We start from the raw sequence: 57,163 nt of genomic DNA on the forward strand, positions 1-57,163 counted from the left end.
ATCGGCAGTCTCGATCGCCGTGTCGGTGCCGGCAGCAGCCATGGCAAAGCCTATTTCGGCGCGAGCCAGCGCCGGGGCGTCGTTGATGCCGTCACCGACCATGCCCACCCGATGGCCTTGGTCGTACAAGGCCTCAATGGTTTTCAGCTTGTCGGCCGGCAACAGGTTGCCCTCGGCGCGGTCGATCCCCACCACGGCGGCAATGGCCTGCGCAGTATGGGGATTGTCACCGGTCAGCATGACAGTCTTGATACCCAGTTGATGCAATTCGGCGATCGCCTGACGGCTGCTGTCCTTGACCGTGTCGGCCACGGCGAACAGTGCCAGTGGCCCGGAGCGGTCGAGCAGCAGGACCACTGTATTGCCCTGGCGCTCCAGCGCATCCAGTTGGGCCTCCAGCGCTGGCGAACACAGCCCCAGCTCCTCGACCAGACGATGATTGCCCAGGTGGTAGACCTCACCGGCGATCACGCCACGCACGCCACGCCCGGCCAGGGCGGCGAAGTCACTGACCTCGCTCAAGGCCAGGCCTTGCTGCTTGCCGAACTCGGCAATGGCGCGGGACACCGGGTGGTCCGAACGCTCGCCCAGGCTGGCCGCCAAGGCCTGTGCACGGTCTTCGAACAGCGGCACCAGCACCTTGGCGTCGGTCTGCACCGGCTTGCCATGGGTAATGGTGCCGGTCTTGTCCAGGGCCAGGAAATCAAGGTGGCGGCCACCCTCCAGGTACACGCCACCCTTGATCAGGATGCCTTTGCGCGCAGCGGCGGCCAGGCCACTGACGATGGTCACCGGGGTCGAGATCACCAGCGCGCACGGGCAGGCCACCACCAGCAGCACCAAGGCGCGGTAAACCCAGTCGAACCAGGCGCCAGCCATGAACAGCGGTGGTATCAGCGCCACGGCCAAGGCGATGGCGAACACCACCGGGGTGTAGATGCGCGAAAAACGGTCGACAAAGCGCTGGGTAGGCGCCCGCGCGCCTTGTGCTTCCTCCACCGCCTTGATGATCCGCGCCAGGGTCGACTGCCCGGCAGCGGCGGTGACGCGAAACTCCAGCGCCCCCGCCTGGTTGATGGTGCCCGCGAACAGTTTGTCGCCCACCCCCTTCTCCACAGGCAGGCTTTCGCCGGTAATCGGTGCCTGATCGACGCTGGATTGCCCACTGGTCACTTCACCGTCCAGGCCGATGCGCTCACCCGGGCGCACCCGCACCAGTGCGCCGATGTCTACCTCACGCACTTCCAGCTCGCGCCACTGGCCATCGGCCTGCTGCACCGTAGCCATGTCCGGGGTCAGTTGCATCAAGCCGCTGATGGCATTACGCGCACGGTCCAGCGAGCGCGCTTCGATCAGTTCGGCAACGGTGAACAGCACCATCACCATAGCCGCTTCCGGCCACTGGCCAATCAATACGGCCCCCGTCACGGCGATACTCATCAGTGCATTGATGTTGAGGTTACGGTTTTTCAGGGCAATCCAGCCCTTCTTGTAAGTACCCAGGCCGCAACCGAGGATCGCTGCCAGTGCCAGGCCCGCCACCACCCATTCCGGGGCGAGTGCAGCAAAGTGCACGATTTCGGCGGCGATTGCGGCAACGCCCGACAATGCCAGTGGCCACCAGCGGGCCTTGGCCGGTTGTGGCACGCTGGCGCTGCCATCGTCTTGGGCGGCAATCGGCTCGGCCTTCATGCCCAGGCTGTCGATAGCCCGCTCGATATCGGCGGTGCCATCCAGGGTGTGGCGCACGCCAAGCACGCGGTTGATCAGGTTGAATTCCAGCTGTTCGATACCGGCCAGCTTGCTCAGCTTGTCCTGGATCAGGGTCTGCTCGGTGGGGCAGTCCATCGCATCAATGCGGAAACGGCTGAGTTGCGCCTGGGCGCTGGCCGTTTCGCTCAGTTGCACCAGCGGCGGTGCGGCTTTGGCGCCGCAGCAGCTGTGGCCGTGGGCAGCATGGCCATGGTCGTCATCGCCATGAGCGTGATCGTGATCGTGCGGATGCTTGTGTTCGTGGCTGACAGGCTGGTTCATGGGGTCATCCTTAAATTGAGCCTGTTGCCAAGTGAACACCCTGTAGCCACTATAGGGTCAAGCCACTTGCTGGAGATTTCGTGATGAAGATCGGAGAACTGGCCAAAGCCACCGACTGCGCGGTGGAAACCATCCGCTACTACGAGCGTGAAAACCTGCTGCCGGAGCCAGCGCGCAGCGACGGCAACTACCGGCTATACACCCAGGCCCATGTGGAGCGGCTGACCTTTATCCGCAACTGCCGCACGCTGGACATGACCCTGGACGAAATTCGCAGCCTGCTACGCCTGCGCGACAGCCCCGACGACGCGTGCGGCAGCGTCAATGCGCTGATCGACGAGCATATCGAGCATGTTCAGGCGCGGATCGATGGCTTGGTGGCATTGCAAGAGCAGTTGGTGGAGCTGCGGCGGCGCTGCAATGCGCAGGGGAGTGAGTGCGCGATCTTGCAGCAACTGGAGACGAACGGGGCGGTATCGGTGCCGGATACCGAACATTCGCATGTGGGGCGCAGTCACGGGCATTGAGCCAAACTCTTCGCGGGTGAACCCGCTCTCATCAAACAAAATACAACCCACTGTTTTCTAAGCACTCAAGCGGCCACCAGCTGATACCCCAGTTTCCGGGCTTTGCGGAGCAAAGCCCGGACCTGCCGGTCCTGGCTTCTGGTTTCGAACTCCTCAAGACCTTTTTCAACATAAGCCTGCTTCTTGGTTAAAAGGTTGTACACCAGACGTGCCAACTGATGCGCAGTGGCCTTGATGGCGCAGCTGGTATCCATTCGAGTCAGTCTGGCTCGGTGCGATGCACCAATGAAACCCTTGTCGTTACGGGCATTGGATGCAGCCTGCTTGAGTGCTTGAGCTGCTCGATTGACTATTTTTGGCCCACCACTTGCCAGTCGATGACCGCCGGAGATTCGAGTAGGGGGAGCCAGTCCCAACCAAGAGCAGAAGTGCTGTGAGGACGGGAAGCGTGATAGATCTGTACCGATCTCCCCTGCCAGCACTAATGCAGTGTCCACCCCAATGGTTGGAATTGCGGTTAGGTCCACGCCAAGAACTTTCCACAATGTCTGATGCAGTTCAGTCTGTTGGGCACCGTTTCGGTGCGGGCTCCGTAAAGGCTTATTGGATGGCTCTGGCTTGTTTTGCAGCACCGGCAACTGCTCTAACGCGGCTTTTATGGCGTCGTCACAATCAGCAATTTGCTGCTCCAGGAAGTCATAGGCAGCCAATTCCTGAGTTAGCGCATGCAAATGCTCGCGTCGCCAATTGCCATGAAGACTCCGAGCGACAGCCTCCTTGCCTGCCTTGATGCGGCGGTCGGTCAGTTCAGCCAGTTGCACTGGGTCCCGTTCACCTGCGCAGATGGCTCGCAAAATCTTCATGCCAGTTACGCCGGAAATATCACTGATGACATTGGCCAGCTGGATGTTCATTTGGCTCATGGCCTTTTGCATCCGGTTCAGCGTCTGCGCCTGGTCTTTCACTTTGGAAGCACGCTGCCTGACCAATGACCGGACGCAGCAGGTCAGATCATCGGGGCGGAATGCGCCTCTGAGCAGTCCATGAGTCATCAGCTGCCAAATCCACTGGCAATCCAGCACATCTGATTTACGGCCCGTGATTTGCCGAGTTGCTCTGGCATTGACGAGATAAACCTCAAAACCGCGCTCGCTGAGAATCTCGTAAATTGGAATCCAATAAACCCCCGTGGATTCCATGGCAACGACCTTGATCCCCAGGCTTTCAAGCCAGTTAGCCATCTTGAGCAGGTCGTCAGTAAAGGACGTGAACGACTGGACGGGATTTTCGTGCCGGGGATCGACCGCCACGAAATGCTCTCGACCACCGACATCGATCGCTGCGCAATCGGGATGGACGACGGTAAAGCGTTGCTTGGAAGGCTTGCGCGCCATGATGAATCCTCGCAGGATAAAGGGCGCGCGGGGCACACGGTGGCGAAAGGGTTCACTCTCTCATACGTGGTCACAGCTGAATCAGCTGATGCCTACAGGGACTTCACGCCGATACCGTGCGGATCACTCTCCCACGCGGGTGTGCGGCTGGCTACGATCTCTGTCCCGCGCACACGAACCCTAACAAAGCAAAAGGCGGCTGGCCCTACCGGGCCAACCGCCTTTTCTTTTTCAAAATGTCAGCGTCGCTGCGGATCTAAAGCCGTACACCTCATGTTTGCTGCGCGACAGCGCAGCCCGGAAGGGCTGGGTGATCTCCCACAGGGACCGCGCACGACTTAGGCCTGTGCAGTACCCTGTGGAGCGGGTTCACCCGCGAAGAAGCCAGTTCAAACAATGGAGATCTATCAGACCGCCATCGGCGCTGTCATCGGCGCGTGGTGTTCATAACCTTCCAGCCAGAAATCACTCGGCTCGATCTTCTCCAGCCACTCCGGCTCATACTTGCCAGTTTCGGCAAATGCCGGCACACGGTCGCTGATGACCAGCTTCGGCGCCTCCAGCGGCTCGCGCTGGAGCTGCTCGTTGAGCATGTCCAGATGGTTTTCATACACATGGGCATCGCCGATGAAGTAGGTGAACCAGCGCGGTGTATAGCCGGTCAGGCGGCCGAACAACGACAGCAGCGCCGCACCTTCGGTGAGGTTGAACGGTGTGCCCAGCCCCAGGTCGTTGGAGCGGATGTAGAGGGTCAGGGAAATTTCCCTGGTCTCGACATTCGGGTGGAACTGGTACAGCAGGTGACACGGTGGCAGTGCCATTTCGTCCAGTTGCGCGCAGTTCCAGCCATGGAACAGGATGCGGCGGCTACCCGGGTCGTTGGCGATGGTGTCCAGGCACTGGCGCACCTGATCGATCGCCTTGTACAGGATGACGAACGCGACGCCGTCCTCTTCGTCCTGGGCAATGCGGCGGAAACCGGCTTGCTCGGCCATTTCGATGGCCGCCGGGTTGCTCAGCGGGATGCGCTTGTAGCCCGGCCACTGGCGCCATTGCACACCATAGATCTCGCCCAGGTCGTCATGGCCTTGGCGGAACGGGTTGGCCAGCCACTGGGCGTTTTCGTTGGCATTCTGGTCCCAGACCTTGCAGCCCAGCTCGCGGAACTCACCGGCGTTCTTCACGCCACGCAGGAAACCGACCATTTCACCAATCGCCGACTTGAACGCCAGCTTGCGCGTGGTAATGGCCGGAAAGCCCTTCTGCAGGTCGAAACGCAGCATCGCGCCCGGCAGGCTGATGGTGCGGATGCCGGTGCGGTTTCCTTGCAACGTGCCGTTGTCGATGACGTCGCGGACCAGGTCCAGATACTGTTTCATGGCTTACCTGTAGCAAAAACGGCAGGGGGATCGCCCCTGCCGTGGGATTAATCAGGCGGGTTTCGCCGTGGGCTTGCGATTATAAGCCCACCAGATCAAGACGAGGCCACCGACTATCATCGGAATGCACAGCAACTGGCCTTGAGTGAGCCAACCGAACGCGATGTAACCGAGTTGTGCATCCGGCACCCGGACAAACTCCACGGCAAAGCGGAAGATGCCGTAGCACAGCGAGAACATTCCCGACACCGCCATGGTCGGCCGTGGCTTGCGCGAGAACAGCCACAGGATGACGAACAGCGCCACGCCCTCAAGGGCGAACTGGTAGAGCTGCGACGGGTGGCGTGGCAACTGGGCCGGGTCGCTGAACGGCGGGAAGATCATCGCCCATGGCACGTCGGTGGGTTTGCCCCACAGCTCGGCGTTGATGAAGTTGCCGATACGCCCGGCGCCCAGGCCAATCGGCACCAGCGGGGCGACGAAGTCCATCAGCTCGAAGAACGACTTGTTGTTGCGCTTGCCGAACCACAAGGCCGCCAGCATCACGCCGATGAAGCCGCCGTGGAACGACATACCGCCCTTCCACACTTCGAAGATCAGCGTCGGGTTGGCCAGGTAGGCGTGCAGGTCGTAGAACAGCACATAGCCCAGGCGCCCGCCGACAATCACCCCCATCGACAGCCAGAACACCAGGTCGGACAGCTTCTCGCGGTTCCAGGTGGGGTCGAAGCGGTTCAGCCGGCGTGAGGCCAGCAGCCAGGCACCGCCGATGCCGATCAGGTACATCAGGCCGTACCAATGGATTTTCAGCGGCCCGATGGCCAAGGCCACGGGGTCTATCTGCGGGTAAGGCAGCATGGAACTTCCTCTCGATTCAAATCAAAAAGCTGAGGCCGACACAGAACAGCAGGGCTGCGAACAGGCGTTTCAACAAACGGGGCGACAGCTTGTGCGCCAGGCGCGCGCCGAAGCGGGCAAAAAACATGCTGGTCACGGCAATGCCGACAAGCGCCGGCAGGTACACGTAACCCAGGCTGTTAGGCGGCAGATGCTCCTCGTGCCACCCCAGCAGCATGAAGCTCAGGGCACTAGCCACAGCAATCGGTAGGCCACAGGCCGAGGACGTGGCCACTGCCTGCTGCATGGGCAGGCTGCGCCAGGTGAGGAACGGCACCGTCAGCGAACCACCGCCAATGCCGAATATGGCCGAAGCCCAGCCGATTACGCCGCCTGCGCCGATCAATGCGGGCTTGCCGGGGACGCCACGGCTGGCCTTGGGTTTGAGGTCCAGCGCCATCTGCGCGGCGATGACCAGGGCGAACACGCCAATGATCTTTTGCAGCAGCGGGCCCTGGATAAGCGAGGCGGTCTTGGCGCCGACACCCGCCCCGAGCAGGATGCCAAGGGTCATCCAGGCGAAGATTGACCATTGCACGGCACCCTTGCGGTGGTGCTCCAGCACGGCGTTGATAGAAGTGAAGACGATGGTGGCCAGCGACGTGCCGACTGCCAGGTGGGTCAGCACCGAAGCGTCGAAACCCTGCAGGGTAAAGCTGAACACCAGCACCGGCACGATGATGATGCCGCCGCCCACGCCGAACAGCCCGGCCAGCACACCGGCACAGGCGCCCAACAACAGATAGAGCACGAATTCCATTCGGCTTCCCCTAGAAAATCAATCCGGCATGGTAACGGAAGCCGGGCTCGGGGCTCTAGTGAACTCTGTGTCAGGATGGATCCGCACTGCTCCTGTGGGTACAGTGACAAAAAAACACGGAGGCCCACCCCATGTGCCTGATCGTATTTGCCTGGCGGCCGGGGCACGCCCTGCCGCTGATCGTGGCGGCCAACCGCGACGAATTCTATGCCCGCCCCACTCAGCCCTTGGCGGCCTGGGAGGATGCACCTGGGGTGCATGCCGGGCGCGACCTGGAGGCAGGCGGTACCTGGCTGGGCGTAGGCCCACAGCAGCGCTTTGCCGCGCTGACCAACATCCGCGACCCGGGCCAGGCGCCGGGGCCTCGCTCGCGGGGTGAGCTGGTGGCGGCGTTTCTGCAAGGGGAGCTGGGGGTCGAGGCTTACCTGGACCAGGTAACCAGCCGTAGTGGGCAGTACTCGGGGTTCAACCTGCTGGTGGGTGACGGGCAGCAACTGGGTTATCTGCATGCCCGTGAGGCCACGCCGCGCCTGCTGAAGGCTGGGGTTTACGGGCTTTCGAACGCCGGGTTGGATACACCGTGGCCGAAACTGGTGAAGGCACGTGACGGGCTGCAGCGCCTGCTGGACACACCGGAGCCGCACAGGCTGCTGGCATTACTTGCGGATAACGAGCCCGCGGCTGATGGTGATCTACCCGAGACAGGCGTGGGGTTGGCAACTGAGCAGTTGCTGTCGAGCGTGTTCATCGCCAGCCAAAATTACGGGACCCGGGCGAGTACAGTGCTGATTGTGGATAAAAAGGGGCAAAGGCGGCTGGTTGAGCGCAGTTTCGGGCCTTTTGGCGGGCATTTGGGTGAAATAGAGTTGCTGGCCTGAGCATTTGATGTTGTCTGTTAGGGCCTCTTCGCGGGTAAACCCGCTCCTACAACGGCCTGTGCCAGGCCACCGATGTGTGCCCCCCCGCTCCGCGCGTAGGAGCGGGTTTACCCGCGAATAGCCCGAACAGGCAAACGCTCAGTCAGAGGGTCTTGTTGGCTTCAGGCCCAATCATCCGCGCCAACCCAAGGTTCTTCAAGGCCAGTTGCAGCGAGCTGTGGATAACCTGCGGGTTGTCATGGCTCAAGGCCTCGGCCAGCAGTTCCTTGGCCTTGCCCATATTGATCTGGCGAAGCATCCACTTGACCTTCGGCAGGTTGGTGGCGTTCATCGACAGGCTGTCAAAGCCCATGGCCATCAACAGGACTGACGCTGCCGGGTCACCGGCCATCTCACCGCAGATGCTCACCGGCTTGCCTTCGCCATGGGCGTCACGCACCACCGTGTTCAGCGCCTGCAGCACCGCCGGGTGCAGGTAGTCGTACAGGTCGGCAACCCGCGGGTTGTTGCGGTCCACCGCCAGCAGGTACTGGGTCAGGTCGTTGGAGCCGACCGACAGGAAGTCCACCTGCCGCGCCAGTTCCTTGGTCTGGTACACCGCCGCTGGAATTTCCACCATCACACCCACGGGCGGCATCGGTACATCGGTACCTTCATCACGCACTTCACCCCAGGCGCGGTGGATCAGGTGCAGCGCCTCTTCCAGCTCGTGAATGCCGGAAATCATCGGCAGCAGGATACGCAGGTTGTTCAGGCCCTCGCTGGCCTTGAGCATGGCGCGGGTCTGTACCAGGAAGATTTCCGGGTGGTCGAGGGTGACGCGGATGCCGCGCCAGCCGAGGAACGGGTTTTCTTCCTTGATCGGGAAGTACGACAGCGCCTTGTCACCACCGATGTCGAGGGTTCGCATGGTCACCGGCAGCGGGTGGAAGGCCGCCAGCTGCTCACGGTAGATGGCCAACTGCTCTTTCTCACTGGGGAAGCGCTGGTTGATCATGAACGGCACTTCAGTGCGGTACAGGCCTACCCCTTCGGCGCCGCGCTGCTGGGCACGAGCCACGTCAGCGAGCAGCCCGGTGTTGACCCACAGGGGCATGCGGTGGCCGTCGGGGGTGATGCACGGAAGTTCGCGCAGTGCATCCAGCCCTTGGGCAAGCTGGCGCTCCTCCTCGACCACTTCGCTGTACTGCTTGCGCAGCACTTCGCTGGGGTTGGTGAACACTTCGCCCTTGTAGCCGTCGACGATCAGTTCAATACCGTCGACTTTGGAGTACGGCAGGTCGACCAGGCCCATCACCGTGGGGATGCCCATGGCCCGCGCGAGGATGGCGACGTGGGAGTTGCCCGAGCCGAGTACCGAGACCAGGCCGACCAGCTTGCCTTCCGGCACTTCACCGAGCATGGCCGGTGTCAGTTCCTCACTGACCAGGATGGTGTTGTCGGCATACACCAGCGACTGCGAACGTGCTTCCTGCAGATACGCCAGCAGGCGCCGCCCCAGGTCCTTGACGTCGGAGGCACGCTCACGCAGGTAGTCATCGTCCATCAGTTCGAAGCGGTTGACGTGCTCACCAACCACCTGGCGCAGGGCGCCCTGGGCCCATTGGCCGGTCTTGATGACCTCGGTCACCTCTCCGCCCAAGGCTGCATCTTCAAGCATCATCAGATACACATCGAACAGCGCGCGCTCTTCCGGGCGCAGCTGGGTGGCGAGCTTGGCCGACAGCTTGCGCATGTCGTCGCGCACACCTTCCAGAGCGTTCTGGAACAGCCTGAGTTCGGCGTCGATATCATCGACGGTCTTGTCCGGGACCACTTCCAGATCGGCCGGCGGCAACATTACCACCGCACGCCCCACGGCGGCGCCAGGCGACCCCGGCACACCCACGAAGCGCGCCTCCTGGATACCTTTGCCCTGACGGCCCAGGCCACGGATCGAGCCGGTAGCCTCGGCGTGGGCGATAACCCCGGCAAGCTGGGCGCTCATGGTGACCAGGAAGGCTTCTTCGCCCTCGTCGAACTGGCGGCGCTCCTTTTGCTGGATGACCAGTACACCGACCACACGGCGGTGGTGGATGATTGGCGCACCCAGGAAGGAGGCGAATTTCTCTTCGCCGGTTTCGGCAAAGTAGCGGTAACGCGGGTGGTCGGCAGCGTTTTCCAGGTTCAGCGGCTCTTCCCGGGTACCGACCAGGCCAACCAGGCCTTCGTTGGGGGCCATGCTGACCTTGCCGATGGAGCGCTTGTTCAGGCCTTCGGTAGCCATCAGCACGAAGCGGTTGGTTTCCGGGTCGAGCAGGTAGACCGAGCAGACCTGGCTGCCCATGGCTTCCTTGACGCGCAAGACAATGATCCCCAACGCCGACTTGAGATCTTTGGCGGAGTTTACTTCCTGGACGATCTTGCGCAGCGTATTGAGCATGGCTCGGGGTCGAACTCCGTCGTCAGTCGCGCGTCAACAGACGCGGTGCTAGCTCTTTCAGGGCGCGTCGGTACACCTCGCGCTTGAATGTCACAACCTGGCCCAGCGGATACCAATAGCTCACCCAGCGCCAGCCGTCGAATTCCGGCTTGCCGGTCAGGTCCATTCGCACCCGTTGTTCATTGCTGACCAGGCGCAGCAGGAACCATTTCTGCTTCTGGCCGATGCACAGCGGCTGGCTGTGAGTACGTACCAACCGCTGTGGTAAACGATAACGCAACCAGCCACGGGTGCAGGCAAGAATTTCTACATCATCGCGTTCAAGGCCAACTTCTTCGTTCAGCTCGCGGTACAGGGCATCTTCCGGCGTCTCGTCAGGGTTGATACCACCCTGGGGGAATTGCCAGGCATCCTGGTTGATCCGTCGAGCCCATAGCACCTGCCCGGCATCATTCGTGAGAATGATCCCGACATTGGGGCGAAAACCATCCGGGTCGATCACGGCAGCAACCTCGCAAACGCATGTCAACGCATTGTTCCACAAAGCTTGCGAGCGCAGCAACGCGCCCGCCAAGCTTATGTGCAGCTGCGTGAAAACTCCGTATTCTGCGGGCCTACCCTGTGGCTGATGCGAGTGACCGCGATGCGCCTGGCTTTATTCGACCTGGACAATACCCTCCTCGGTGGCGACAGCGACCATGCCTGGGGTGACTATCTTTGCGAGCGCGGCATTCTCGACCCGGTCGCCTACAAGCAACGCAACGACAGCTTCTACCAGGACTACCTCAATGGCACCCTGGACCTGCAGGCCTACCTGGCCTTTTCCATGGAAATCCTGGCGGCAACACCCAGGGCCAAGCTCGACGAATGGCACCGCGATTTCATGTGCGACTGCATCGAGCCCATCATCCTGCCCAGGGCCCTGGCCTTGCTGCAGCAGCACCGCGAGGCGGGCGACCAACTGGTGATCATCACCGCTACCAACCGCTTCGTTACCGCACCGATCGCCCGGCGCCTGGGGGTGCGGGTGTTGCTGGCAACCGAATGCGAGGTGCGCGACGGCCGCTATACCGGGCGTAGTACCGATATACCGTGTTTTCGTGAAGGCAAAGTGACGCGGCTGGAGCGCTGGATGCTGGAGAACGGCTTTGATCTCGAGGACAGCTACTTCTATAGCGACTCGATGAATGACCTGCCGTTGTTGCAGCGGGTGACACATGCAGTGGCAGTGGACCCGGCCCCGGACCTGCGGGTCGAGGCGGATAAGCGCGGGTGGCCGGTGATCTCGCTGCGGGATTGAGGTTTCGCGTGCCGGCCTTTTCGCGGGCACGCCCGCTCCCACAGGAATCACCACAGGCCTTGAGGGCTGCGCTGTACCTGTAGGAGCGGGTTCACCCGCGAAGAGGCCGGCACAAACAGCACAAGGCTGTCAGACCGGCTTGGCCCCCATCAGCCCGGCAATGGACAGGAAGCAAACCCCACTGAATACAGCCAGCGCCAGAGTAAACCGCAACCCCACCACCTCGGCCTTGCGCAGCCGGTTCAGCCCCACCAGCAGCCACCACACGGCAAACGCGCCGAATGTATAGATGACACTGGATGCCAACACCCAGGTCTGCCCCAGTGGCCAGCCCACCAGGTGTACCAGCCACCAGCCGGTGAACGGCATGCTCACCAGGCACAGGCCCATCACCAGCCAGACGAACACCAACGGCCGGCGCAGCAGCTTGGCGTAGGCTTCGGCATCGCCCTGGCGGCGGGCGCGCCAGGTCCAGATCGCCAGGCCCAGGGCGCCCAGAAACAGCAGCGCGGTGGCAACGATGTGCAAGGTCTTGAGCGTGGTCAGGTGTTCCATGTCTCGGTCGTCCTTAAACTGGCATTTTGCGGTAGCTTCTTCGCGGGCTTACCCGCTCCTGCCAAGGTATCTCAGGCCTTGAGGCCTGCGCAGTACCTGTGGGAGCGGGCAAGCCCGCGAAAGGGCCATCAGCCCTAGCTTAGCCGCTCAGCCCAGGAACAGTTTGTAGGCCGGGTTTTCGGTCTCGTCCCAGTACGGGTAACCGATCTTGGCCAGCGCTGCCGGCACCAGGTGACGTTCGTCCTCCGGCACCTGCAGCCCAGCCACCACGCGCCCGTCAGCCGCGCCATGGTTGCGGTAGTGGAACATCGAGATGTTCCAGCGCCCGCCCAGCTTGTTGAGGAAGTTGAACAGCGCCCCTGGCCGTTCGGGGAATTCGAAGCGCAGCACCATTTCGTCACTGGCACCGGCCGAGTGGCCGCCGACCATATGACGAATATGCAGCTTGGCCAGTTCGTTGTCGGTCAGATCGGTAACCGGGAAACCCTGTTCGGTCAGTTGCTGCACCAGCGCCGCGCGGGGGTCGTTTTCCGGGTGGGTCTGCACCCCAACGAAGATATGCGCTTCGTCAGAGGTGTGCTTGCGGTAGTTGAACTCGGTGATCTGACGCTTGCCGATAGCCTCGCAGAAGGCCTTGAAGCTACCCGGGCGCTCAGGGATGGTCACGGCGATGATCGCCTCGCGCTTCTCACCCAGCTCGGCACGCTCGGCCACATGGCGCAGGCGATCGAAGTTAACGTTGGCACCGGAGTCGATGGCCACCAGGGTCTGGCCGCTGACGCCGTAAAGCTCGACGTACTTCTTGATGCCCGCCACACCCAGCGCGCCGGCAGGCTCGGTGATCGAGCGGGTATCGTCGTAGATATCCTTGATTGCCGCGCATATTTCATCGGTACTGACGGTAACGACTTCGTCCACATGGTGGCGGCAGATATCGAAGGTGTGCTGGCCAATCTGCGCCACCGCCACGCCGTCGGCGAATAGCCCAACCTGCGGCAACACCACGCGCTCACCGGCGGCCATGGCTGCCTGCAGGCAGTTGGAATCGTCCGGCTCGACGCCGATTACCTTGATTTCCGGGCGCAGGTACTTCACATAGGCGGCAATGCCGGCGATCAGGCCGCCACCGCCCACCGGGACGAAGATCGCGTCTAGCTGGCCAGGGTGCTGGCGCAGGATTTCCATGGCGACGGTGCCCTGCCCGGCGATGGTGTGCGGATCGTCGTAAGGGTGAACGTAGACGAAGCCCTTTTCATCGACCAGTTTCAGCGAATAGGCCAGCGCCTCAGGGAACGAGTCGCCATGCAACACAACCTTGCCACCGCGCGAGCGCACGCCTTCGACCTTGATTTCCGGGGTGGTCTTGGGCATCACGATGGTGGCCTTGATGCCCATTTCGCGCGCGGCCAGGGCCAGGCCTTGGGCGTGGTTGCCGGCAGAGGCGGTCACCACGCCACGGGCCAGTTCTTCCGGGCTCAGCTGGGCCAGCTTGTTATACGCGCCGCGGATCTTGAACGAGAACACTGGCTGCAGGTCTTCGCGCTTGAGCAAAATCTGGTTGCCCAGGCGCTTGCTCAGCTGCCCGGCGCTCTGCAACGGGGTTTCGACGGCAACGTCATAGACGCGCGAGGTGAGGATCTTCTTGACGTACTGTTCGAGCATCGGGAAAGCATCACTGGGCCGCGGGACGAGGGCTGGGAGTCTACCCTAGCGCTACGTCGGGCGACCACAGCAAAGCCGTGCGAGCCGTTATACTAGGTGACTTTGAAACCGCCCTGCCCCTTCCGGAGCCCGCATGACCCAGGACCAACTCAAACAGGCCGTCGCCCAGGCCGCTGTCGACTTCATTCTGCCCAAGCTGGATGAAAAGAGCGTCGTAGGCGTCGGTACCGGTTCGACCGCCAACTTCTTCATCGATGCCCTGGCTCAGCACAAGACCGCTTTCGACGGTGCAGTCGCCAGCTCCGAAGCCACTGCCCAGCGCCTGAAAGGCCATGGCATCCCGGTCTACGAACTGAACAGCGTCAGCGAGCTTGAGTTCTACGTGGACGGCGCCGATGAGAGCGACGCACACCTGCACCTGATCAAGGGCGGCGGCGCAGCCCTTACCCGCGAAAAGATCGTCGCAGCCGTGGCCAAGACCTTCATCTGCATCGCCGACGGCAGCAAGCTGGTGCCGGTACTGGGGGCCTTCCCCCTGCCGGTCGAAGTGATCCCCATGGCCCGCAGCCACGTGGCACGTCAGCTGGTGAAGTTGGGTGGCGACCCGGTGTACCGTGAAGGCGTGGTCACCGACAACGGCAACGTGATCCTGGATGTGTACAACCTGCAGATCACCAACCCGGTGGAGCTGGAAGCGCAGATCAACGCCATCGTCGGCGTGGTGACCAACGGTCTGTTCGCGGCGCGACCAGCGGATCTGCTGTTGCTGGGCACCGCTGAGGGCGTGAAGAGCCTGAAGGCCGAGTAACGTTCTTCGCGGGCAAGCCCGCTCCCACAGGTACCCCACAAGCCTGGAACCGTGGCGATCCCTGTAGGAGCGGGTTTACCCGCGAATAGGCCCTGACAGGCGATTAGTCAGCCGGCTGCTTGAACACATAGAACAGGTTCGGCTCACTGACCAGGTAAATGGTCCCCGCTTCATCCATCGCAATGCCCTCCGCCTGCGGCACCGTCGCCTGCAACCCCTGGAAGCCCTTGCGCAACGACAAGGTACTCAGCGGCTGGCCTTGTACATCCAGCTCCAGCACCAGCCGCGACTCGTCCGACAGCGCCAGCAGATGCCCACTGCGCTCATCGAACTGCAAACTCGAAAGGTCCCTCACAAATAGCCGTGAATCGCGCTTGCGGTCCTGCACCACATGCACGGCGTAGGGCTTTTCCGGGTTGTCATGCGGGAAGCCATGCACCTCATAGATCAGCATCGGGTCACGCTCCTTCGCCACGAACAGGCGCTTGCCCGCCGAGTCGTAGGCCAGGCCCTCGAAGCCCTTGTTGCCATTGAGACCAATGCCCAAGGTCAGTTGCTCGGCATCACCGGCATCGAGAAACAGCGTGTCGTCGTCCAGCCGTACGCGAATCAGCCGTTGCTGACGCTCGTCGGTAATGACATAGCTGTTTGGCCCAACGTACTCCACCGCCTCCGGGTCGCCGAAGCCAGTCAGCGGCACACGTCGCAGGATACGGCCGTCCAGCGACAGCTCGATCAGCTCCGAACGGGCATTGGTGACCGTGAAGAGGGTCTTGCGGTCGGGGTCGTAGGTCAGCGCCGAAACGTCATCATCCAGCCCTTCGACCGGTTGCGCCTCCACCACCACCCGGTAGCGGTCCAGGCCAATGCTGTGCTCCACAGGCTGCCACCAGGTCTTCAGATTGAACCAGCCACGCTCGAACAGGCGAAACTCCTGCCCGGCCCAGCCAAGCAGGAGCAGACCAAGGGCAGCCAGAACAAGGAGCAGGCGAACAACACGTTGCATAAGGACAGACTCGACACCAGGGTGGCGAATCTAATCATGTATGGCTGAAGCAAAGCTTAATGCCAGCGTCAGGCAAATCTGATGATGTTGTCAGTTCTTCTTGAAACGATAGAAAAGCGCCGGCTCGCTGACCATGTAAAGGTTGCCCTTGTCGTCCATGGCCACCCCTTCAGCCCGCGGAATGGTGTCTTCAAGCCCGTTGAAGCCGCCCAGCAGCGTCATGAAGCTGACTTGCTGGCCCTGCTCGTCCAGCTCCAGCAGCATGTTGGAGTCGGCCGAAAGCACCAGCAAGTGGCCAGTACGCGGGTCGACACCCAGCGCAGACAGGTTGCGCAAGTCGAGTTCATCGCTCGGCAACGACTGTTTGTCACCCTGGAGCGGGCTGCGGCCATCGGTACTCCAGGTGTACAGCTTGGGCGGGCGCTCCTCGCCAATGATCAGGCGCTGGCGCAGCGGGTCCCAGGCGACGGCCTCAAAGCCCTTGTTGCTTTTGACCGACGGGCCCAGGTCGTAGCTCGGGAAGTCGTCGTGATTCAGTGCCGTGGTCTGCGCGTCCACCTTGACCACGGTCAGATCGTGCAGGCGCTCGTCAGTGATGGCCAGGTTGCCGTCTTCCAGCACCGCGACACCTTCGGGGTTGTTCCAGCCGTTGAGCGGGATCTTGCGCAGTACATCGCCCTCCAGGCTCAGCTCGACCAGGATCGGGTTCTTGCCCATGACCGCAAACAGGGTGCGGGTTTGCGGGTTGAAGGCCACATCCGAGGCTTCATCATCGTCCATGCCCGGCAGCGGTTTGGCGTCGATGTCCACCTGGTAATCCGGCAACCAAACGCTCTCGCTACGCTCGGCGGTGCTTTCGAAGCTTTCTTTTACCCACAGTGCACCGCGGTCATCCCAGTGCATGGCCACCGCCACGCCATAGCCGATCACCGCCGCCACGGCCAGGCCGAAGGGCCAGCGCAGGTAGAAGCGACGCTTGGGGGTTACCGGGGCGCTGGAGGAGGATGGCATGCAGTGATCCTGGGAAAATGGGCGTAGGTGCGCGCATTATCCAGATTGGGTGTGAAAAATCGGTAAACAGTGCCGGCCCATTCGCGGGCATGCCCGCTCCCAAGGTGCTGCAATCCCTGTAGGAGCGGGTTTACCCGCGAAGAAGGCGACGCGTTCCCTGTAGGAGCGGGTTTACCCGCGAAGAACGCGACGCGTTCCCTGTAGGAGCGGGTTTACCCGCGAAGAACGCGACGCGTTCCCTGTAGGAGCGGGTTTACCCGCGAAAAAGGCGACGCGGTTTCGAGTTAAAGCACCCGGCTTTCGAAGCGGCTCACACCCGGCAGTTCCAGCACCAGCTCGTCACCGACATTGAACGGCCCAACACCCGCCGGGGTACCGGTGAGGATTACATCCCCCGCTTGTAGTGAGAAATGCGCTGCCATGTACTGAATCATCGGCACGATCGGGTTAAGCATCATCGCGCTGTTACCCTCCTGGCGCACTTCGCCATTCACGGTCAGGCGCACCGGGATGTCTGTCACGTCCTCGAAGCTGGCGGCCGAGACGAACGGTGGCAGCACGCAAGCGCCGTCAAAGCACTTGGCCAGCTCCCAAGGCAGGCCCTTTTCCTTCAGCTTGGCCTGCACGTCGCGCAGGGTCAGGTCCAGCGCCGGCGCGTAACCGGAAATGGCGTCCAGCACCTCTTCCTCGCTCGGATGGGTCGACAGCGGCTTGCCCAGCAATACGGCGATTTCAACCTCATAGTGCACCGACCCACGCTCGGCCGGGATCTTGAAGCCACCTTCGGCCGGCACCACGCAGCTGCCTGGCTTGATGAACAGCAGCGGCTCGGTGGGGATCGGGTTGTCCAGTTCCTTGGCATGCTCGGCATAGTTACGGCCGATGCACACCACCTTGCCCAGGGGGAAGTGAATGCGCGTGCCGTCTACGTACTGGTGCTGGTAACTCATGGCCGACTCCTTCTGGATACTGCTTTTTATTCAGGTGCGAAGATCTTACCCGGATTCATGATGCCGTTAGGGTCGAACACGGCCTTTATTGCCTTCATGCAGGCGATTTCTTCGGGGGAGCGGCTGTAGCCCAGGTAGTCACGCTTGGTCATGCCTACGCCATGCTCCGCAGAAATCGACCCGTTGTAACGCTCGACAATCTCGAACACCCACTTGTTGACCTTGGCACACGAAGCGAAGAAGTCGTCCTTGCTCATATGTTCAGGCTTGAGGATGTTCAGGTGCAGGTTGCCGTCACCAATATGGCCGTACCACACCACCTCATAGTCCGGATAATGTTCTGAGACGATGGCGTCGATATCGCGCAGGAACGCAGGCACTTTCGAGACAGTGACAGAAATGTCGTTCTTGTACGGTGTCCAGTGCGAGATGGTTTCCGACAGGTACTCGCGCAGCTTCCACAGGTTTTTCAGCTGGGTTTCGCTCTGGCTCATCACCCCATCCAGCACCCAACCCTGCTCGACGCAATGCTCGAAGGTAGCCAATGCTTCGTTGGCAACGTCTTCAGTGCTGGCCTCGAACTCCAGCAGCGCATAGAACGGGCAATCAGTCGCGAACGGCGCAGGTACATCGCCGCGCGCAAGGATCTTGGCCAGCCCCTTGTCGGAGAAAAACTCGAAAGCGGTCAGGTCCAGCTTGCCCTGGAAAGCGTGCAGCACCGGCATGATCGAGTCGAAGTCCGGTGTGCCCAGCACCATGGCGGTGAGATTGCGCGGTGCGCGGTCCAGGCGCATGGTGGCCTCGACCACGAAGCCCAGCGTACCCTCGGCACCAATGAACAGCTGCCGCAGGTCGTAACCGGTGGCGTTCTTGATCAGGTCCCTGTTCAGTTCCAGCAACTCGCCCTTGCCGGTGACCACTTTCAGCCCGGCCACCCAGTTGCGGGTCATGCCGTAGCGGATCACCTTGATTCCGCCGGCATTGGTGCCGATATTGCCGCCAATCTGGCTGGAGCCGCTGGAAGCGAAGTCCACCGGGTAATACAGGCCTTGCTCTTCGGCGAAGGTTTGCAACTGGCGGGTGATGACCCCTGGCTGGCAAACCACAGTGCGGTCGAAGGCATTGAAGCCAAGGATCTGGTTCATGTAGTCGAAGGCGACCACAACCTCGCCATTGGCTGCCACCGCACCAGCAGAAAGCCCGGTACGCCCGCCAGAGGGCACCAGCGCCACCTGGTGCGCATTGGCCCAGTGCACAATGGCTTGCACCTGTTCTACCGTTTTGGGAAAGACGATGGCGCTGGGCGCGGGCGGGTAATGCTTGGTCCAGTCCTTGCCATACGCTTCGAGGGAAACCGGGTCAGTCAGGACCTTGCCCGGGTCGACAAGGGTCATCAGTTCTTCAATAACAGCGGGGCGGGTCATCGCTGGAACTCTCGACTTATTCATGGTCACCCTGAGCACTCTTCAACTGTCGGGATAAGCTCAGATTGTGTCGCGTATGCTAGCATAGCCCTCCCGCTGTTCATGCTAAGGCTGCCCTCGCGCCTGGCATCACCCCTCGCCATTTTATCTCCGGGATACAGGTTTACGCAGATGAGCAAGACTTCTCTCGACAAGAGCAAGATCCGGTTCCTTCTTCTTGAAGGTGTGCACCAGAACGCGGTCGATACCCTCAAGGCCGCCGGCTACACCAACATCGAATACCTCACTGGTTCGTTGCCGGAAGCCGAGCTGAAGGAAAAGATCGCCGATGCCCACTTCATCGGCATCCGTTCGCGCACCCAGCTCACCGAAGAGATCTTCGACTGCGCCAAGAAACTGGTCGCTGTCGGCTGCTTCTGCATCGGTACCAACCAGGTTGACCTGGAAGCTGCCCGCGAGCGCGGTATCGCCGTGTTCAACGCGCCATACTCCAACACCCGCTCGGTCGCCGAGCTGGTTCTGGCCGAAGCCATCCTGCTGCTGCGCGGCATCCCTGAGAAAAACGCCTCCTGCCACCGTGGCGGCTGGATCAAGAGCGCTGCCAACTCGTTCGAAATCCGCGGCAAGAAACTGGGCATCGTCGGCTACGGCTCGATTGGTACCCAGCTTTCGGTACTGGCTGAGAACATGGGCATGCAGGTGTACTTCTTCGACCCGCTGACCAAGCTGCCACTGGGCAACGCCGTGCAGGTCACCAGCCTGAACGAGCTGCTGGGCCTGGCCGACATCGTCTCGCTGCACGTGCCTGAGTTGCCATCCACCCAGTGGATGATCGGCGAGAAGGAAATCCGCTCGATGAAGAAGGGTGCGATCCTGATCAACGCCGCCCGTGGAACCGTTGTCGAACTGGACCACCTGGCCGCGGCCATCAAGGACAAGCACCTGATCGGCGCCGCCATCGACGTGTTCCCGGTCGAGCCACGCTCCAACGACGAAGAGTTCGAGAGCCCGCTGCGCGGCCTCGACAACGTGATCCTGACGCCGCACATTGGTGGTTCCACCGCCGAAGCCCAGGCCAACATCGGCCTGGAAGTGGCAGAGAAACTGGTCAAGTACAGCGACAACGGTACTTCGGTGTCTTCGGTCAACTTCCCGGAAGTGGCCCTGCCAGCGCATCCAGGCAAACACCGTCTGCTGCACATTCACGAAAACATCCCCGGCGTGCTCAGCGAGATCAACAAGGTCTTCGCCGAGAACGGTATCAACATCTCCGGTCAGTTCCTGCAGACCAACGAGAAAGTCGGTTACGTGGTAATCGACGTTGACGCCGAATACTCGGACCTTGCGCAAGAGAAACTGCAACAGGTCAAGGGCACCATCCGTTCCCGCGTCCTGTTCTAAGTCTCGGTGCAGCATGAAAAAGGGAGGCCCTGAAGGCCTCCCTTTTTTATTTCACTTCAACCGTGATCTTCTTCGACTCGACGCTAGGCTTGAACGGCACATGATACTGGTCACCCAGAATCAGTTGCAGGGTGTGCTTGCCCGGGGTCAGGGTAATGCTGGTTTCGGTCTGTGCCTTGCCAAAGTGCAGCACTTGCGGCCCCGCCGGCAGTGCGACGCCGGCCTCTGGCATCAGGCTGGTTGGCAGTGGCATGTCAGCCACCGGCTCTTTGTCGACATCCACCAGCAAATGGTGGTGCCCGGTGTGCGGAGTTTGGTCACCCGCAGGCTTGAGGCCCATACCCTCGATACCGAACTTGACGGTGAAGGTCTTGTCGACCGTGGCACCATCGGCGGGGGAAACGATGAAGACCTTTGCCTCCTTGGGCGGCTCCTGGCTCTTCAGGGCGTCTGCGGCACTGGCGAACACCGACGCTCCCATCAGCAGACCGGCAACGGCAGCACGCGAAAATAGGCTGTTCATTCACTTCTCCTGTGATTCACTTATTGACCGCAGCCTGTAATCCAAAAGCGGCGGTAGTTCACCTTAGTTGAAATAATCGCCAAGGTGTTCACATTGCCTGACAGAAATATTTCCGTCAGGGTTAAACAATGCCAAGGCTTGAAGGTCATAGGCTGCGCTCGATCACGGCGAGGAAGAAAGCCGTGGCGATCGTTTTCAATCTGCTAAAAGAAAAGGGGCATACATGCGTTCGACCATAGGGGTACTGCTGGCAGTACTGATCAGTCCATTGGCTCAGGCGGAGCTGATCGACGAAATCGCCGACCGGGGCGAACTGCGCATTGCCGTACAGGCCGACAACTCGCCGTACGCTTTTAAACAAGATGACCACCTGACAGGTTTCGACATCGAATTTGGCCAGGCCCTGGCCAAGGAACTGGACTTGCGCGCCGAGTTCGTCGAAGCTCCAGCTGCCGAAGTGCTGGCGGGTGTCGAGAGTGGCAAGTACGACATCGCACTCACCCCGTCGAGTGAGTCGCTCACAGGCGGCGGCCCACTCGATGTGAGCCGGCCGATTGGCGAGAAGAAACTGGTGATCCCGTTCCAGAAGGACAACCCAGCTTTTGAAAGCGCCGTAAACAATGCGTTGCAGCGCTTGAAAGACAGTGGCCGGACTGCCGAACTTGAGCAGAAGTGGTTCAAGGGTGTGCAGGAGACTGCAGCCGGGCAGTAAGGTCTTCTTTGCAACCTGTACCGGTCTCTTCGCGGGTAAGCCCGCCTTGGGTACAGTGCGATCCCTGTAGGAGCGGGTTCACCCGCGAAAGGGCCAGCACAGGTTCAAACAGATATATCACCCAAAGCACGCTGCGCCTGGTCCAGTTCCAGCTCGCTGAACACCTGCACCCCCGCCCGCCGCAGCAACGCCGTGGTTACCCCTTCTCCGGCCACCTTCACACCACTGAAGGTGCCATCATAGGTCAACCGGTTGCCACACGAAGGACTGCCAGACTTCAGCACCGCTACGCGAATGCCATGCCGGTTCACCAGTTCCAGCGCCAACTGCGCACCGGCCAGAAACTCGGCACTGACATCTTCCCCCGTCACCGTCAGCACCTGCGTGTTGCCATCCAGCACTGCGCTGCCCTGCCCTCCCGGTATCTCCGCTGGCGGCCGCGGTGTCGGCAAGCCGCCGGCTACCTCTGGGCACAACGGCACCACGCGCCCTTCGGCCTGCCACTGCTGCAACAAATCGGGATGACCGCTTGCCCGGCCGTCATAGCGTACTGGCTGCCCCAACAGGCAGGCGCTCACCAGCACCTTGGGCATATCAGAACGGGTCATTGCCACGCCGCCTGAACCAGCCGGTCAACGACAGCCGCTCGCGCCCGGCCGGCAATACTTCGTGAGGCACTTCGCCCGACAGGAATACCACCAGGCAAGCGGCCACTGGCTCGACATCGTGCTCGACACCGTTGGCCAGGAACATGCGCAACTGGCCACCGTCATGCGGCTGCCAGCCTTCATTGAGGTAAAGCACCGCCGAGACCATGCGCCGGTCATCGTCGCGGAAGCGGTCCAGGTGCCGGCGATAGAACGCCCCCGGTGGGTACAGGGCAAAGTGGCATTCGAAGTCTTCCAGGCCCAGGAACAGGCCTTGGTTGATCGCCAGGCGCAGCTGGTCCATGGCCGCCAGGTACTGGTCGCAGGCCTCGGCCTGCCCCGGGTCGATCCACTGGATCTGGTCACCGCGAATGGCTTCGCGCACCTCCTGGGTAGCACCGCGCCCAACCCCTGCGGGGTTGAGTTCGCCTTCGGCATCACGGCGCCGGCACTCGGCTGCCAGCGCGCGTACCAGGTCGGCAGGCAGAAAGTGCGCCTGCTGGGACCAGCCATGGGTGGCCAGATCGTCGACGACGGCCGCAAGCATCGGGTATTCAGGGGAGATGTGCATGGCGCGCATCATATCCATTCGCCCTGTCGCCGCACAGCGCCACTTGGCCGAGAAACACGCGGATATCTCGACAAACCGGCGCCGGGCCAAGGACAATAGGCCCCTGCCGACAGGAGTCCTGAATGCGCCGTCTGTTTTCCCTGATTCTGCTGATGATCTGTACCATGCCTGTCTGGGCAGACAACCTGGATCAACTGTACAAGGCTGCCGGCTGGCCCGACCAGCGCGCCCACTTCAACGATGCCCTGACCGCCGCCCAGGAGCGCTACCGCAACAGTTTGCCTCCTGCCGTGTACCAGGCGCTGGTCAACAACAGCAACCAGCGCTTCCAGGCCCAGGCAGTGGACCGTCGCGCCCAGGCCAAGCTGCGTGCCACCCTGGCCAACCCGGCACCGGCCCTGGCCTTCTTCCAGTCGCCGTTGGGGCGCAAAGTGGTGGCGGCCGAGCTCAAGGCCACACGCAAGGACGAACTGGCCAAGAACGCCAAAGGCCTGCCCAAGATCCAGGCAAGCGACGATCGTCTGCTGGTCATCGGCCACTTGGCCCAAGCCCTGCCTGCGCGTGAAGCAGGCGCTGAAGTCAGCCTTGCCATCGCCGGTGTCGCAGCCGACAGCCTCAGCTCGATGATCCCCGGCCTGTTCGGCGGCGGCCAGGCCCAGAGCCTGCTGGATGGCCAGCGCCAGCGGCTGATGGGGCAAATTGGCGAAGACCTGAACAACACCCTGCTGTACGTCTACCGCGACCTGTCCGATGCCGAGCTGGAAGCGTTCGCCACCTTTGCCGAGTCGCCCGAGGGCAAGGCTTACTACCAGGCGGCCCTGGCCGCTGTGCGCGCCGGCCTGGCGGTTGGCCAGAGCGCCAACGACCTCAAGTGATCAGCCCAGGCGCTGGTTGATGAAGTCGAAGTAGCGCTGACGGATGCCCGGCAACTCGTTGGCCAGGTGGTGACGGGCCTCAGGCAGCATCAGTATCTGCGGCTCGGCAAACTTGGCCTTGAGCACTTCGAGGTTATGGGGCCAGTCCACCGTACCATCCGCCTCCCCCTGCACGATCAATGGCCGCCGCGCACTGCGCGGCGCAGCCTCGATGCGTTTGACCCAGGCGATCAGTGCGCCTACCCAGGCCGTTGGCAGGCGACGCGGTTGCAGCGGGTCGGCCTCCAGGAACGGCAGGAAGGCCGGGTCGTTGGTGTTCTCACTGAAGCGCCGTTCGATGCCATTGACGAAGTGGCGCAGCACGCAATAACTGAACTTCGACCAGCGCCATGAACATGGCCGCACCAGCGGGGCCAGCAGGATGATCTGGCCATCGACGGGGCTGCGCGCGCCCTGGTGCAGCAGATGGTCCACGGCAATCGCCCCTCCCGTACTCTGCCCACAAAGGTGCCACGGGTGCGGCAGTTGCAGCGTGTGCGCCTGTTCGAACAAGGCCTCCAGCACTTGCTGGTACACCGCGAAGTCATTGATGCTGGCCCGCTCGCCGCTGGACAGGCCGTGGCCGGGCAGGTCACAGCTGATCACGGCGAAACCCTGCTTGAGTGCCCACTCGATCACATGTCGGTACAGGCCCATGTGGTCGTAATAGCCGTGCAGCAGGAACAGCGTCGCGCTTGGCTGCTCGGGTAGCCAGGCCTGCCCGACCAGGTCGAACCCCGCCGCCTGGAAGCCGCCCAGCCAGCTGTGTGCCGGCAGGTCCAGGCCATAGAAGCGCTGGTAGTCCTGCGCTTGTGCCGACAGCGGCTGGCGAGCAGTCAACGGCGCCAGGCTGGAGCGCAGGCGGTCAGGGTGAAAGGCAGGGGGCATCGGGGTACATCCACATCGAGCAAGTATTGATCTGGAATCTTCAGCTCTGGCCGGCGCCATGGCAAGCTTGCTCACCTCGAACAACCAGCATCGATCCAATTGCGGGAGCGGCCTTGTGTCGCGAAAGGGCCACCGACTCTTCATGAATAGCCGAATCATCAAACCGCTGTGCACGGCAACCGCCTTGTTGCTCGGCGCCGTAATCCTCTGGCAGGCCTACAGCGCCTTTCAGGCTCGCTACCTGCGCCCGTTCGGCAACCAGGCCACGCTGTTCGACGGCAGCCAATTACAGCTACCTGCCGAGCTGGCCGGTGTTGGCCCTATCCGCGTGGTGCATTTCTGGGACCCGGCCTGCCCATGCAACGTCGGCAACCAGCAGCACCTGGGCGACCTTGTCAGCCAGTTCGCAGGCCACGACGTTACCTTCCATGTGCTGCAAAAGCCCGGCAGCCACGGCCAGCTACCGGCCAATATCGGCAGCTTGCACCCCATCACCCACCTGCCCGGCAGCGAGCAGCTGCCTGCCTCTCCTGCCGTGGCCATCTGGGACCGGCAAGGCCGCCTGGCTTACTTTGGCCCGTACAGCGAAGGCGCCGTGTGCAACGCCAGCAACAGCTTCATCGAGCCAATCCTCAAGGCTTTGCTCGACGGCCGTCAGGTCAGCGCCTCCAATACCCTGGCGGTGGGCTGCTACTGCCCTTGGTCGGGCTGACGGACCCTCGCCGGGTTACCCACCACCGTCGCGCCCGCAGGCACATCCCGGGTCACCACACTGCCGGCGCCGACGATGGCGTTATCACCGATGCTCACCCCTGGCAGGATGATCGCCGCACCGCCGATCCACACGTTGTCGCCGATGGTCACCGGCCGCCCACTCTCCAGCCCGCTGCGCCGCACTTCAGGATCGAGCGGATGGTCGGCGGTGTAGATCTGCACGTTGGGGCCGATCTGGCAGTCGTCGCCGATACGCACCGGCACCACGTCGAGGATCACGCAGTTGAAGTTCATGAAGGTATTGCGGCCAACGCTGATGTTGTAGCCATAGTCGCAATAGAACGGCGGGCGAATCACCGCGCCTTCGCCAACCTGGCCAAAGTGTTCCACAAGCAGCCCGTGGCGTGCGTCGTTGAGCAGTTCGACACTGTTGTTGTAGCGATGCATCCAGTGCTTGTTGGCGATCTGCTCGGCCTGCAGTTCAGGGCAGCCAGCGTGGTAGAGCTGACCGGTGAGCATTTTGTGTTTTTCGCTGAGGGACATGGAAACTCCTTCCTGGGGCTATGCTCTGTTCGCGAATCCGCCGATGATCGGACCACATTTTCCGTTTGAATGCACAAGGAGTCTGAATGAAGCGCAGCCTGACCCTGCTGGCGGTGGTAGTCACCGTGGCCGCTGGCGCCGGTTACTGGTACGTGCAGGGCAAGCTGCCGCAGCGCGAGGGCGAGGTCGCCGTTGCCGGTCTGCAAGCCCCGGTCAGCGTGCGCTACGACGCCCGCGGCGTGCCACACCTGCAGGCACAGAGCGAGCCGGACCTTTACCGTGCACTGGGCTACGTGCATGCCCAGGACCGGCTGTTCCAGATGGAGATCCTGCGCCGCCTGGCCCGGGGCGAACTGGCTGAAGTGCTCGGCGACAAGCTGCTGCCCACCGATACCCTGTTCCGCAGCCTGCGCATACGCGAGCAAGCCGCGCTGATGGCCAAGCGGCAGGATCCGCAGGCGCCGGCATGGCAGGCCCTGCAAGCCTACCTCGATGGGGTCAACAGTTGGCAGGCCAGCCACCCCAAACCCACGGAATTCGACCTGCTCGGCATCCCCCCGCGCCCGTTCACCGCCGAGGACACGCTGAGCATCGCCGGCTACCTGGCCTACAGTTTTGCCGCCGCGTTCCGCACCGAGCCTGCTCTGACCTACATCCGCGACCAGCTTGGGCCTGACTACCTGAAAATATTCGATCTTGGCTGGCAACCCGAGGGCGCGCTGGGCACGCCACTGGCCGCCGCCGACTGGCAAAGCCTGGAAGCACTTGCGCGCTTAAGCCATGAGGCGCTGGGCGACGCCGGCATCCCGCAGTTCGAAGGCAGCAACGCCTGGGCGGTCGCGGGTAGCCGCACCCGCAGTGGCAAGCCGTTGCTGGCTGGCGACCCGCACATCAGCTTTGCCGTACCTGCAGTGTGGTACGAGGCCGAGCTGTCAGCGCCCGGCTTCAACCTCTACGGCTATTTCCAGGCACTCAACCCGTTCGCCCTGCTCGGCCACAACCGTGACTTTGGCTGGAGCCTGACCATGTTCCAGAACGATGACGTTGACCTGGTCGCCGAAAAGACCAACCCCGCCAACGCCGATCAGGTGATGGTCGATGGCCAGTGGCACACACTGGAAACGACCGAACAGAAGATTGCCGTCAAAGGCGAGCAGCCGGTCACCATCAGCCTGCGCCGCTCGCCCCACGGTCCGATCGTCAACAACGTGCTGGGTAATACCTCCGGCACCACGCCAATCGCCATGTGGTGGGCATTTCTGGAAACTGAAAACCCGATCCTCGACGGCTTCTACCAGCTCAACCGCGCCGACACCCTGGGCAAGATGCGCGAGGCCACCGCCAAGGTTCACGCGCCCGGGCTCAATTTTGTCTGGGCCAATGCCCGTGGCGATATCGGTTGGTGGGCAGCGGCAAAGCTGCCAATCCGCCCCGACGGCGTCGACCCGGCGTTCATCCTCGACGGGGCCAGCGCGCAGGCCAACAAGCTCGGTTTCTACCCCTTCAGCATCAACCCGCAGCAGGAGAACCCGGCCCGTGGCTATATCGTTTCGGCCAACTACCAGCCACCGGCGGCGGTGCCGATACCGGGTTACTACAACCTGCCCGACCGTGGCCGCCAGCTTGATCGTCACCTGGCCAACCCAGAGGTGAAATGGGATACCCAAAACAGCCAGGCATTGCAGCTGGACACCGCCAGTGACTATGGCCCGCGTACCCTTGCCCCGCTTCTGGCAACCCTGCGTGCAGTGGCCGAAGGTGACGAAGAGAAAGAGCTGGTCGAGCAACTGGCAGCTTGGGCTGGGGACTACCCGCTCGATTCGACCAGCGCCACGCTGTTCAACCAGTTCCTCTATGAACTGGCATTCGCGGCCCTGCATGACGAGCTGGGCGATACCTGGTTCCCGGTGCTGATCAGCACCCGCGTGATCGACGCCGCCTTGCCACGCCTGGCAGCGCAAGCCGATTCACCCTGGTGGAACACCCGTGGCGGCAGCCAGCGTACCGACCGTACCGCCGTCGTGCGCATGGCCTGGCAGAAAAGCCTGAAGCATCTGCGTGACACACTGGGCCGCGATCCGGCCAGCTGGCAATGGGGCAAGGCCCATACCCTGACCCACAACCATCCGCTTGGGGTGAAAAAACCGCTGAACCTGCTGTTCAACGTTGGGCCATTCGCCGCACCCGGTACCCATGAAGTGCCGAACAACCTCTCGGCGAAGATCAGCTCTGCGCCATGGCCGGTGACCTATGGGCCGTCGACGCGGCGGCTGGTCGACTTTGCCGATGCCGGGCAGGCGCTGACCATCAACCCGGTCGGGCAGAGTGGCGTGCCGTTCGACCGACATTACGCGGACCAGGCCGAAGGGTATGTGCAGGGGCAGTATCAGAAGGCACAGATGGGGATAATACCGGCGCAGAGTACCTTGCGATTGGTGCCAGGGCCGTAAGGGGCTGCCTTGCTCAAAACCCAAAAGTTTGCGCGAGCACTGTGGGGATTTAGCCGCGAACACCGGCGCAGCCGGTGCCATGCACCGCGTTGGATTCTTCGCGGGTAAACCCGCTCCCACAGGGATCGCGCCAGCTTTCAGAGATCCCAGCAATGAAAACGCCGACACAAAGGTGTCGGCGTTGGTACATACCGGGCGTTGCTAGCGAAATCAGAACGCCGGCAGTACGGCACCTTGGTACTTCTTGGCAATGAATGCCTTGACTTCCGGACTGGTCAGGGCCTTGGCCAGTTTCTGGATGGCCTCACTGTCCTTGTTGTCCGGGCGGGCCACCAGGAAGTTCACGTAGGGCGAATCGGAGCCTTCGATCACCAGTGCATCTTTAGCCGGGTTCAGGCCAGCTTCCAGGGCGTAGTTGGTGTTGATCATGTCCAGGTCGACCTGGTCCAGCACACGGGGCAGCATCGCCGACTCAAGCTCGCGGAACTTCAGCTTCTTCGGGTTCTCGGCGATGTCCTTGGGGGTGGCCAGGGCATTCTTCGGGTCTTTCAGGGTAATCAGGCCGGCCTTCTGCAGCAGCAGCAAGGCGCGGCCGCTGTTGCTGCCCTCGTTAGGGATGGCAACGGTTGCGCCTTCTTTCAGCTCGCTCAGGGCCTTGACCTTCTTCGAGTAACCACCGAAGGGCTCTACGTGTACACCCACCACGGTTTCCAGGTGGGTGCCCTTGCCTTCGTTGAAGTTCTGCAGGTACGGCAGAGTCTGGAAGTAGTTGGCATCCAGACGCTTCTGGTCCACCTGCACGTTCGGCTGTACGTAATCGGTGAAGACCTTGATCTGAAGGTCCACGCCTTCTTTTGCCAGGGTCGGCTTGATCAGTTCAAGAATTTCGGCGTGCGGTACCGGGGTAGCGGCAACCACCAGTTTCTCGGCAGCAGCGGCCAGGCCGGAGAACGACAGGGCAGCAGCCAGGGCAGTGGTCAGCAGGGTCTTCTTCATGGTGGTCCTTGTTCTGAATCTGGGCCATCGACGATGGCAAATCGGGTGCCCAACCGGTTCACCAGTGGGCTTGAGGCGGACGATACCCAAATTTTTTATTCCGCAACAATATCTTTTACTTAGCTGCTTATTCCAAAAACACAATTCCATCAGCCTCTTTACCCATGAGCGATGTCTAACGCGCGGGGTCAGGCAGTTCGAGATCCTCTGGCAGGATCTCTTCGCCGTCATTGACCAGCAAGGCAAAGTGGATAACGTTCTCCAGTTCGCGGGTATTGCCCGGCCAGAAATGCGCCTCCAGCACCCGCTGCGCCGCCTCGCTCACCAAGGGCAGTGGCCGTTGCAAGCGCACACTGTAGATGCCCACGAAGTACTCGGCCAGCGGCAGGATATCGCCCGGCCGCTCGCGCAGCGGCGGCAGTTCCAGCGCGCCCTCGCGCAGATACTGGTACAGCCGCTCGTTGAAGCGCCCTGCACGTACCGCACGGGCCAGGTCGATGCTGGTGGCGGCGACCAGACGCACGTCAACCGGCTGTGGCTGCTGCGCACCCACCCGAGTGACCTCGCGGTTTTCCAGGGCCGCCAGCAGCTTGTCCTGGATGGCCAGCGGCAAGTCGGCAATCTCGTCCAGGTACAAGGTGCCGCCGCTGGCCGAACCGAACCAGCCGGCGCGGCTGCTGGCCGTACCGCCATGGGTGCCAGCGCTATAGCCAAACAGCTCGGCCTCGGCGTAGGTGGGGCTGATGGCCACGCAGTTGACCGACACGAACAACCCTCCACGGTCGCTGGTACGGTGGATCTGCCGAGCCAGCAGCTCCTTGCCGGTGCCGGTCTCGCCTCGGATCAGCACCGGCAAAGGTTGTGGCGCCAGGCGCTCAAGGTCCTCGCGCAGCTGCTGCGAGCGCGGGTCGATGAACACCAGCGCCTTGGCACGAATGCTCAGCGGGCTCTTGTCCAGCTCGGGGAAGGTCAGCAGCGGCTGGCCGAACGGGTTTTGAAACGTCATGACGAACTCCCGCCCCAGGCCCGTGATGGCCAGGCGTCAGGCAAAGGGTGAAAAGTGAGGGCGATCAGGCGCGGCGCAGTGCGCGCTGCTCGATCCGGCTCTGCAAGCGATACAGGTAGGCGAAGCCTTGTTCCCAACGCTCATGTCCGGACTTGACGTTGATGTGCCCGGCATTGCTCAGCAACCCTGCTTCGGCGTTCCATGCCTGGGCCAGGTACAGCACCCTCGGCACGCTCACGGCCGGGTCGTTGTCCGAACTGACGACCTGGCTGGGGAACGGCAGCACCTCGGTAGGGATCGGCGCAAAGTTGCGCAGCACTGGCGCGCAGGTGGGCCGTTCGACATCTGCCGGCGCCACCAGCAGTGCACCACGCACCTGCCGCAGCAAGGCCGGGCTTGCCTGCGCTGCCCAATGGGCGACAGTGATGCAACCAAGGCTGTGGGCAATCAGGATCACTGGCGAGCGCTCGGCGGCAATCGCCTGCTCCAGCGCGTTCACCCAGTCCTGCCGCTGCGGGGTGAGCCAGTCGTCCTGTTCGACCCGGGCACTGTTGGGCAGGGTGCGCTGCCAGTGACTTTGCCAATGGTTGTCTGGCGACCCTCGCCAGCCCGGCACAATCAGGTAGCGAATCGAGTCATTGCGCATGGGGACGCCTCCAGTAAGTTTGCGTGCTTGGAGACAAGTATAGGGTAGGCGATATATTCGTAAAGGAATAAGAAGATATTTATTAATTCTTTAATGGCATAAATAACAGGCGGCGGTCGCTCTCTCGTAAGGGCTGCATACCCGCCCCGTCCACCTTTCACGTAAGAAAAACCCGGGACCATGCCCGGGTTCTCTTAACCTTATGCGACTCAGATATCCGCTACCTTCTGCCAGACCTTCGGCCGGAAGAACAACGTTTCCCCCCGCGCCAGCCCGGTCAGGCTGTCATGGTCTTTCACCACCTCGGCCTCGATCAGCTCGCTCTGCCCTTCCACCTTCAAGGTCACCCGCGTGGTCGCGCCCAACGGCCGAATGTCGCGCACCTCGGCCGCGTGGTGCCCTTCGGTCTCATGCCGCGACAGCGATACCTCGTGCGGGCGGAACAACACGTGGTGGCCCTCGCTCAGGGCAAGGCGGTTGGAGTCCCCCAGGAAGTGGTAGACGAAATCGTTGGCCGGCTGATCGTACACCTCGCCCGGCGAGCCGATCTGCTCGATCACGCCCTTGTTCATCACCACGATGCGGTCGGCTACTTCCATGGCTTCTTCCTGGTCGTGGGTCACGAAAACCGACGTCAGGTTTATATCCTCGTGCAGCCGCGCCAGCCAGCGACGCAACTCCTTGCGCACCTTGGCATCCAGCGCACCGAATGGCTCGTCCAGCAGCAGCACCTTCGGCTCCACCGCCAGGGCCCGGGCCAGGGCGATACGCTGACGCTGGCCACCGGAAAGCTGCTCAGGGTAGCGATCGGACAGCCAGTCCAGTTGCACCATGTTCAGCAACTCATGCACCTTCTCGGCAATCTTGCTCTCGCTCGGGCGCTCGCCCTTGGGCTTCATGCGCAGGCCGAAGGCAACGTTGTCGAACACGCTCATGTGGCGGAACAGCGCGTAGTGCTGGAACACGAACCCGACGTTACGGTCACGCACGTCATGGCCGGAAACGTCCTCGCCATGGAACACGATGTTGCCCTGGTCCGGGGTTTCCAGGCCGGCAATGATGCGCAGCAGGGTGGTCTTGCCACAGCCGGACGGGCCGAGCAAGGCCACCAGCTCGCCGCTGTTGATGTCCAGGTTGATAGTGTTCAGGGCCTGGAAGCTGTTGAAGCGCTTGCTGACGTTACGAACTTCGATCGACATGAATCATTCCTCCGCGGCGCTGTGGCGCAGGCGGTTAATACGGTTCTCGCTCCACTGCTTGAGCAGCAGGATGAAGAGCGCCAGGACCAGCAACAGGCTGGCCACGCTGAAGGCCGCGACGTGGTTGTACTCGTTGTAGAGAATCTCCACATGCAGCGGCAAGGTGTTGGTCACGCCACGGATGTGGCCCGACACCACCGACACCGCGCCGAACTCGCCCATGGCCCTCGCGGTACACAGCACCACGCCGTAAATCAGGCCCCATTTGATGTTCGGCAGTGTGACGTGCCAGAACATCTGCCAGCCGTTGGCACCGAGCAGCCGTGCAGCCTCCTCCTCTTGCGTGCCCTGCTCCTGCATCAGCGGGATCAGCTCACGGGCCACGAACGGTACGGTAACGAAAATGGTCGCCAGGACAATGCCAGGCAGGGCGAACACGATCTGGATATCGTGGTCCTGCAGCCACGGACCGAACAGGCCTTGCGCGCCAAACATCAGCACGTAGACCAAGCCGGCGATCACGGGCGACACCGAGAACGGCAGGTCGATCAGGGTGACCAGGATGCTCTTGCCACGGAAGGTGTACTTGCTCACGCACCATGCAGCGCTTACGCCAAATACCAGGTTCAGCGGCACCGAGATAGCCACAGCGAGCAGGGTCAACTTCAGCGCCGACAACGCATCGGGTTCGAAAATCGCCTCGAAGAAGGTGCCAAAACCGTTCTTCAGCGCCTGGGATACCACGATCACCAGCGGCAGCAGCAGGAACAGGGTGAACACCAGCCAGCCAAGGCCGATCAGGGTACGCCGCGCTGTGGCACTGCCACGGCGGGCGGCGTTGGCTGCGGCACTTGCACTCAGGGATGGACTGGACATGCCGGCCTCCTTCAAGGGGTTTCGATGCGGCGCTGCAGCAGGTTGATCAGCAGCAGCAGGATGAAGGAAACCACCAGCATCAGCACGCCGATGGCGGTCGCGCCGGTATAGTCGTACTGGTCGAGTTTGACCATGATCAACAGCGGCAGGATCTCGGTCTTCATCGGCATGTTGCCGGCAATGAAGATCACCGAACCATACTCGCCTACGCCACGGGCGAAGGCCAGGGCGAAGCCGGTGAGCCATGCCGGCAGCAGGGCCGGCGCCAGGATGTGGCGGAACACCTGCAATGGCTTGGCCCCCAGGCAGGCTGCAGCCTCTTCCACTTCACGCGGGATGTCGGCCAGTACCGGCTGCACCGTGCGCACCACGAACGGCAGGGTCACGAAGGTCAGTGCCAGAGTGATGCCCAGCGGGGTGTAGGCGATCTTGAAGCCCAGGTCGGTGGCGAACTGGCCGACCCAGCCCTGCGGCGCGTACAGGGCAGTCAGGGCGATACCGGCAACGGCGGTGGGCAAGGCGAACGGCAGGTCGATCATGGCATCGATGACCTTGCGCCCGGGGAAGGTGTAGCGCACCAGCACCCAGGCCAGCAGGGTACCGATCACACCGTTGATGATGGCGGCGAACAGGGCGGTGCCGAAACTCAGCTTGAGCGCGGCGATCACCCGCGGCGCACTGATGATGTTCCAGAACTGCTCGAAGGTCAGCTGCGAGGCATGGATGAACATGGCCGCCAGCGGTATCAGCACGATCAGGCTGAGGTACACCAAGGTGTAGCCCAGCGTCAGCCCGAAGCCGGGTATGACGGGGGAGATGCGACGTGACATAAATATCCCTGGTTGAACGCACTTGGCCCGGAGAGTTTCCGGGCAAGTGCAGGCTTCTGAATCTTGGGGCCCTTACTGTGCCTGATAGATCTGGTCGAACACACCGCCATCATTGAAGAATTTCGGTTGTGCAGCCTTCCACCCACCAAAGTCCTTGTCGATGGTCACCAGGTCCAGTTTCGGGAACTGCTTGCCGAACTCCGCAGCGACTTTCTCGTCACGCGGGCGGTAGAAGTTCTCGGCGGCAATCTTCTGCCCGGCCGGGCTGTACAGGTGCTTGAGGTATTCGGTGGCAATCTCGGTATTGCCCTTCCGCTCGGCGTTCTTGTCGACCACGGCCACTGGCGGCTCGGCCAGGATCGACAGCGACGGCACGACAATGTCGAACTTGTCGGCACCACCGTCTTCCTTCAGGGCCAGGAAGGCCTCGTTTTCCCAAGCCAGCAACACGTCGCCCTGGCCGTTGTTGACGAAGGTGATGGTCGAACCACGGGCGCCGGTATCCAGCACCGGCACGTGCTTGAACAGCTCCTGCACATAGGCCTTGGCCTTCTCTTCGCTACCGCCGGCCTTCAGGCCGTAGGCCCACGCCGCGAGGAAGTTCCAGCGCGCACCGCCAGAGGTTTTCGGGTTCGGGGTGATGACCGAGACGTCCTTCTTGATCAGGTCGCCCCAGTCCTTGATGCCTTTCGGGTTGCCCTTGCGCACCAGGAACACGATGGTCGAGGTGTATGGGGTGCTGGCGTCAGGCAGGCGGGTCTGCCAGTTCTCGGGCAGGGTCTTGCCAAGCTTGGCCACTTCGTCGATGTCACCGGCCAGGGCCAGGGTCACCACGTCGGCGCGCAGACCGTCGATCACCGCACGGGCCTGCTTGCCCGACCCCCCATGGGATTGCTGGATTTTCACCTTGTCGCCCGGGTGGGCCTGTTGCCAGTGCTTGATGAACTCGGCGTTGTACTGCTGGTAAAGCTCACGGGTCGGGTCGTAGGACACGTTGAGCAGTTCGTAGTCCTTGGCGATGGCGGAACCGGCAAAAACAGCACTGGCCAGGGCGGCGAGCGCATAACGGCGGATGGACATGGTGAAGCTCCCGATTGGCATTTTTCTAGTTTTGGATGTTGTGGCGCCGATCAGCCGGGCTTGTTGCCGGGCTGTTGCAGGCGGAACTTCTCCTTGCGCTCGATCTGTACGACCTGAGCGTTGTGCACGGTGATCTCCACCGCACCGAAACGCAGGTCGCGCAAGGCGCTCTGGATTTCACGCAAGAGGGTGGCTTCGTCCTGGCCGTCGATGCTACGCAGAGATGCACTCATGCTCGTTCTCCTTGGAGTGAGGGCGCCGGGCAGAGGTTTGAAGAGGATTTGCGCCTGGCTTGAGGGCAATAGTAGTGAGGCGCGGTTATTCTTAAAAATACTGTTTAAGCATTTTTATATAACCAAAATCAGATCACGATTTTGCAGGCGACAAAATACCTCTGTGGAAGCGGGCGTGCCCGCGAATGCGGCAGTGAATCCACCATCGCATTCGCGGGCACGCCCGCTCCCACAGGGTTCAGCGCTGGGTTTTGGTACTGTTTTCAGGCTCGCGGATTTTGTACCAGGCCACGTACAGCGCCGGCAGGAACAGCAGCGTCAGCAAGGTCGCCACGATGATCCCGCCAATCATGGCGTAGGCCATGGGGCCCCAGAACACCTCGCGGGCAATCGGGATCATGCCCAGGCTCGCCGCCGCCGCCGTCAGCAGGATCGGCCGGCGCCGGTGGTTGGTGGCCTCTACAACCGCATCCCACGGCGACAGGCCATGGGCTTCGAACTCGTCTATCTGGGTCACCAGAATCACTGAGTTACGAATAATGATGCCAGCCAGCGCAAGGATGCCGAGGATCGCCACGAAGCCCATCGGCGTCCCCGTGGGCACCAGCGCCAGCACCACGCCGATCAACCCCAGCGGCGCCACGCTGACCACCAGAAACAGCTTCTGCACGCTGTGCAGCTGGATCATCAGGAAGGTCGCCATGAGGAACAGCATCAGTGGGATGACCTTGGCGATCGGCCCCTGGGCCTTGCTGCTTTCTTCAACCGTACCACCCGTGGCCACTTCGTAACCGACCGGCAGCTTGCTGGCGAACTCGTCAATTTTTGGCTTCAGCTGGGCCACCAGGTCAGTGGGCTGAATGTCGCCATTGACCGAGGCCTTGATGGTAATGGTCGGCTTGCGGTCGCGGCGCCATACCAGCGGCTGTTCCAGTTCGTAGCGCACGGTGGCGAACGAAAGCAACGGGATCGACGTGCCGTTAGGGGTAAGAATTTGCAGGTTCTGCAGGGTATCAGGCGAGCCACGCTCGCTGTCTTCGGCGCGGGCGACCACATCGACCAGGTAGATGTTGTCGTTGACCTGGGTGATCTGCACGCCACTGACGATGCTGTTCATCACATTGGCAACATCTTCGGACGACAGGCCCAGCTGGCGTGCCTTGTCCTGGGCAATTTCCACGCGCAGCACCTTACCCGGCTCGTTCCAGTCGTAGATCATCTCGCCGATGTGCTCGTTCTGGTCGAGCAAGGTGGCCAGCTCGATGGCGTGTTTGCGTACCTGGTCAATGTCGGCACCGCTGACCCGGTACTGGATCGGCCGGCCCACTGGCGGGCCCATCTCCAGCGATTGCACGTTGGTGCCGACGCCGACGAATTCTTCATGCAGGATCTTCTGCAGGCGGTTCATCAAGGCCTGACGCTCTTCGAAGCCCTTGCTGACAATCACCAGCTGCGCGTAGTACGGGTTCTGCAACTGCTGGTCGAGGGGCAGGTAGAAGCGGATCGCGCCTTGGCCAATGTAGGTGCTCCAGTGCACCAGGTCCGGGTCGTCCTTGATCCGCGCCTCGAAGCGGTCGACTACCTTGCGCGTCTCCTCGATCGAAGCGTTCTGCGGCAGGTTGAGGTCGACGAGAATTTCCGGGCGGTCCGAGGACGGGAAGAACTGGTTCTGCACAAAACGCATGCAGAAGATCGACAGGGCGAACAGCACCACGGTGCCGATGATGGTCAACCAGCGGTTGCGCATGCACCACAGCAACCCGCCTTCAAATGCCCGCCCGACCCGGCCAGGCTCAGCTTCGTGGGCCTTGATCTTGTCGCTTTTGAGAATATGCACCCCAAGCACCGGCGCGAAGAAAACCGCCACCACCCACGACACGATCAGGGCCACGGCGATCACCGCGAACAGGGTGAACGTGTATTCACCCGCAGAGCTGGCGTTGAGGCCGATAGGCACGAACCCGGCCACGGTCACCAAGGTGCCGGTAAGCATGGGGAAGGCTGTGGAGGTGTAGGCGAACGTCGCCGCCTGCTCCTTGCTTTCGCCCATTTCCAGCCGCGTGACCATCACCTCCACAGTAATCATCGCATCGTCCACCAGCAGGCCAAGCGCAATGATCAGCGCCCCCAGCGAAATCCGCTGCATGGTGATGCCGCTGTACTCCATGAACACGAACACCATGGCCAGCACCAGCGGGATCGAGCAGGCCACCACCAGCCCGGCGCGCACGCCAAGACTGACAAAGCTCACAGCCAGCACGATCACCACCGCCTCGAACAGCGCGCTGGTGAAACCGCCGACCGCCTGCTTGACCACCACGGCCTGGTCAGAAACGGTGTGTACCCCGACACCCACCGGCAGGTCCTGGACCACCTGGTCCATGCGCTTTTTCAACGCTGCACCGAACACCTGGATGTTGCCGCCGGCCTTCATGCCGATGGCGAGGCCAATGGCTGTCTGGCCGTTGTAACGGAACATTGGCGAAGGCGGGTCGACGTAGCCGCGCTCGATGTCGGCGATATCAGCCAGGCGGAAGAAGCGGTCGTTGATCCTCAAGTTGACGGATTGCAGGTCTTTTTCCGAGGCAAACTGCCCGGACGTACGCACCGAGATGCGCTCCGGGCCGGCCTCGATCATGCCGGCCGGCGTCACCGCATTCTGTGCTTGAAGTGCCTGCATCACCTGGCGCTGATCAATGCCCAGGGCTGCCAGCTTGCGGGTGGAGAAGTTCAGGTACAGCACTTCGTCCTGGGTGCCGACCAGCTCGATCTTGCCGATGTTGGGTACATCGCGGACCTCGGCCCGCGCCTGTTCCACGTAGTCCCGCAGTTGGCGCAGGGTCAGGCCGTCAGCGGTAAAGGCATAGATCGAGCCGAATACATCACCGAATTCGTCGTTGAAGCCCGGCCCCTGAATACCAGCGGGAAATTCGCCACGAATATCCTGGATCTTCTTGCGCACCTGATACCAGATATCCGGAATGTCCTTGGCCTTGGTGGTGTCGCGAAGGTACACGTAGACCGTGGACTCGCCGGGGCGGGTGTAGCTTTTGGTGTAGTCGAGCGAGTCGAGTTCCTCGAGCTTCTTCTCGATGCGGTCAGTAACCTGGTACAGGGTTTCGTCCTGGGTCGCACCGGGCCAGCGGGTCTGGATGACCATGGTCTTGATAGTGAACGACGGGTCTTCCTCTCGGCCCAGGTTGAAGTAGGAAAAAATCCCCATCAACAGGCTAACGAACATCAGGTACCAGACGAACGATTGATGCTTGAGTGCCCAGTCGGACAGGTTGAAGCTTCCTTTCATTGCGCATCCTCGTCGAAGGTGACCTTCTGGCCAGGCTTGAGGCTGTTGACGCCGGCTGTGACCACGCGTTCACCGGGCTGCACGCCGGAGCTCAGTACGATGCTGTCAGCGGTGCGGTCGATCAGCGCTACGTCACGGGTGGCCACAGTCTTATGCTGCGTATCGATCACCCACACCTGGGTCTTGCCGTCACGCTCAAGCAAGGCACTCAAGGGCAATTCGCTGCGCGGGGACACTTCCGAGCTAAGGGTCACACTGATGGAGGTGCCGAGGTGGAAGGCCGCCGGTGTGCTGGCCAGGGTCAGGCGAGCACGGCGGGTACGGGTGGTGGCATCAGCCTGAGGCTCCAGTTCGCGCAGGCTCGCTGTGGTGTTGATGGTCGGGTCCAGTTGCGAGGCAACAGTGAAGGTCAGGTCTTTGCTCAACTGCTCGGCCAGATCGATCGGCAGGTCGATGACCGCTTCCTTCACGTCCGGCCGGGCCAGGGTCACCACGGCTTGACCAGCGGTTACAGTTTGCCCGGCTTCGGCCTGCCACGCGGTAATCACGGCAGCGTGATCGGAACGCAGGGTGCTGTAGTCGAGCTGATCACGGGCCTGGCTGACGGCGGAGCGGGCCTGTTCCAACGCTGCGCTGGTGGTTTTCAGGTTGGTCTGGGCGATATCCAGCTGTGCCTGGGCACCAACCCCACGGTCATACAACTGCTGCTGGCGACGGGCATCGGCCTGGGCGTTGATCCACTGTGCCTGCACCTTGGCCAGATCGCCTTCGGCAGCGCGCAACTGGTTCTGCTGGTCGGTCGGGTCCAGGGTGGCCAAGGTGTCGCCCGGTTTCACCCGCGCCCCGACGTCCAGCCAGCGCCGGGCAATGCGCCCGGAAACCCGGAAGCCCAAGGTGCTTTCGAAGCGCGCCTGGATACTGCCGGCGAAACGGCCCAGCTGCGACTGCACCTGAGGTTCGACCTTGACCGACAGCACTGGCCGAATCGGCTCTGGTGCCTCTTCTTCACTACTACAACCCGCCAGCAGCACACCGGCCGAGAGCATCAGCAACAGACGCTTCATAGCTCACCCCCTGGGCTCTTGGCGTCGACCTTCTGTACCTGCATGCCGGGGTGCAGCAACTGGCCGCCGTTGACCACTACGGTCTCGCCGCCTTTCAGGCCGCTGGCGACCACAATCTTGCCGGTGAGGTAGCGGCGGATTTCGACTTTGCGCAGTTCCACCTTGTCGCCCTCGCCCACCACCCACACGGCAGGCTCATGCAGGGCCTTGGTCAGCGCCGACCATGGCAACTCGACGCTGGGCCGGCCCTGGGCATTGGTAGTGGCAGTAACCGGTGCCCCCAACTGCATCTCGGGCGGCACGTCCTTGAGCCCCACCTTGACCTGCACGGTGCCGCTTTGCGCGGACACGGTGGGGGTGATTTCGCGCACGAAGCCACGGGCCTGGACCTTGGGATCGTCCAGCAGGCTCACGACTACCCCGGCATCGCTGGGCGGCGCCACCAGCAGCGACTCGTAGACGTTGAACACCGCATCGCGGTCGCCATCGACGGCCAGGCTGAAGATCGGCATGGTCGCCTGCACCACTTGGCCAACCTCGGCCTGGCGCTCGGTGATTACCCCGGCGGCCTCGGAGACCAGTGCGGTGTAGCTGAGTTGCTCGTTGGCATTGGCCAGTTGCGCCTGGGCGGCCTTGAGTGCGCTCTGGTTGCTGCGCAGCGCGGCTTCAGCAGCATCGTATTCGCTCTGGCTGGTGTAGCCCTTGGGCAGCAGTTTCTGCTGGCGCACGAAGGCCGCGCTGGTCTGGGTGACCCGCGCCTGCGCGGCGAACACTTCGGCCTTGGCCGAGTCGACATTGTTCTGCAGGTCTTTCGGGTCCAGCCGTGCCAGCACCTGGTTGGCCTTGACGTGATCGCCCACGTCGACGCTACGCGAAATGATCTTGCCGCCAACGCGGAATGACAAATCTGTCTGCACCCGCGCCTGTACGTCGCCGGTCAGGGTGACCCTGGCAGCGAAATCGGTGGGTTGGACCTGCTGCACACCCACCCGAGGCAGTGTCTCGGGAACCTCTTCCTTGCTACAGCCGGTGAGCATGTACAACAACCCCAGACAGACGACCGACAGCGGACGCATCAACGCCATGCTGGCTCCTTGCTTGCGCACAAATGATTTGTGGGATGCGACTGTGAGCGTAGTTCAGGGTTCGATAAACATCACTGGCGGGGATCATTCCGGCATTTTCACAGCCGGTGCGGGCCTCTTCGCGGGTGAACCCGCTCCCACAGAGATCGTGCCTATGCTGAATTCTGTACAGTACCTGTGGGAGCGGGTTCACCCGCGAATGGGCCGGTACAGGTACATATAACCTCTGCCATATCCAGAAACCATCCACTTCATTGCGCCGGCATCACAGTTACTACCTTTGGGAGGTCATCTGTTTGCAAGGAAGAACCTGATGCCCAGAGCTCAATCCCACCTGCTTCGTCGTGGTCGCTATTCAGAGCTCGGCAGACTCTATCTGCTGACCACCATTACCCATCAGCGCAAGCCGCTATTCGATGAATTCCACCATGCCCGCTTGGTCATTCATCAATTGCGGCAATCCGATCACGACCAAGCCTGCCGTTCACTGGCCTGGGCGTTGATGCCCGACCATCTGCATTGGCTGATCGAATTGAAAGGAGCAACGCTGGATACCTTGATGCGCAGGTTCAAGTCCAGGTCCAGTCTCGCGTTACATCAGGCAGGGGTTGAGCATCATCCGGTATGGCAGCCTGGATATCAGGACCGGGCACTGAGAAGGGAGGAAAGCATAGTGCATGTCGCCAGATACATAGTTGCCAACCCGTTGCGGGCCGGCTTGGCAAGAAGTGTCAGGGACTATCCACACTGGGATGCAGTCTGGCTCTGAATGTGTGCTGGGGGAATTCGCGGGTAAACCCGCTCCCACAGCGACCGCGCACATTTTAAAGGTTGTGCACTACGACTGTGGGAGCGGGCGTGCCCGCGAAAGGGCCGGCTCAGGCCGATGCAGCCACCTGCGCCGAGCGCTTGACCTGCGGCTGCGAAGCGTTGGCCGCAGCACCCTCTTCGATCGCCTGCTGAATCGCCTTGCGACGACGCTCTTCGGCCTGGCGGCTGAAGTACCAGACGAAGAAGGTCACCAGCGATACCGACAGCAATATCAGGCTGGCCACGGCGTTGATCTCCGGTTTCACGCCCAGGCGCACCGCCGAGAACACTTCCATCGGCAAGGTGGTCGAGCCAGGCCCGGAGACGAAGCTGGCCAGTACCAGATCGTCCAGCGACAGGGCGAACGACATCATGCCGCCCGCCGCCAGCGACGGTGCGATCATCGGGATGGTGATCAGGAAGAACACCTTCCACGGCTTGGCACCCAGGTCCATCGCCGCTTCCTCGATCGACAGGTCCAGCTCACGCAGGCGAGCCGACACCACCACCGCGACGTACGCCGCACAGAACGTAGTGTGGGCAATCCAGATGGTGACGACACCACGTTCCTGGGGCCAGCCGATCGACTGCGCCATGGCCACGAACAGCAGCAACAGCGACAGACCGGTGATCACTTCGGGCATTACCAGCGGCGCAGTGACCAGGCCACCGAACAGCGTGCGGCCCTTGAAGCGGGTGACGCGGGTCAGCACGAAGGCTGCCAGGGTACCCAGCGCCACCGCTGCCACCGCCGTGTAGCAGGCGATTTCCAGCGAGCGCATCACCGAACCCATCAGCTGGGTGTTGTCGAGCAGGCCGACGTACCACTTGATCGACCAGCCCCCCCACACCGTCACCAGCTTGGAGGCGTTGAACGAGTAGATCACCAGGATCAGCATCGGCAGGTAGATGAACAGCAAGCCGAGCACCAGCATCAGCTTGGAGAAACTGAAGCGTTTCATGCGCGGCCCTCCATCTCTTTGGCCTGACTACGGTTGAACAGCAGGATCGGCACGATCAGGATCGCCAGCATTACCACCGCCAGGGCGGATGCTACCGGCCAGTCACGGTTGTTGAAGAACTCCTGCCACAGCACTTTACCGATCATCAGGGTTTCCGGGCCGCCCAGCAGTTCCGGGATCACGAACTCGCCCACCACCGGAATGAACACCAGCATGCAGCCGGCGATGATGCCGTTTTTCGACAGCGGTACCGTGATCTTCCAGAAGCTGTTGAAGGTGCTCGAACCCAGGTCGGATGCAGCTTCGAGCAGGCTCGGATCATGCTTCACAAGGTTGGCGAACAGCGGCAGGATCATGAACGGCAGGTACGAATAGACCACGCCGATGTACACCGCCAGGTTGGTGTTGAGGATCTGCAACGGCTGGTCGATCAACCCGGTCCACAGCAGGAAACCGTTGAGCAGGCCATTGTTGCTGAGGATACCCATCCAGGCATAGACGCGGATCAGGATCGCGGTCCAGGTTGGCATCATGATCAGCAACAGCAGGACCGTCTGGGTCTCCTTCTTGGCGTTGGCGATGGCGTAGGCCATCGGGAAGCCGATCAGCAGGCACAGCAGGGTGCTGAAGAACGCCATCTTCAACGAACCCAGATAGGCCGCGAGATACAGATCATCCTCGGTCAACAGCCCGTAGTTGGCCAGGTTGAGGACCAGCTGGATCTTGTCTTCGACGTAGGTGTAGATCTCGGTATAAGGCGGAATTGCCACATCAGCTTCGGCAAAACTGATCTTCAGGACGATGAAGAACGGCAGCATGAAGAACAGGAACAGCCAGATGAACGGCACGCCGATCACCAGATGCCGCCCCTCCGGGACCAGACGCTGGAAGGCTCGCTTGAGCTTGCGCAGTTTCATGACCGCAGTACCACGCCGCTGTCGTCTTCCCACCACACGTACACTTCATCGCCCCAGGTAGGACGAGCACCCTGGCGCTCGGCGTTGGCGACGAACGACTGGACGACCTTGCCGCTCGGCAGCTCCACATAGAACACCGAGTGGCCACCCAGGTAGGCGATATCGTGCACCTTGCCGCGCGACCAGTTGTGCTCGAACTCGGGCTGCTTGGTGGTTACCAGCAGTTTCTCCGGGCGCAGGGCGTAGGTGATGTGCTTGTCTTCAACCGAAGTGGTGATGCCGTGGCCCACGTAGATCTTGCGCTCCAGCTCCGGGCTGGCAATGATCGCGTAGCCTTCGGCGTCATCGACCACGTCACCTTCGAACAGGTTGACGTTACCGATGAACTCGCACACCAGGCGGCTGGTAGGTGTCTCGTAGATGTCCACTGGCGAGCCGATCTGGGCGATCCAGCCCAGGTGCATGATGGCGATGCGCTGGGCCATGGTCATGGCCTCTTCCTGGTCGTGGGTCACCATCACGCAGGTCACACCCACGCGCTCGATGATCTCGACCAGCTCCAGCTGCATCTGCGAACGCAGTTTCTTGTCCAGTGCACCCATCGGCTCGTCGAGCAGCAGCAGCTTGGGGCGCTTGGCCAGCGAGCGGGCCAACGCCACACGCTGACGCTGGCCGCCCGACAACTGGTGCGGCTTGCGCTTGGCGTACTGGGTCATGTGCACCAGCTTGAGCATCTCGGCCACGCGCGCATCAATCTCGGCCTTGGGCAGCTTGTCCTGCTGCAGGCCGAAGGCGATGTTCTGCGCCACGGTCATGTGCGGGAACAACGCGTAGGACTGGAACATCATGTTGATCGGCCGCTCGTAGGGCGGCATATCGGTGATGTCGACGCCATCGAGGAAGATCCGCCCTTCGCTAGGGCGCTCGAAGCCGGCCAGCATGCGCAGCAAGGTAGACTTGCCGGAACCGGAGCCACCCAGCAAGGCGAAGATCTCACCCTTGCGAATTTCCAGGGACACATCGTCCACGGCTACCGTTTCGTCGAACTTTTTCGTGACCCGGTCGATCTTGACCAGCACCTGCTTGGGTTGCTGGTCACCCTCGAGGGCTTTTTTATAGGCACCGGAGGCAACTGCCATGAGTGAAACTCCCAACAAGATTTTTGTGCCCGCGCGGCCAGACCTGCAAAGGCCGCCGCGGGTCTGGATTTTTTACTTGCCCGACTTGACCTTGGTCCAGCTACGGGTCATCAGCCGTTGCACCTTGGGTGGCAACTCTGAGTTCACGAACATCTTGTTCAGCACTTCCTGCGGTGGGTAAACCGCAGCGTCAGTCCTCACGGCCTGGTCCATCAGGTCGCCAGCCTTGGGGTTCGGGTTGGCGTAACCGACGTAATCACTGACCTGGGCGATAACCTCAGGTTTCAGCAAATAGTTGATGAAGGCATGCGCCTCTTTGACGTTCTTGGCGTCCTTGGGGATCGCCAGCACGTCGAACCAGAGGTTGCCGCCTTCCTTGGGAATGGCGTAGGCCAGGTTCACGCCCTTCTTCGCTTCTTCAGCGCGAGCCTTGGCCTGGAACACATCACCCGAGAAACCTGCCGCGACGCAGATATCGCCGTTGGCCAGGTCGCTGATGTACTTGGACGAGTGGAAGTAGGTCACGTACGGGCGCACCGCCAGCAGCTTCTGCTCGGCCTTGGCGTAATCCTTGGGGTCGGTGCTGTTCGGGTTGAGGCCCATGTAGTTGAGCACCGCTGGCAGCATTTCGTCCGCCGAGTCGAGGAAGGCCACACCGCACTTGGAGAGCTTCTTCATGTTTTCGGGCTCGAACAGCACGGCCCAGGAGTCGATGGTATCCACGCCCAGCGCAGCCTTGACCTTGTCGACGTTGTAACCGATGCCGTTGGTGCCCCACAGATAAGGCACCGCGTACTGGTTACCCGGGTCGTTCTTTTCCAGGCGCTTCATCAGCGCCGGGTCGAGGTTGGAATAATTGGGCAGCAGGTTCTTGTCGAGCTTCTGGAACGCGCCCGCCTTGATCTGCTTGCCGAGGAAATGGTTGGACGGCACCACCACGTCATAACCGGTGTTACCGGCCAGCAGCTTGCCTTCCAGGGTTTCATTGGAGTCGAACACGTCTTGCACAGGCTTGATGCCCGTGGCGCTCTCGAAGTCCGCGAGTGTGTTAGGGCCGATGTAGTCGGACCAGTTATAGAAGTGCACCGTCGGCGCCGCTTGGACGCTGCATGCCAGCGTCAGGCCCGCGCCAGCCATCAAGGCCTTGCGGAATACAGAAATAGACAAGTGGGGGTCCTCACAATCAGTGCCTGGGTAGCGACAATGCTGCCGCACACGCAAAACCGGCGCGCAACTTAACTTCGCAGCTTCGATGCCGCAATCATCAATTACCTTTCAATGGCTCTGGGCCAGGAAACCCGGCCCAGAGCTGTCGCATCAGGCTTACTTGCCCGACTTGATCTTCGTCCAACTGCGGGTGATCACTCGCTGCACAGAAGCGTCAGGCGCAGCGATCGCGTACAACTTCTTCTTCACTTCGGCAGGCGGGTAGATGCTCGGGTCGCTGGTGATGTCTTTGTCCACGAACTGGGTGGCAGCAGCGTTCCCGTTCGGGAAGCGCACGGCATTGGTGATTTCAGCCATGATTTCCGGCTGCATCAGGAAATTCATGAACTGGTAGGCAGCGTCTTTATGCTCGGCATCTTTCGGGATGGCGACCATGTCGTAGAAGGTACCGGCACCTTCCTTCGGAATGACGTAGTCCACTTTTACCTTGTCGCCCGCTTCATGGGCACGGGCCTTGGACTGCTCCAGGTCACCCGAGTAACCGACGGCTACACAGATGTTGCCGTTGGCCATGTCGCCAATGTACTTGGACGAGTGGAAGTAGGTGATCGAAGGACGGATCTTGAGGAACAGGTCTTCGGCGGCTTTCAGGTCTTCTTTCTTGGTGCTGTCGGTCGGTTTGCCGAGGTAGTGCAGCGCAGCCGGGAGCATTTCGGTCGGGGCGTCGAGGAAACTCACGCCGCAGCTCTTGAGCTTGGCGATGTTCTCAGGCTTGAACACCACGTCCCACGAATCGATCTTGTCCACACCCAGCGCAGCCTTGACCTTCTCCGGGTTGTAGCCGATGCCGATCGAGCCCCACATATAAGGGAAGGCATGCTTGTTGCCCTTGTCGCTGGCATCGCCAACGGCCTTGAGCAGGTCGGGGTCAAGGTTCTTCCAGTTCGGTAGTTTCGAACGGTCCAGCTCCTCGTACACACCCGCCTTGATCTGCTTGGCCAGGAAGTTGTTCGACGGCACGACGATGTCATAGCCCGACTTGCCTGCCAGCAGCTTGGCTTCCAGGGTTTCGTTGCTGTCGAAGACGTCGTACTTGACCTTGATACCCGTCTGCTTCTCGAACTTGGCGATGGTGTCCGGAGCGATGTAGTCCGACCAGTTATAGACGTTCAACACTTTGTCTTCAGCCTGAACAGCGGAGGCCATGGCGCCCATCAGGGCGGCGGCCAGCAACGTTTTGCCCATTTTATTCATGCGTAATGCTCCAGAATTTTTATTTAGCAACTGTCCAGCAGCCAGAACCCACGGTGCAGAGCGCGCGGCGACTGAAACAGCCGCTAGTCTGGCAAGTTACAAGGCCCTGTATCAAGGAAAGCAGGGCCATGTAACGGCTTAATGTCACAACGCTAGCCTAGCAAACGCTTATCGAATCGCCTCAAGGGTAAGATCCAGGCACTTGCGTGCCTTTTCCACCAGTTCGTCGATCTCCGCATGGCTGATTACCAGCGGCGACGCGATGATCATGGTGTCACCCACCGCACGCATGATCAGGCCGTTCTCAAAGCAGAAGGTGCGACAGATCATGCCCACGCCTTTGCCTTCGTAACGGCTGCGGGTGGCCTTGTCCTTGACCAGCTCGATCGCACCCAGCATGCCCAGGCCGCGCACTTCACCCACCAGAGGATGGTCCTGCAGCTCGCGCAAACGCTTTTGCAAATACGGTGCCGTATCCGTGCGCGCCTTCTCGACAATTTTCTCGTCACGCAGGATGCGCAGGTTTTCCAGGCCCACCGCGGCCGCCACCGGGTGGCCGGAGTAGGTGAAACCGTGATTGAAGTCGCCGCCTTCGCTGATCACCTTGGCCACGGTGTCACGCACGATCACACCGCCCATGGGGATGTAACCAGAGGTCAGGCCTTTCGCGATGGTCATCAGGTCGGGCTTGAGGTCGTAGTAGTCAGAGCCGAACCACTCGCCGGTACGGCCGAAGCCGCAGATCACCTCGTCGGCGACGAACAGGATGTCGTACTTGGCAAGGATCTCCTTCACCTTGGGCCAGTAGGTTTCCGGCGGGATGATCACGCCACCTGCGCCCTGGATCGGCTCGGCGATGAAGGCAGCGACGTTGTCTTCGCCGACTTCGAGGATCTTCTTCTCCAGCTGCTCGGCAGCCCAGACACCGAATTCGTCAGGGGTCATGTCGCCGCCCTCGCCGAACCAGTAAGGCTGAGGGATGTGAACGATACCCGGGATCGGCAAGCCACCCTGCTCGTGCATGCCGCTCATGCCACCCAGGCAAGCACCGGCGAAGGTGGAACCGTGGTAACCGTTGATACGGCCGATGATGGTCTGCTTGTGCGGTTTGCCCTTAAGCGCCCAGTAGTGACGCACCATGCGCAGCACAGTGTCGTTGCCTTCGGAGCCGGAGCCGGTGAAGAACACATGGGTCATACCTTTCGGCGCCACTTCGGTGATCGCTTTGGCCAGCTCGAGCGCCGGCGGGTGAGCGGTCTGGAAGAACAGGTTGTAGTACGGCAGCTCGCGCATCTGTTTTTCTGCCGCCTGCACCAGCTCTTCACGGCCGTAGCCGACCGCCACGCACCATAGACCGGCCATGCCGTCGAGGATCTTGTGCCCCTCGCTATCCCACAAATGCACACCCTGGGCCTTGGTGATGATGCGCGGCCCCTTCTCCTTCAGTTGCTTGTAGTCACTGAAGGGTGCGAGGTGATGCTCCCCGCTCAGGGTTTGCCATTCACGGGTTTGCGGGTTGTTGACGCTCATGTGCTTCTCCGTTATTGGACCGCCGCGCTCCTGCGGCACCAGGGTTGATCAGACAGCGAACAGCAGGAACTCACGCTCCCAGGAACTGATGACGCGCTTGAAGTTTTCGTGCTCGGCGCGCTTGGTGGCGACATATCCGGTAATGAATTTCTTGCCCAGGTACTGCACCAGCGCACGGCTGTTTTCCATGCGTTCCAGGGCGTCTTCGATGGTCAGGGGCAGGCGCAGGTTGCGGCGTTCGTAACCACGGCCCTGCACTGGCGCGCTGGCCTCGATACCTTCGACCATGCCGATGTAGCCACACAGCAGGCTGGCGGCGATGGCCAGGTAAGGGTTGGCGTCGGCGCCCGGCAGGCGGTTTTCGACGCGCCGGCTTTGCGGGCCGGCATCCGGTACGCGCAGGCCGACGGTGCGGTTTTCTTCGCCCCACTCCACGTTCACCGGCGCCGAGGTGTCGGGCAGGAAGCGGCGGAACGAGTTGACGTTGGGCGCGAACAGCGGCAGCGCCTCGGGGATGAACTTCTGCAGGCCGCCGATGTGGTTGAGGAACAGCTCGCTCATGCTGCCGTCTTCATTGCTGAAGATGTTCTTGCCGGTCGCCACGTCGACCACGCTCTGGTGAAGATGCATGGCACTGCCCGGCTCGCCGGTCATCGGTTTGGCCATGAAGGTGGCGGCCACGTTGTGCTTGAGCGCCGCCTCGCGCATGGTGCGCTTGAACACCAGGATCTGGTCGGCCAGGTGCAGGGCGTCGCCGTGACGGAAGTTGATTTCCATCTGCGCCGTGCCGTCTTCGTGGATCAGCGTGTCGAGGTCCAGTTGCTGCAGCTCGCACCAGTCGTAGACATCTTCGAACAGCGGGTCGAATTCGTTGGCAGCTTCGATCGAGAACGACTGACGGCCGGTTTCCGGGCGACCTGAACGGCCGACCGGGGGCTGCAACGGAAAGTCCGGGTCCTCGCTGCGCTTGGTCAGGTAGAACTCCATCTCGGGGGCGACGATCGGCTGCCAGCCCTTGTCGGCGTAGAGCTTGAGCACTTTTTTCAGCACGTTGCGCGGCGACAGTTCGACCGGGTTGCCCTTCTTGTCGTAGGTGTCGTGGATGACCTGTGCGGTCGGTTCGATAGCCCACGGCACGAGGAACACGGCGTTCTCGTCAGGGCGGCAGATCATGTCGATGTCTGCCGGGTCGAGCAGTTCGTAATAGATGTCGTCGTCGACGTAGTCACCGGTCACGGTCTGCAGCAGCACGCTCTCGGGCAGCCGCATGCCTTTTTCGGCGATGAATTTGTTGGTTGGCGAAATCTTGCCGCGCGTGATGCCGGTCAGGTCGCTGATCATGCATTCGACTTCGGTAATCTTGTGCTCTTTCAACCAATCGGTGAGCTGGTCGAGGTTGTTACTCATAAATACCTCAGGAGGTAAGGTGGTCCACGACTTGATTCTGGATGGAGTAGATTGCTAAAGCAAAAACCCACGCGCAGAGCCACAGTGGATACACTGAAATCAGCTGTGTCCGTAATGAGTTCAAAAGGCAGGAAGACGAAGCGAAGGGCGGCAAGCCGCTGCGAGGACCGGTCCGGGAACGCGAAACGTCAATTATTGCGGCCAGGGCGACCACGCCATTGACGAAGCTTGCAAAAATGACGGAAGTGCCTGTTGGCACTGCGCAGGCAGTGCTTTCAGGTCGCGGCAAGCGGACCATGTGACCCTCGTATTATTGTGTTCTGGGTTGAGACCGAGCTTAGCCTTGTTCATTTTTTTACACAACACCTCCGTAAAAAATAAAACACGGCGCACCGGAGATAGCCCTTTACGCAGGAAATAGCGGATAATGGTTTGCCCCGATATGCAGCAAATCTGCCGTAGATGTGCCATTTCAGGGCATCATGGGGTTGGCTTGACATCAGTATGGCTTTTCGATTGACTGGTCTTGCAAGCCCCCCTTGATTGATATTTTTAACAACAAAGGTGTTGCATCATGTCGGTACCCCCGCGTGCCGTTCAGCTTAACGAAGCGAACGCGTTCCTTAAGGAACATCCTGAGGTTCTCTACGTTGACCTTCTGATTGCAGATATGAATGGTGTGGTGCGTGGCAAGCGCATTGAGCGCACCAGCCTCCACAAGGTTTACGAGAAAGGCATCAACCTGCCGGCCTCCCTCTTCGCCCTGGACATCAACGGTTCCACCGTCGAAAGCACCGGGCTGGGCCTGGACATCGGCGATGCTGACCGCATCTGCTATCCAATCCCCGACACGCTCTGTAACGAGCCGTGGCAAAAGCGCCCCACCGCCCAGCTGCTGATGACCATGCACGAACTGGAAGGCGAGCCGTTCTTCGCCGACCCGCGCGAAGTGCTGCGTCAGGTGGTGACCAAGTTCGACGAACTGGGCCTGACTATCTGCGCCGCATTCGAACTGGAGTTCTACCTGATCGACCAGGAGAACGTGAACGGCCGCCCGCAGCCACCACGCTCGCCAATTTCGGGCAAGCGCCCGCAGTCGACCCAGGTGTACCTGATCGACGACCTCGACGAATATGCCGACTGCCTGCAGGACATCCTTGAAGGCGCGAAAGAACAAGGCATCCCGGCCGATGCCATCGTCAAGGAAAGCGCCCCGGCGCAGTTCGAAGTCAACCTGCACCACGTGGCCGACCCGCTCAAGGCCTGCGACTACGCGGTACTGCTCAAGCGGTTGATCAAGAACATCGCCTACGACCATGAAATGGACACCACCTTCATGGCCAAGCCCTACCCGGGCCAGGCAGGCAACGGCCTGCACGTGCACATTTCCGTGCTGGACAAAGATGGCAACAACATCTTCACCAGCGAGGATCCCGAGCAGAACGCCGCGCTACGTCACGCTGTCGGCGGTGTGCTCGAGACCCTGCCCGCGTCCATGGCATTCCTTTGCCCGAACGTCAACTCGTACCGCCGCTTTGGCGCGCAGTTCTACGTGCCGAACGCGCCAAGCTGGGGCCTGGACAACCGCACCGTGGCGCTGCGCGTGCCAACGGGTTCTGCGGACGCCGTGCGCATCGAGCACCGCGTAGCCGGTGCCGACGCCAACCCGTACCTGATGATGGCTGCGGTGCTGGCGGGCGTACACCATGGCCTGACCAACAAGGTCGAGCCGGGCGAGCCGATCGAAGGCAACTCGTACGAGCAGCTGGAGCAAAGCCTGCCGAACAACCTGCGCGATGCCCTGCGCGAGCTGGACGACAGCGAGATCCTGAACAAGTACATCGATCCGAAGTACATCGACATCTTTGTCGCGTGCAAGGAAAGCGAGCTGGAAGAGTTCGAGCACTCGATCTCCGACCTCGAGTACAACTGGTACCTGCATACCGTGTAAACAAAAACGCCGCCCCTCAAGGGCGGCGTTTTTTGTTTGAGACCGGTGTCGCCTGCTTCGCGGGCGAGCCCGCGAAGAGGGCGGTCCACGCTTACAGGGGCTTCTCGAAAATCTTCGAATTGCGCTGGTAGTTGTACAGCGAAGCCCGCGCCGCCGGCAGCCGCTCCACGCCACTCGGCGCAAAGCCGCGCTCGCGGAACCAGTGCGCCGTGCGCGTAGTCAGCACGAACAAAGTACTCAAGCCCATCTGCCGTGCCCGGCTCTCGATCCGTTCCAGCAGCTCGTCCCCACGCCCGCCATGGCGGTACTCCGGGTTCACCGCCAGGCAAGCCAGCTCGCCGGCCTCGGAATCGGCAATCGGGTACAGCGCCGCACAGGCGATGATCATGCCCTCGCGCTCGACCACGCTGAACTGCTCGATCTCTCGCTCCAGCACTTCGCGCGAACGGCGCACCAGGATGCCCTGCTCTTCCAGCGGGCTGATCAACTCCAGCAAGCCACCCACATCCTCGATAGTTGCCTCGCGCACCACTTCGAACTGTTCCTGCGACACCAGCGTACCGCCACCGCCACGGGTGAACAGCTCGGTGAGCAGCGCGCCGTCCTCGGCATAGCTGACGATATGGCTGCGCGCCACGCCGCCTTTGCAGGCCTCGGCCGCAGCATCCAGCAGTTCGCCCTGGTAGTCGCTGCCAAGACGCTGCAGATGCGGGGCAACCTGCTGCGGGCGCAGTTCGCGCACCAGCCTACCGTCAGCGTCCAACAAGCCCGGCTCGGCGCCGAACAGCAACAATTTGTCGGCACCCAGTTCGATGGCCGCGCGGGTAGCCACGTCTTCGCAGGCCAGGTTGAAGATTTCCCCGGTAGGCGAGTAGCCCAAGGGCGACAACAGCACGATGGAGCGCTCGTCGAGCAGGCGGCTGATGCCCTTGCGGTCGACCCGGCGCACTTCGCCAGTGTGGTGGTAGTCCACGCCTTCGAGCACGCCGATCGGCCGCGCAGTGACCAGGTTGCCGGAGGCCACGCGCAGGCGCGAGCCCTGCATGGGCGAAGCGGCAATGTCCATCGACAGCCGCGCTTCAATGGCCAGGCGCAGGGCGCCGACGGCATCGATCACGCAGTCCAGGGTGGCCGCATCAGTAATACGCATGCCCCGGTGGTAGTGCGGGGTCAGCCCGCGATCAGCCAGCCGGCTTTCGATCTGCGGGCGCGAGCCATGCACCAGCACCAGGCGCACGCCCAGGCTGTGCAGCAGCACCAGGTCGTGGACGATGTTGCCGAAATTAGGGTGTTCCACCCCATCGCCAGGGAGCATGACCACGAAGGTGCAGTCGCGATGGGCATTGATATAGGGGGATGCATGACGCAGCCAGTTGACGTAATCGGGCATGACAGAGCCTGTGGATAAGTGGACGGAGAACGGCGATGCAGGGGGCGTTCAGGATCATCGTCGGAACAGGCTTGCGGTCACGCGCGGTCTCCTCTAGGCAGGAACGAATCAGTTCGATTGACGTTTAGTGCAGGCAATAGTGCCGGATCAGGTCACGCAATAGACGCACGGTAGGCTCGATTCGTGACATTTCAAGGTATTCGCCGGGCTGGTGGGCACAGGCAATGTCGCCAGGGCCCAGCACAATGGTCTGGCAGCCCAGTTGCTGAAGATAAGGTGCTTCGGTGCCGAACGCCACCGCTTCAGCGCGATGGCCGGTCAGGCGCTCCGCGACCTGTACCAGTTCGACATCGGCAGCCTGCTCGAACGGCGGCACCTCCGGGAACAGCGGCGCATAGTCGATGCGCACCTCATGGCGCTCTGCAACCGGCAGCAATTTTTCGCGAATGGCCGCGCGCAGTTGCTCCACGTCCATGCCAGGCAGTGGCCGCAGGTCGAACTCCAGGGCGCACTGGCCGCAGATACGGTTGGGGTTGTCGCCGCCGTGGATGCAGCCGAAGTTCATGGTCGGGGTCGGCACGGTGAATTGCGGGTTGCTATAGGTTTGTTGCCACTGCTGGCGCAGGCCCATCAGCTCACCCATGACCGCATGCATGGCCTCCATGGCGCTGCGCCCCAGGCTTGGGTCCGACGAATGGCCGCTGCGACCGAGGATGTCGATGCGGTCCATGAGGATGCCCTTGTGCATGCGGATCGGCCGCAGCCCGGTAGGCTCACCGATGATCGCTGCACGGCCCAGTGGCTGGCCGGCCTCGGCCAGGGCACGGGCGCCGGACATGGAGCTTTCTTCGTCGCAGGTGGCAAGGATCAGCAGCGGCTCCTTGAAGTCGTGCTCCAGCAGCGGGATGACCGCTTCGATGACCAGGGCGAAGAAGCCCTTCATGTCGCAACTGCCCAGGCCGACCCAGCGGCCATCGGTCTCGGTAAGCTTCAACGGGTCGCTGGCCCACAGCTGTTCGTCATAGGGCACGGTATCGCTGTGCCCGGCCAGCACCAGCCCTCCCGGGCCGGTGCCACGGCTGGCCAGCAGGTTGAACTTGCCGGGGCTGACCTGCTGGATATCGCACTTGAAACCCAGGTCGCCGAGCCAACCGGCCAGCAGGTCGATAACCTGGCGGTTGGACTGGTCCAGCGCAGGTTGGGTACAGCTGACCGAAGGCGCGGCGATCAAGGCGGCAAACTGGTCTTTCAGCGTCGGCAACGGCATGCGCGTACTCCTCGGAAACGTTGCCCATCATAACAATGCCTATCGTTCGCAGGGCAACCCCATGGGCTTCTTCGCGGGCTCGCCCTCCTACAGGGTTTCGCTGCCCTCAAGGGCTACGCGTTATCTGTGGGAGCGGGCAAGCCCGCGAAGAAGCCACCACGATCCAACAGTCGACAGCCGACTGCTGTAAACTCCTTGCCAACCACGCCCCCTCTTTCGAGTCTGTGATGCACAAAGAAACCGAACTGAAGCTCCGCGCCAGCCGCGAGACCCTTGCCGCCCTGCGCGAGCACCCTCTGCTGAAAAAGCGCAACAAGTCCGGCTGGCAGACCCGTGAACTGCTCAACCAGTACTTCGACACCCCCGAGCGTGAACTGTCCGCCGCCCGTGTCGCCCTGCGCCTGCGCCGCGATGGCGACGCGATCATTCAAACCCTCAAGTGCCGCGGCCAGAGCGTGGCCGGCCTGTCCGAGCGCAACGAGTACGAATGGAACCTGGACAAGGTCAAGCTCGACCTGAAGAAGCTGGACGCCACCTGCTGGCCCGAGCAACTGGCCAACCTGGACAAGAAAACCATCAAGCCACTGTTCACCACCGATTTCAGCCGTGAATACGCTGAAATCGCCTGGGGCCGTGGCAAGAGCAAGGTGGTGATCGAGGCTGCGCTGGACCAAGGCTTCGTGATCGCCGGCAAGCGCAAGGAAGAGATCTGCGAGCTGGAGCTGGAACTGCGCGAAGGTGAGCCGCAAGCCCTGCTGGAACTGGCCGCAGAACTGGCCGCCAGCCTGCCACTGATGCCGTGCGACATCAGCAAGGCTGAGCGCGGTTACCGCCTGCTGGAACCGGACAGCTACGAGCTGGACCTGCCGCACACCGCGTTGGAAGCCGAAATGGCCTTGGACGACGCCTATGCCGCCCTCGCCTGGCAGCTGCTGGCCAGCAGCCAGCGCCTGGCCGAGCAGTACCGCCACAACGGCCACTGGCGCCTGTTGCAGGACTGGGTCGAGTGCCTGAGCGAGCTGCGCGCACTCACTGCCAGCCTGGGCCAGGCAGCACCGCGCGCTACCACCCGCGACCTGCGCACCAGCCTTGATGCCTTGCTTGAAGACTGGCGCCCGCTGGTGCAGGCCGGCAACGATGACGAAGACATCCGTCGCGCCGCACCCGAGCAGTTTGCCGAAGAACTGGAAGACGTACGCTGGGGCCAGTTCTCGCTGGAAACCTCACGCTGGCTGACGGCCCGTACCTGGACCGCAGAGCGCAAGGGCCGCGGCGAACGCCAGGGCAAAGCGCAACTGGCCAGCTGGCTGGGGCATCTGCTGGGCGAGGAAGGCCGCGCGTTGAAGCTGCCGCTGTACACCCAGCGCCCGGAAGACCTGGCCGAGCAGTTGCCACGTATCGAGCAGCTTCTGGCCTGGCTGCACCACGCCCGCCAGGTGCTGGAAGCGCCGCAGATGGACCGCCTGTACGGCGACCTGAAAAAGCTGCACGAACTGGCCGAGCAGCCCATCAGCGATGAAGTGCTGGAAGCGCGTATCGAACAGGCTCGGGCTGTGGACCAGAGCCGCGGCTGGAAGCACCTGCTCAAGGCGTGATACCGCGCCGCCTGCTTCGCGGGTAAACCCGCTCCTACATACGATCCGCGCCAGGCGTGGGGCCAGTATAGGAGCGGGTTTACCCACGAATGGCCTCAACGCGATAGCGGCAGGCTAGTGGTGGATTTGATCTCGGAAAGCGCCACAATCGAATTCACCTCCTGAATCCCCGGCACGTTCGACAGTTTTTCGAAGAAGAACCGCTCGTAGGCCTCGATGTCCGACGTGACGATACGCAGCAGAAAGTCCACAGCCCCCATCAGCACATAACACTCCAGCACCTCAGGGAACCCGCGGATCGCCTCGGTGAACTCGGTGAAGTTGGAGCGCCCGTGGGCGTTCAGTTTCACTTCGGCGAAAATCTGCGTGTTCAGGCCGACCTTCTTGCGGTCCAGCAAGGTCACCTGCCCACGAATCACCCCCTCTTCCTTCAAGCGCTGAATGCGCCGCCAGCACGGCGATTGCGACAGCCCGACGCGCTCGGCGATCTGTGCACTGGACAGCGAAGCGTCCTCCTGCAGCAGTTCGAGGATGCGACGGTCGTAGGCGTCCAGCTCGCTGTGCATTGTTTATTCTCCAAATCAGATTTTTTTGAATAAAAGAATTCACTAATAAGACGAAACCACCCAATCATAGCGAAAAAATACCGCCACCAACGTGCAAGAATTTCTCCCTCATTTGCGGAGACCAGCATGAACGCACAGCCCCGTACCGACGCCTGGGCCGCCACCAACGCCCACAGCACCGTGCACTATCGCCTGCAGGCCGAGGCCGAGCCCGATAGCCTGTGCCGGGTACTCAACCTGTTTGCCTTGCAGTTCCTGACCCCGCATAGCGTGCAGGTCAGCCAGCAGGATGACTGGCTGGATATCGAGGTCGGTATCGGCGGGTTGAGCTGGCACCGGGCCGAGGTAATTGCACAAAAACTGCGTAACTTGGTGTGTGTAGGTGAGGTGAGCCTGACCAATGTCCAGCGGGTGGCGTTGGCAGTGGTCTGAACCCTCTCTGCTGGACCTGTACCGCATAGCACTCAAGGCCCGCGCGATCCCTGTAGCAGCGGGTTCACCCGCGAAGCCCTCCGGTAC

The 57,163-nt window shown here is 61.7% G+C and carries 52 protein-coding genes (1 of these 52 running past the window's edge); 13 read left to right on the forward strand and 39 right to left on the reverse strand.

Annotated elements, in window-relative coordinates; translation table 11 throughout:
* Positions 1–2,034, reverse strand: the 5' portion of a protein-coding gene (locus GST84_25065; protein ID XGB15441.1) for a heavy metal translocating P-type ATPase. The gene continues 225 nt to the left of window position 1, outside the view; the window shows 2,034 of its 2,259 coding nt (coding positions 1–2,034); it begins with the start codon at positions 2,032–2,034; the stop codon falls past the left edge of the window.
* A gap of 83 nt (positions 2,035–2,117) precedes the next feature.
* On the opposite strand from GST84_25065, the gene cadR reads away from it, so the two are divergent.
* Positions 2,118–2,561, forward strand: coding sequence for a cadmium resistance transcriptional regulator CadR (gene cadR, locus GST84_25070; GenBank protein ID XGB15442.1), 444 nt, complete (start codon positions 2,118–2,120; stop codon positions 2,559–2,561).
* Between the two features lie 65 nt (positions 2,562–2,626).
* Here the strand turns inward: cadR and GST84_25075 are convergent, their stop codons facing one another.
* The 4 genes from GST84_25075 to GST84_25090 form a co-directional block, all read right to left on the reverse strand.
* Positions 2,627–3,955 (reverse strand): IS110 family transposase, encoded by a 1,329-nt coding sequence (locus GST84_25075; GenBank protein ID XGB15443.1) that lies wholly within the window; start codon positions 3,953–3,955, stop codon positions 2,627–2,629.
* Between the two features lie 407 nt (positions 3,956–4,362).
* Complete coding sequence (locus GST84_25080) at positions 4,363–5,334, reverse strand: thymidylate synthase (GenBank protein ID XGB15444.1); 972 nt, start codon at positions 5,332–5,334, stop codon at positions 4,363–4,365.
* 51 nt (positions 5,335–5,385) lie between these two features.
* Positions 5,386–6,192: a prolipoprotein diacylglyceryl transferase gene (locus GST84_25085; GenBank protein ID XGB15445.1), complete on the reverse strand. Its 807-nt coding sequence runs from the start codon at positions 6,190–6,192 to the stop codon at positions 5,386–5,388.
* A 16-nt stretch (positions 6,193–6,208) separates the two neighbouring features.
* Positions 6,209–6,991 (reverse strand): TSUP family transporter, encoded by a 783-nt coding sequence (locus GST84_25090; GenBank protein XGB15446.1) that lies wholly within the window; start codon positions 6,989–6,991, stop codon positions 6,209–6,211.
* Between the two features lie 131 nt (positions 6,992–7,122).
* On the opposite strand from GST84_25090, the gene GST84_25095 reads away from it, so the two are divergent.
* Positions 7,123–7,869: a hypothetical protein gene (locus GST84_25095; GenBank protein XGB15447.1), complete on the forward strand. Its 747-nt coding sequence runs from the start codon at positions 7,123–7,125 to the stop codon at positions 7,867–7,869.
* A gap of 142 nt (positions 7,870–8,011) precedes the next feature.
* Here GST84_25095 and ptsP read toward each other — a convergent pair whose 3' ends face one another.
* The gene (ptsP, locus tag GST84_25100; protein XGB15448.1) at positions 8,012–10,291 is read right to left on the reverse strand and encodes a phosphoenolpyruvate--protein phosphotransferase; all 2,280 of its coding nucleotides are present in this window, start codon (positions 10,289–10,291) and stop codon (positions 8,012–8,014) included.
* A 22-nt stretch (positions 10,292–10,313) separates the two neighbouring features.
* Positions 10,314–10,793 carry an RNA pyrophosphohydrolase gene (locus GST84_25105; protein XGB15449.1) on the reverse strand — a complete coding sequence of 160 codons (480 nt, stop codon included), beginning with the start codon at positions 10,791–10,793 and terminating at the stop codon, positions 10,314–10,316.
* A gap of 141 nt (positions 10,794–10,934) precedes the next feature.
* Here GST84_25105 and GST84_25110 point away from each other — a divergent pair, with 141 nt between their 5' ends.
* Positions 10,935–11,591: an HAD-IB family hydrolase gene (locus tag GST84_25110; protein XGB15450.1), complete on the forward strand. Its 657-nt coding sequence runs from the start codon at positions 10,935–10,937 to the stop codon at positions 11,589–11,591.
* Between the two features lie 129 nt (positions 11,592–11,720).
* Here the strand turns inward: GST84_25110 and GST84_25115 are convergent, their stop codons facing one another.
* Positions 11,721–12,146: a DUF2269 family protein gene (locus GST84_25115; GenBank protein ID XGB15451.1), complete on the reverse strand. Its 426-nt coding sequence runs from the start codon at positions 12,144–12,146 to the stop codon at positions 11,721–11,723.
* A gap of 147 nt (positions 12,147–12,293) precedes the next feature.
* Positions 12,294–13,808: a threonine ammonia-lyase, biosynthetic gene (gene ilvA / locus GST84_25120; GenBank protein ID XGB15452.1), complete on the reverse strand. Its 1,515-nt coding sequence runs from the start codon at positions 13,806–13,808 to the stop codon at positions 12,294–12,296.
* Between the two features lie 133 nt (positions 13,809–13,941).
* Here ilvA and rpiA point away from each other — a divergent pair, with 133 nt between their 5' ends.
* Positions 13,942–14,616 carry a ribose-5-phosphate isomerase RpiA gene (gene rpiA, locus GST84_25125; GenBank protein XGB15453.1) on the forward strand — a complete coding sequence of 225 codons (675 nt, stop codon included), beginning with the start codon at positions 13,942–13,944 and terminating at the stop codon, positions 14,614–14,616.
* 103 nt (positions 14,617–14,719) lie between these two features.
* Here rpiA and GST84_25130 read toward each other — a convergent pair whose 3' ends face one another.
* The 4 genes from GST84_25130 to GST84_25145 form a co-directional block, all read right to left on the reverse strand.
* A complete protein-coding gene (locus tag GST84_25130) occupies positions 14,720–15,622 on the reverse strand; it encodes a DNA-binding protein (protein ID XGB15454.1) in 903 nt (300 codons plus the stop codon).
* A gap of 90 nt (positions 15,623–15,712) precedes the next feature.
* Entirely contained in the window at positions 15,713–16,633 is a 921-nt protein-coding gene (locus GST84_25135; GenBank protein ID XGB15455.1) for a DNA-binding protein, read from the reverse strand.
* Between the two features lie 284 nt (positions 16,634–16,917).
* Positions 16,918–17,583, reverse strand: a complete 666-nt coding sequence (locus GST84_25140) for a fumarylacetoacetate hydrolase family protein (protein XGB15456.1) — start codon at positions 17,581–17,583, stop codon at positions 16,918–16,920.
* 26 nt (positions 17,584–17,609) lie between these two features.
* On the reverse strand, positions 17,610–19,007 hold the full coding sequence (locus GST84_25145; GenBank protein XGB15457.1) for an FAD-binding protein: 1,398 nt from the start codon (positions 19,005–19,007) through the stop codon (positions 17,610–17,612).
* A 171-nt stretch (positions 19,008–19,178) separates the two neighbouring features.
* Between GST84_25145 and serA the strand changes: the two genes are divergently transcribed.
* On the forward strand, positions 19,179–20,408 hold the full coding sequence (gene serA, locus GST84_25150) for a phosphoglycerate dehydrogenase (GenBank protein XGB15458.1): 1,230 nt from the start codon (positions 19,179–19,181) through the stop codon (positions 20,406–20,408).
* 46 nt (positions 20,409–20,454) lie between these two features.
* Here serA and GST84_25155 read toward each other — a convergent pair whose 3' ends face one another.
* On the reverse strand, positions 20,455–20,931 hold the full coding sequence (locus GST84_25155; GenBank protein ID XGB15459.1) for a DUF4399 domain-containing protein: 477 nt from the start codon (positions 20,929–20,931) through the stop codon (positions 20,455–20,457).
* Positions 20,932–21,154: 223 nt separating this feature from the next.
* On the opposite strand from GST84_25155, the gene GST84_25160 reads away from it, so the two are divergent.
* Positions 21,155–21,643 (forward strand): transporter substrate-binding domain-containing protein, encoded by a 489-nt coding sequence (locus GST84_25160; GenBank protein XGB15460.1) that lies wholly within the window; start codon positions 21,155–21,157, stop codon positions 21,641–21,643.
* Positions 21,644–21,747: 104 nt separating this feature from the next.
* Here GST84_25160 and GST84_25165 read toward each other — a convergent pair whose 3' ends face one another.
* The gene (locus GST84_25165) at positions 21,748–22,251 is read right to left on the reverse strand and encodes a DUF523 domain-containing protein (protein ID XGB15461.1); all 504 of its coding nucleotides are present in this window, start codon (positions 22,249–22,251) and stop codon (positions 21,748–21,750) included.
* Complete coding sequence (locus tag GST84_25170) at positions 22,238–22,870, reverse strand: 2OG-Fe(II) oxygenase (GenBank protein ID XGB15838.1); 633 nt, start codon at positions 22,868–22,870, stop codon at positions 22,238–22,240. Before GST84_25170 ends, GST84_25165 begins: the two co-directional genes overlap by 14 nt.
* Positions 22,871–22,983: 113 nt before the next feature.
* On the opposite strand from GST84_25170, the gene GST84_25175 reads away from it, so the two are divergent.
* Positions 22,984–23,736, forward strand: a complete 753-nt coding sequence (locus GST84_25175) for a DUF2059 domain-containing protein (GenBank protein ID XGB15462.1) — start codon at positions 22,984–22,986, stop codon at positions 23,734–23,736.
* Here the strand turns inward: GST84_25175 and GST84_25180 are convergent, their stop codons facing one another.
* Complete coding sequence (locus tag GST84_25180) at positions 23,737–24,663, reverse strand: alpha/beta fold hydrolase (GenBank protein XGB15463.1); 927 nt, start codon at positions 24,661–24,663, stop codon at positions 23,737–23,739. It lies immediately after the preceding gene.
* Between the two features lie 142 nt (positions 24,664–24,805).
* Here GST84_25180 and GST84_25185 point away from each other — a divergent pair, with 142 nt between their 5' ends.
* Positions 24,806–25,375 (forward strand): thiol-disulfide isomerase, encoded by a 570-nt coding sequence (locus GST84_25185; GenBank protein XGB15464.1) that lies wholly within the window; start codon positions 24,806–24,808, stop codon positions 25,373–25,375.
* Here GST84_25185 and GST84_25190 read toward each other — a convergent pair.
* Positions 25,354–25,920, reverse strand: a complete 567-nt coding sequence (locus GST84_25190; GenBank protein ID XGB15465.1) for a sugar O-acetyltransferase — start codon at positions 25,918–25,920, stop codon at positions 25,354–25,356. The two genes, GST84_25185 and GST84_25190, sit on opposite strands and share 22 nt — an antisense overlap.
* A gap of 86 nt (positions 25,921–26,006) precedes the next feature.
* Here GST84_25190 and GST84_25195 point away from each other — a divergent pair, with 86 nt between their 5' ends.
* Positions 26,007–28,370 carry a penicillin acylase family protein gene (locus tag GST84_25195; GenBank protein XGB15466.1) on the forward strand — a complete coding sequence of 788 codons (2,364 nt, stop codon included), beginning with the start codon at positions 26,007–26,009 and terminating at the stop codon, positions 28,368–28,370.
* Between the two features lie 210 nt (positions 28,371–28,580).
* Here the strand turns inward: GST84_25195 and GST84_25200 are convergent, their stop codons facing one another.
* The 11 genes from GST84_25200 to GST84_25250 all read right to left on the reverse strand — a co-directional run bounded on the left by GST84_25200 (position 28,581) and on the right by GST84_25250 (position 40,689).
* Positions 28,581–29,366 carry a methionine ABC transporter substrate-binding protein gene (locus GST84_25200; GenBank protein ID XGB15467.1) on the reverse strand — a complete coding sequence of 262 codons (786 nt, stop codon included), beginning with the start codon at positions 29,364–29,366 and terminating at the stop codon, positions 28,581–28,583.
* Between the two features lie 175 nt (positions 29,367–29,541).
* Positions 29,542–30,372, reverse strand: a complete 831-nt coding sequence (locus GST84_25205; protein ID XGB15468.1) for an AAA domain-containing protein — start codon at positions 30,370–30,372, stop codon at positions 29,542–29,544.
* A gap of 64 nt (positions 30,373–30,436) precedes the next feature.
* Positions 30,437–31,018 (reverse strand): alpha/beta fold hydrolase, encoded by a 582-nt coding sequence (locus GST84_25210; protein ID XGB15469.1) that lies wholly within the window; start codon positions 31,016–31,018, stop codon positions 30,437–30,439.
* Between the two features lie 209 nt (positions 31,019–31,227).
* On the reverse strand, positions 31,228–32,217 hold the full coding sequence (gene cysA / locus GST84_25215) for a sulfate ABC transporter ATP-binding protein (protein XGB15470.1): 990 nt from the start codon (positions 32,215–32,217) through the stop codon (positions 31,228–31,230).
* Positions 32,218–32,220: 3 nt separating this feature from the next.
* Positions 32,221–33,093 carry a sulfate ABC transporter permease subunit CysW gene (gene cysW / locus GST84_25220; protein XGB15471.1) on the reverse strand — a complete coding sequence of 291 codons (873 nt, stop codon included), beginning with the start codon at positions 33,091–33,093 and terminating at the stop codon, positions 32,221–32,223.
* 11 nt (positions 33,094–33,104) lie between these two features.
* Positions 33,105–33,923, reverse strand: coding sequence for a sulfate ABC transporter permease subunit CysT (gene cysT / locus GST84_25225; protein XGB15472.1), 819 nt, complete (start codon positions 33,921–33,923; stop codon positions 33,105–33,107).
* Between the two features lie 72 nt (positions 33,924–33,995).
* Positions 33,996–35,003, reverse strand: a complete 1,008-nt coding sequence (locus tag GST84_25230) for a sulfate ABC transporter substrate-binding protein (GenBank protein ID XGB15473.1) — start codon at positions 35,001–35,003, stop codon at positions 33,996–33,998.
* Between the two features lie 50 nt (positions 35,004–35,053).
* On the reverse strand, positions 35,054–35,236 hold the full coding sequence (gene oscA, locus GST84_25235; GenBank protein XGB15474.1) for a sulfur starvation response protein OscA: 183 nt from the start codon (positions 35,234–35,236) through the stop codon (positions 35,054–35,056).
* Between the two features lie 238 nt (positions 35,237–35,474).
* The gene (locus tag GST84_25240) at positions 35,475–38,540 is read right to left on the reverse strand and encodes an AcrB/AcrD/AcrF family protein (GenBank protein XGB15475.1); all 3,066 of its coding nucleotides are present in this window, start codon (positions 38,538–38,540) and stop codon (positions 35,475–35,477) included.
* Complete coding sequence (locus GST84_25245) at positions 38,537–39,604, reverse strand: efflux RND transporter periplasmic adaptor subunit (protein XGB15476.1); 1,068 nt, start codon at positions 39,602–39,604, stop codon at positions 38,537–38,539. Before GST84_25245 ends, GST84_25240 begins: the two co-directional genes overlap by 4 nt.
* On the reverse strand, positions 39,601–40,689 hold the full coding sequence (locus GST84_25250) for an efflux RND transporter periplasmic adaptor subunit (GenBank protein XGB15477.1): 1,089 nt from the start codon (positions 40,687–40,689) through the stop codon (positions 39,601–39,603). Before GST84_25250 ends, GST84_25245 begins: the two co-directional genes overlap by 4 nt.
* A gap of 313 nt (positions 40,690–41,002) precedes the next feature.
* Between GST84_25250 and GST84_25255 the strand changes: the two genes are divergently transcribed.
* Positions 41,003–41,458, forward strand: coding sequence for a transposase (locus GST84_25255; protein XGB15478.1), 456 nt, complete (start codon positions 41,003–41,005; stop codon positions 41,456–41,458).
* 109 nt (positions 41,459–41,567) lie between these two features.
* On the opposite strand, the gene GST84_25260 is transcribed toward GST84_25255, so the two are convergent.
* The 7 genes from GST84_25260 to GST84_25290 all read right to left on the reverse strand — a co-directional run bounded on the left by GST84_25260 (position 41,568) and on the right by GST84_25290 (position 49,875).
* Positions 41,568–42,461 carry an ABC transporter permease subunit gene (locus GST84_25260; protein XGB15479.1) on the reverse strand — a complete coding sequence of 298 codons (894 nt, stop codon included), beginning with the start codon at positions 42,459–42,461 and terminating at the stop codon, positions 41,568–41,570.
* On the reverse strand, positions 42,458–43,378 hold the full coding sequence (locus GST84_25265) for an ABC transporter permease subunit (protein ID XGB15480.1): 921 nt from the start codon (positions 43,376–43,378) through the stop codon (positions 42,458–42,460). The genes GST84_25260 and GST84_25265 overlap by 4 nt, the downstream gene beginning before the upstream one ends.
* Positions 43,375–44,517: a polyamine ABC transporter ATP-binding protein gene (gene potA / locus GST84_25270; GenBank protein XGB15481.1), complete on the reverse strand. Its 1,143-nt coding sequence runs from the start codon at positions 44,515–44,517 to the stop codon at positions 43,375–43,377. The genes GST84_25265 and potA overlap by 4 nt, the downstream gene beginning before the upstream one ends.
* 72 nt (positions 44,518–44,589) lie before the next feature.
* Positions 44,590–45,684 (reverse strand): extracellular solute-binding protein, encoded by a 1,095-nt coding sequence (locus GST84_25275; GenBank protein XGB15482.1) that lies wholly within the window; start codon positions 45,682–45,684, stop codon positions 44,590–44,592.
* Between the two features lie 156 nt (positions 45,685–45,840).
* A complete protein-coding gene (locus GST84_25280) occupies positions 45,841–46,938 on the reverse strand; it encodes an extracellular solute-binding protein (protein ID XGB15483.1) in 1,098 nt (365 codons plus the stop codon).
* A gap of 168 nt (positions 46,939–47,106) precedes the next feature.
* A complete protein-coding gene (locus tag GST84_25285; GenBank protein XGB15484.1) occupies positions 47,107–48,468 on the reverse strand; it encodes an aminotransferase class III-fold pyridoxal phosphate-dependent enzyme in 1,362 nt (453 codons plus the stop codon).
* 48 nt (positions 48,469–48,516) lie between these two features.
* On the reverse strand, positions 48,517–49,875 hold the full coding sequence (locus GST84_25290) for a glutamine synthetase (GenBank protein ID XGB15485.1): 1,359 nt from the start codon (positions 49,873–49,875) through the stop codon (positions 48,517–48,519).
* Between the two features lie 574 nt (positions 49,876–50,449).
* On the opposite strand from GST84_25290, the gene GST84_25295 reads away from it, so the two are divergent.
* Entirely contained in the window at positions 50,450–51,826 is a 1,377-nt protein-coding gene (locus GST84_25295) for a glutamine synthetase (protein ID XGB15486.1), read from the forward strand.
* Positions 51,827–51,917: 91 nt separating this feature from the next.
* Here the strand turns inward: GST84_25295 and argA are convergent, their stop codons facing one another.
* Both argA and argE read right to left on the reverse strand, forming a co-directional pair.
* Positions 51,918–53,216 (reverse strand): amino-acid N-acetyltransferase, encoded by a 1,299-nt coding sequence (argA, locus tag GST84_25300; GenBank protein ID XGB15487.1) that lies wholly within the window; start codon positions 53,214–53,216, stop codon positions 51,918–51,920.
* 124 nt (positions 53,217–53,340) lie between these two features.
* Positions 53,341–54,483: an acetylornithine deacetylase gene (gene argE / locus GST84_25305; protein XGB15488.1), complete on the reverse strand. Its 1,143-nt coding sequence runs from the start codon at positions 54,481–54,483 to the stop codon at positions 53,341–53,343.
* Between the two features lie 227 nt (positions 54,484–54,710).
* Here argE and GST84_25310 point away from each other — a divergent pair, with 227 nt between their 5' ends.
* Positions 54,711–56,078 (forward strand): CYTH domain-containing protein, encoded by a 1,368-nt coding sequence (locus GST84_25310; protein XGB15489.1) that lies wholly within the window; start codon positions 54,711–54,713, stop codon positions 56,076–56,078.
* Positions 56,079–56,173: 95 nt separating this feature from the next.
* Here the strand turns inward: GST84_25310 and GST84_25315 are convergent, their stop codons facing one another.
* Positions 56,174–56,644, reverse strand: coding sequence for a winged helix-turn-helix transcriptional regulator (locus tag GST84_25315; GenBank protein ID XGB15490.1), 471 nt, complete (start codon positions 56,642–56,644; stop codon positions 56,174–56,176).
* Positions 56,645–56,770: 126 nt separating this feature from the next.
* Here GST84_25315 and GST84_25320 point away from each other — a divergent pair, with 126 nt between their 5' ends.
* A complete protein-coding gene (locus tag GST84_25320; protein ID XGB15491.1) occupies positions 56,771–57,076 on the forward strand; it encodes a hypothetical protein in 306 nt (101 codons plus the stop codon).
* Positions 57,077–57,163 lie beyond the last annotated feature (87 nt).

Source organism: Pseudomonas putida, assembly GCA_041879295.1.
Lineage (GTDB): Bacteria > Pseudomonadota > Gammaproteobacteria > Pseudomonadales > Pseudomonadaceae > Aquipseudomonas > Aquipseudomonas putida_Y.

Coding starts and splice junctions, on each gene's coding strand:
- GST84_25165 (XGB15461.1), bottom strand. CDS start 22,251: ATGACCCGTTCTGATATGCCCAAGGTGCTGGTGAGCGCCTGCCTGTTG.
- ptsP (XGB15448.1), bottom strand. CDS start 10,291: ATGCTCAATACGCTGCGCAAGATCGTCCAGGAAGTAAACTCCGCCAAA.
- cysT (XGB15472.1), bottom strand. CDS start 33,923: ATGTCACGTCGCATCTCCCCCGTCATACCCGGCTTCGGGCTGACGCTG.
- GST84_25180 (XGB15463.1), bottom strand. CDS start 24,663: ATGCCCCCTGCCTTTCACCCTGACCGCCTGCGCTCCAGCCTGGCGCCG.
- GST84_25075 (XGB15443.1), bottom strand. CDS start 3,955: ATGGCGCGCAAGCCTTCCAAGCAACGCTTTACCGTCGTCCATCCCGAT.
- GST84_25140 (XGB15456.1), bottom strand. CDS start 17,583: ATGAGTTACCAGCACCAGTACGTAGACGGCACGCGCATTCACTTCCCC.
- cadR (XGB15442.1), top strand. CDS start 2,118: ATGAAGATCGGAGAACTGGCCAAAGCCACCGACTGCGCGGTGGAAACC.
- GST84_25310 (XGB15489.1), top strand. CDS start 54,711: ATGCACAAAGAAACCGAACTGAAGCTCCGCGCCAGCCGCGAGACCCTT.
- GST84_25160 (XGB15460.1), top strand. CDS start 21,155: ATGCGTTCGACCATAGGGGTACTGCTGGCAGTACTGATCAGTCCATTG.
- GST84_25130 (XGB15454.1), bottom strand. CDS start 15,622: ATGCAACGTGTTGTTCGCCTGCTCCTTGTTCTGGCTGCCCTTGGTCTG.
- GST84_25190 (XGB15465.1), bottom strand. CDS start 25,920: ATGTCCCTCAGCGAAAAACACAAAATGCTCACCGGTCAGCTCTACCAC.
- GST84_25285 (XGB15484.1), bottom strand. CDS start 48,468: ATGAGCGTCAACAACCCGCAAACCCGTGAATGGCAAACCCTGAGCGGG.
- GST84_25265 (XGB15480.1), bottom strand. CDS start 43,378: ATGAAACTGCGCAAGCTCAAGCGAGCCTTCCAGCGTCTGGTCCCGGAG.
- cysW (XGB15471.1), bottom strand. CDS start 33,093: ATGTCCAGTCCATCCCTGAGTGCAAGTGCCGCAGCCAACGCCGCCCGC.
- GST84_25250 (XGB15477.1), bottom strand. CDS start 40,689: ATGGCGTTGATGCGTCCGCTGTCGGTCGTCTGTCTGGGGTTGTTGTAC.
- rpiA (XGB15453.1), top strand. CDS start 13,942: ATGACCCAGGACCAACTCAAACAGGCCGTCGCCCAGGCCGCTGTCGAC.
- ilvA (XGB15452.1), bottom strand. CDS start 13,808: ATGCTCGAACAGTACGTCAAGAAGATCCTCACCTCGCGCGTCTATGAC.
- GST84_25280 (XGB15483.1), bottom strand. CDS start 46,938: ATGAATAAAATGGGCAAAACGTTGCTGGCCGCCGCCCTGATGGGCGCC.
- GST84_25255 (XGB15478.1), top strand. CDS start 41,003: ATGCCCAGAGCTCAATCCCACCTGCTTCGTCGTGGTCGCTATTCAGAG.
- oscA (XGB15474.1), bottom strand. CDS start 35,236: ATGAGTGCATCTCTGCGTAGCATCGACGGCCAGGACGAAGCCACCCTC.
- serA (XGB15458.1), top strand. CDS start 19,179: ATGAGCAAGACTTCTCTCGACAAGAGCAAGATCCGGTTCCTTCTTCTT.
- GST84_25210 (XGB15469.1), bottom strand. CDS start 31,018: ATGCGCAATGACTCGATTCGCTACCTGATTGTGCCGGGCTGGCGAGGG.
- GST84_25320 (XGB15491.1), top strand. CDS start 56,771: ATGAACGCACAGCCCCGTACCGACGCCTGGGCCGCCACCAACGCCCAC.
- argE (XGB15488.1), bottom strand. CDS start 54,483: ATGCCGTTGCCGACGCTGAAAGACCAGTTTGCCGCCTTGATCGCCGCG.
- GST84_25290 (XGB15485.1), bottom strand. CDS start 49,875: ATGAGTAACAACCTCGACCAGCTCACCGATTGGTTGAAAGAGCACAAG.
- GST84_25185 (XGB15464.1), top strand. CDS start 24,806: ATGAATAGCCGAATCATCAAACCGCTGTGCACGGCAACCGCCTTGTTG.
- GST84_25170 (XGB15838.1), bottom strand. CDS start 22,870: ATGCGCGCCATGCACATCTCCCCTGAATACCCGATGCTTGCGGCCGTC.
- GST84_25315 (XGB15490.1), bottom strand. CDS start 56,644: ATGCACAGCGAGCTGGACGCCTACGACCGTCGCATCCTCGAACTGCTG.
- GST84_25090 (XGB15446.1), bottom strand. CDS start 6,991: ATGGAATTCGTGCTCTATCTGTTGTTGGGCGCCTGTGCCGGTGTGCTG.
- GST84_25175 (XGB15462.1), top strand. CDS start 22,984: ATGCGCCGTCTGTTTTCCCTGATTCTGCTGATGATCTGTACCATGCCT.
- argA (XGB15487.1), bottom strand. CDS start 53,216: ATGCCCGATTACGTCAACTGGCTGCGTCATGCATCCCCCTATATCAAT.
- GST84_25145 (XGB15457.1), bottom strand. CDS start 19,007: ATGACCCGCCCCGCTGTTATTGAAGAACTGATGACCCTTGTCGACCCG.
- GST84_25240 (XGB15475.1), bottom strand. CDS start 38,540: ATGAAAGGAAGCTTCAACCTGTCCGACTGGGCACTCAAGCATCAATCG.
- GST84_25095 (XGB15447.1), top strand. CDS start 7,123: ATGTGCCTGATCGTATTTGCCTGGCGGCCGGGGCACGCCCTGCCGCTG.
- GST84_25260 (XGB15479.1), bottom strand. CDS start 42,461: ATGAAACGCTTCAGTTTCTCCAAGCTGATGCTGGTGCTCGGCTTGCTG.
- GST84_25115 (XGB15451.1), bottom strand. CDS start 12,146: ATGGAACACCTGACCACGCTCAAGACCTTGCACATCGTTGCCACCGCG.
- GST84_25110 (XGB15450.1), top strand. CDS start 10,935: ATGCGCCTGGCTTTATTCGACCTGGACAATACCCTCCTCGGTGGCGAC.
- GST84_25155 (XGB15459.1), bottom strand. CDS start 20,931: ATGAACAGCCTATTTTCGCGTGCTGCCGTTGCCGGTCTGCTGATGGGA.
- GST84_25230 (XGB15473.1), bottom strand. CDS start 35,003: ATGTCCATCCGCCGTTATGCGCTCGCCGCCCTGGCCAGTGCTGTTTTT.
- GST84_25200 (XGB15467.1), bottom strand. CDS start 29,366: ATGAAGAAGACCCTGCTGACCACTGCCCTGGCTGCTGCCCTGTCGTTC.
- potA (XGB15481.1), bottom strand. CDS start 44,517: ATGGCAGTTGCCTCCGGTGCCTATAAAAAAGCCCTCGAGGGTGACCAG.
- cysA (XGB15470.1), bottom strand. CDS start 32,217: ATGTCGATCGAAGTTCGTAACGTCAGCAAGCGCTTCAACAGCTTCCAG.
- GST84_25085 (XGB15445.1), bottom strand. CDS start 6,192: ATGCTGCCTTACCCGCAGATAGACCCCGTGGCCTTGGCCATCGGGCCG.
- GST84_25195 (XGB15466.1), top strand. CDS start 26,007: ATGAAGCGCAGCCTGACCCTGCTGGCGGTGGTAGTCACCGTGGCCGCT.
- GST84_25205 (XGB15468.1), bottom strand. CDS start 30,372: ATGACGTTTCAAAACCCGTTCGGCCAGCCGCTGCTGACCTTCCCCGAG.
- GST84_25245 (XGB15476.1), bottom strand. CDS start 39,604: ATGAAGCGTCTGTTGCTGATGCTCTCGGCCGGTGTGCTGCTGGCGGGT.
- GST84_25295 (XGB15486.1), top strand. CDS start 50,450: ATGTCGGTACCCCCGCGTGCCGTTCAGCTTAACGAAGCGAACGCGTTC.
- GST84_25135 (XGB15455.1), bottom strand. CDS start 16,633: ATGCCATCCTCCTCCAGCGCCCCGGTAACCCCCAAGCGTCGCTTCTAC.
- GST84_25080 (XGB15444.1), bottom strand. CDS start 5,334: ATGAAACAGTATCTGGACCTGGTCCGCGACGTCATCGACAACGGCACG.